The following is a 55,676-nucleotide window of genomic DNA, read 5'->3' as shown; positions in this document are numbered from 1 at the left end:
GTGCTCGAGGTGGTCGTCTCCGGTCTCGTGACCGGCCTGGCCATCGCGGTGCCGATCGGTGCGGTCGGCGCGTTCCTGGTCACCCTCACCGCGCGCACGTCGTGGCGGGTCGGCTCGGCAGCCGCGCTGGGGGTGGCCACCGTCGACGGGGTGTACGCCGCAGCCGCGGTCCTCGGCGGGGCGGCCCTGGCGGGGCTGCTCGCCCCGGTCGCGGACGCACTCCGCGTGGTCTCGGGCCTGGTGCTGCTCGGCATCGCCGCGCTCACCGCCCTCCATGCGTGGTCGCGGCGGTCGTCACCGGCCCGGTCGGGGCGGGTGGTGGGGCCGCGGGCGGCGTACCTGCTGTTCGTGGGGATCACGGCCGTCAACCCCACGACGGTCGTCTACTTCGCGGCCGTCGTGCTCGGCAACCGGGACCTGGTCGACGGGCCGGTCGAGGGGCTGGTGTTCGTGGCGGCGGCGTTCGCGGCGTCTGCGCTGTGGCAGCTCGGGCTGGCGCTCGCGGGCGCCGGCCTGGGACGGACCATCACCGGACCGCGGGGTCGCCTCGTCACCGGCCTGGTCTCCGCGGTGGTCGTCGCGGGCCTGGCGGTCCGCACGATCCTGGGCTGACCCGGCCCGGCGGGGACCTCACCACCGTCGTCGCAGACTGGGCCCATGGAGCACCAGCGCACCATCGCGATCACCGGCGTCACCGGAGCCCTGGGTGGGGAGGTGGTCCGGCTGCTCGCCGGCGCGGACCTGCGCCTCGACCTGCGACTGCTCGCCCGCGACCCGGCCAGGGCACCCGCGGTCGACACCGACGTACGCCGGTGCGACTACGGCGATGCGGCGTCCGGGGTCGAGGCGCTGCGCGGCGTCCACACCCTGCTCATGGTCTCCGCGTCGGAGTCGGCCGACCGCCGGGCCCAGCACCGGACCTTCGTCGAGGCGGCCGCGGAGGCCGGTGTGCGGCGGATCGTCTACACGTCGTTCGCGGGGGCGGCCGAGGACGCGACCTTCACCCTGGGTCGCGACCACCACGACACCGAGCAGGCGATCCGTGCGACCTCGATGGAGCACACCTTCCTGCGCGACAACTTCTACCTCGACGTGCTGCCGCTCTTCGCCGACGACGAAGGGGTCGTCCGCGGGCCGGCGGGCGCCGGGCGGGTCGCCGCCGTGGCGCGCGCCGACGTCGCCGCCGCAGCCGCGGCCGTGCTGCGCGACCCGGGCGCACACGCCGGCGCGACCTACGAGCTGACCGGCCCCGAGGCGCTGACCATGTCCGAGGTCGCCGAGCGCGCCGGGCGGGTCCTCGGGCGGTCGCTTCGCTTCGAGGACGAGACCCGGGAGGAGGCGTGGGCGTCGCGCCGTGCGGCGTACCCCGACGCTCCCGACTGGCAGCTCGAGGCGTGGGTCAGCACCTACACCGCCATCGCCGACGGCTCCTGCGCCGGGGTCACCGGTGCGGTCGAGCAGCTCACCGGCCGGCCCGCCAGGACGTTGGAGGAGACCCTGGAGGAGACCCGGCGCGCCTGATCCGTCGCGTCGTCAGGGGCGCAGGCCGCGGATCCGCGCGTCGAGGTCACGGCGGTTGTCGCGGCGTACGCGCACCTCGACGACCTCGAGGCCCCCGTTGGGCGAGGCGAGCGCCTGCTCGAGCTCGGGCAGGGACTCCACGCGCCAGTGCGGGGTGCGGGTGGCGGCACAGAGGGACGCCAGGTCGACGTGGTGCGGCGTGCCGAAGACCCGGTCGAAGCGGTCGGCGTGGGCGGGGTCGCCCTGCTCGAGGGTGGCGAAGATCGAGCCGCCGTCGTCGTTGACGACCACGATCGTCAGGTCCGGCTCCGGCTCCTGCGGCCCGAGCACCAGGCCGTTGGCGTCGTGCAGGAAGGTCACGTCGCCCACCAGCGCGATCGCCCGGGAGGAGTGTGGCCGCCCCAGCGCCGCACCGACGGCCGTCGACACCACGCCGTCGATGCCGGCCAGGCCCCGGTTGGCCAGGACCTTGCGCCGGTCGCCGACGGCCCAGCCGCGGATCATCAGGTCCAGGTCGCGCACCGGGTTGGAGGGGCCGACGAACAGCAGCCCCCCGGGCGGTACGGCGGCAGCGACCGCCCCCGCGACCTCGTGCGGCGTCAGGTCCGGCTCGGCCGCGAGCAGCCGGTCCAGCTGGGCGCCCACCGCACGGTCGGCGGCCTGCCACTCCTCGAGCCAGGCCGGGTCGCAGGCGGCCTGGTCGGGGTGCGGCTCACCCCAGCCGATCTCGTGGTCGACGGCGAAGGGGCGCTGGTTCCACACCCCGGGCGAGGGCGCGGAGAGCACCTCGACGTCGGGGCGGGCCAGCAGCGCCTGCACCGGCCGGGACAGCGTGGGGTGGCCCATCACGACCACCCGCTCCACGCGCTCGGCCAGCGACGAGGCCAGCAGCAGGCGGTAGGTGCGCAGCGGGGTGCGGCCGGTGCGGCACCCGGCGCTGGGCTCGGCCAGCAGCGGCCAGCCCGCTCGCTCGGCGAGCACTCGCGCGGGCGGACCGGCGTCGTCGCCGGCCACCACGACCGTGCGCGGGCCGGGGTCGATCGGGTCGAGGTGGCGCCCCCGCCACGGGTGCTGCTCGCGGGGCGGGTCGACCGCGTCGGGCAGGTCGGCCCACGGGTCCTCGGGCACCAGCGGGTCGTCGAGGCGGACGTTGAGGTGGGTGGGCACGGAGCCGGGGAACACCGGCACCGGCTCGCCCGGCCCGAGGTCGAGGGTCGGCACGAGGGGGCCGAAGACACCGACCTGGTCGGTGGTCTGGTTGGCGCCCGTGCCACGCAGCCGGGCGGGCCGGTCAGCGGTCACCGCGACCATCGCGACGCCCGCGTGGGCGGCCTCCAGCAGCGCCGGGTGAAGGTTGGCGACCGCGGTCCCGGAGGTGCACACCACGGCGGCACGCGCACCGACCTTGGTCAGCCCCAACGCCAGGAAGCCGGCCGAGCGCTCGTCGATGCGCGTGTGCAGCCGCAGCCGGCCCGCGGCCGCGGCGTCGAAGAGCGCGAAGGAGAGCGGGGCGTTGCGCGAGCCGGGTGCGACGACGACCTCACGCACGCCGGCCTCGAGCAGCGCGGTGACGACCGCCCGGGCGGTGGCGGTGGACGGGGTCACGACGAGCGATCCTGCCGCAGCGCCCTCACCTCGGCCAGCCGGGCCTCCCAGTGCGCCACCCGCTCCGGCTCGGCACGGAGGCGCTCGAGCGCGGCGGGGTCGACGGCGGGGCGGGCGACCGGCAGGGCGCCGTCGACCGGCAGCAGCGGCTCGTCCGCGAGGTCGTCGGTGAGCAGCGAGACCGTGGCCAGCCCGCAGGCGTGCGACAGCTCGGGCAGCGCCGCGGCCAGCGCGACGCCGGCGGCGATCCCGACCGAGGTCTCCAGCGCGGAGGACACCACCACCGGCAGACCGATGTCCTCGGCGATCCGCAGGCAGGCGCGGACACCGCCGAGCGGCTGGACCTTGAGCACCGCCACGTCGGCGGCCTCGAGGTCGCGGACGCGGTAGGGGTCGGCCGCCCGGCGGATGGACTCGTCGGCCGCGACGGGCACGTGCTGGCGACGGCGTACGACGGCGAGGTCCTCGACCCGCGCGACCGGCTGCTCGACGTACTCCAGCCCACCGGCGGCACGCGCGAGCGCCGGGAGCCGGCGCAGCGCGGTGTCGACGTCCCACAGGCCGTTGACGTCGATGCGGACGAGCCCGTCGGGGCCGAGCGCGTCGCGGACCGCCTCCAGCCGGGCCTCGTCCTCACCCTCGGCCTGCCCGGGCTCGGCGACCTTCACCTTGGCGGTGCGGCACCCGGAGGCGGACACGATCGCGTGCGCCCGCTCGGGCCCGACAGCGGGGACCGTGACGTTGACGGGCACCCGGTCGCGCAGCGGCGTCGGCCAGTCCCCCGCCGCGGCCTCCTCGGCGCAGCGCAGCCAGGGCTCGGCGACGGCGGGGTCGTACTCCAGGAACGGGCTCCACTCGCCCCAGCCACCCGGCCCCTCGAGCAGCACGCCCTCGCGCACGGTGATCCCGCGGAAGCGCGTGGTCATCGGCACCGACCACACCCGGACGCTCACGGGGCCCCCTCCACGAGCCGACCGAGCGCGACGCGGTCCGGCTTGCCGTTGGCCAGCAGCGGGATCTCGGGGACCTCCACCACCTGGCGCGGCGCCCACGAGCGCGGCCGCTCGGCGGCCACCCAGTCGCGCAGCTCCTGGGTCGACGGCGCACCGGCGTCCCGGGGCACCACGAACGCCACGAGCCGGCGGCCCCACTCCTCGTCGGGGACGCCGAGCACCTCCACGGACGCCAGCGCCGGGTGCTCGCGCAGCCGGGCGGCCACCGCCGGCCCGGGCACGTTGACCCCGCCGGTCACCACGACGTCGTCGACCCGACCCAGCACCTGCAGCCGACCGTCCTCGTCGAGGCGGCCGGCGTCGGAGGTGTGGAACCAGCCGTCGACCAGCACCTCGGCGGTGAGCCCGGGATCGCCGTCGTACCCGTCGAAGAGCGTGGGCCCGGCCAGACGGATCCGGCCCGCGGGCCCCAGGGCGACCGCGACGCCGTCGAGCGGGACGCCGTCGTAGACGCAGCCACCGGCGGTCTCGGCCGCGCCGTACGTCGCGACGACGTGCACGCCGGCCGCCTCCGCCCGGGCCCGCAGCGCCGGGTCGACCGGGCCGCCGCCGAGCAGGACGGTGTGGAAGGTCCGCAGCGCCCAGGTGTCGTCGGAGGTCCCCTGCCCGCCGTCGCGCCCGTCCTCCAGCATCCGGTGCAGCTGGGTGGGGACCAGCGAGGTGAACCGGTGGACGTCGGGGTGCTCGCGCAGCAGCGCGGCGGTCGCCTCGGCGAAGGTCGGGTGGTCCTCGGCGAGCACCGGACGGTGACCGGCCAGCCAGGAGCGGCACACGACCTGCGCCCCCGCGACGTAGGTCGGCGGCAGGGTCAGCAGCCAGGCGCCCTCGGCACCCAGCCGGGCGCGGGTCGCGCGCGCCGAGGCCAGCACGGCGGCACGGCGGAGCACCACCCGCTTCGGCCGCCCCGTCGAGCCCGAGGTCGTCACGACCAGTGGCTCCTCGTCGTCACGCTCCAGCCACCCGGTGAGGGCGCGCACGGCGTCGGCGGCGCTGCCCTGGAGGTCCATGCCGACGAGGCTAGCCCCGCCCCCGGGCACGGCGGCCGCCCGGCCGGTGCCCGTGTCCGGGGGCGCCGCCCGGTGCCGCCCCGTGCCCGGCACCGTGTTGAATGGCTGCCCGTGGCAACTCCTGGACAGTGGCTGGCCGGCGCCCGGCCCCGCACCCTCCCGGCCGCGGTCTCACCGGTGCTCGCGGGCACGGCCGTGGCGGCGTACGTCGACGAGCCGGTGTGGTGGCGAGCGGCGCTGGCCCTGGTGGTCAGCCTGGCGCTGCAGGTCGGCGTCAACTACGCCAACGACTACTCCGACGGCATCCGCGGCACCGACGAGGACCGGGTCGGCCCGATGCGGCTGGTGGGCTCGGGCGCCGCGCCCGCCGCGGCGGTGAAGCGGGCGGCGTTCCTGGCCTTCGGCGTCGCCGGCGTGGCGGGCCTCGTGCTGGCCGCCGCCACCGCGTGGTGGCTGCTAGCCGTGGGCGCGGTCTGCGTGCTGGCCGCGTGGTTCTACACCGGCGGCTCCAGGCCCTACGGCTACCTCGGGCTCGGCGAGGTGATGGTCTTCGTCTTCTTCGGCCTGGTCGCCGTCGTCGGCACGACCTACGTCCAGACCCGCACCTGGGAGCCGGCCGCGCTCTGGGCCGCCGTCGGCATCGGCGCGCTGGCCTGCGCGATCCTCGTGGTCAACAACCTGCGCGACATCCCCACCGACACCCTGGCCGGCAAGCGCACGCTGGCGGTCAAGCTCGGTGACCGCGGCACCCGGGCGCTGTACGCCGGTCTGGTCGCCGCGGCCGGGGTCGCCGTCGTCGCCCTCGCCGCGACGACCACGTGGTGGGCGCTGCTCGGGCTGGGGTTCCTGGCGCCCTCGGTGCCGGGGCTGCGGACCGTGCTCGGTGGCGCGACGGGACCGGCGCTGGTGCCGGTGCTGCAGTCGACCGGGGTCGCCCAGCTGGTGTGGGCGGTGCTCAGCGGCGTACCGCTGTTCCTGGCCTGAGCCGACTCCTCGGGCTCAGTCCGCGTCCTCCCGGGACTTCATCTCCTCGAAGCGGCTGGTGGCCGCCCGGGCCCGCTCGTCGACCTTGCGGGCCAGCGCCTCGCGGGGGCCGTTGAGCAGCACGTAGGAGCCGACCCCGCTGATCAGCAGCGCGATGACGAAGCCCGCCAGCAGGTTGGCCTCCCCGGCGACCAGCACCCACAGGCCCAGCACGACGCCGAGCGCGGCGAGGAAGAGCAGGATGCGCAGCGCGGTGTAGACGAGGAACTCCTTCACGCCGTTCAGCCTAGGCGGTCACCACCGGCGACCTACAGTGGAGGTGTGCTGAAGTTCCTGCTGGTGGTGGCGCTGGTCGCGGTCGCGATCTACCTCGTCGTGCGCGCCGCGCAGCGGGGCAGCCTGCGTCCCTCCCGCCCGGCCCCCAAGCCGCAGCCGCGGGCCATCGCGCCCGACGACGACGAGGACTTCCTGCGCGACCTCGACCGCCGCAAGGTGCACGGCGAGGACGAGGACCCCGACTCACCCACCCGGTGACCCTCCGCCGGGCGTGACGCTCTCGGCTCGGCGCGGTGGTCGCCTCAGGCGGCGGCCGGCAGCCGCACGGTGAACCGCGCCCCGACCCCGTCGGGGCCGTCGTCGACGCGGATCGCGCCACCGTGGCGCTGGACGATCGTGCGGCAGATCGACAGCCCCATCCCGGTCCCGCCGAGCCCGGTCCCCGGCACCCGCTCGAAGCGCTGGAAGACCTGCTCGCGCATCCCCGCCGGGATCCCGATGCCGTTGTCGGTGACCGTCACCGTGACGTCGGGGCCCTCCAGGACCCCGCCGACCACCACGTGCGGCTCGACGCCCGCGGCCACGAACTTCACCGCGTTGCCCACGAGGTTGTCCATGAGGTGCTGGAGCATCGGGGCGTCCCCGTTGACCTTCGGGACCTCGCGCAGCTCGACCCAGCGGCGTACGTCGCGGGCGTCGGCGACCTCCTCCACCACGGCCTCGAGGTCGACCGGGGCCGCGTGCAGCGTGCGGTCCCGGCAGGTGGCGTGCAGCAGCAGGTTGGCCACCATCCGGTCCAGCCGCTGGGCACCGTGGTGGAGCCGCGAGACCAGGGCGGCCACCTCGACGGGGTCCGCGACGGGCCCCTCGAGCAGGCGGTCCAGGGCGGTCTCGGACCAGCCGACCATCGCCGCGATCGGCCCGCGCAGGTCGTGCGCGACCACCCCCGCGAACGCGGACAGCGCATCGACCTGCTCGCGCTCGTCGGTGACGTCGCGCAGCACCAGCACCGTGCGTCCGGCGTCGGCCAGCCGGGTCGCGGTCACCGACACCACGACCTCCCCCGCTGGCCCGGGCAGGGCCACGTCACCGGCCTGTCGTTCGCCGTACGACGCCGCCTGGGCCTGCAACCACCGGTGCGCCAGCACACCCGGGAGGCTGCGGAAGGGGTGCAGGCCGTAGGACTCCCGCGCGGCCCGGTTGGCCTGAAGCACCAGCCCGGTCGCGGACACGACGACCAGCCCGTCGAGCAGCGCGTCGAGCGGCTGGTCGACCGGCGGCACCGGGCCGGCGGTGGGGCCGGCGTGCAGGGCGGCGTGGGGGGCGTGGGCGTGCTGGGACATGACGGGCGCGGTCCTCCTCACCCCGTCCTGTCGGCCGCCCGGCGCCCGGCTGTAGCAATCCCGGTGCTGGTCTGGTCGGGGTCGAGCCGGCGTATTGATACGCCGGCTCGGCGGACGGAGACGTCGAACCGGCGTATTGATACGCCGGCTCGGCGGGGGTGGGGCGGCGCCTAGGAGCCGGGGTGGAGCGGGGACACCGCGGGGGCGTCGGCGTAGGAGTGCATCGAGGAGGTCGAGAAGTAGTTGATCCCGATGAAGTTGAACCACAGCGTCGCCATCCCCAGCAGCGCGAGCAGCGCGGCGTTGCGGCCCTTCCAGCCGGCGGTGGCGCGGGCGTGCAGGTAGGCGGCGTAGACGACCCAGGTGATGAAGGCCCAGACCTCCTTGGGGTCCCAGGACCAGTACGACGCCCAGGCCTCGTGCGCCCAGATCGGCCCGGTGATCAGCACCGCGAAGGTCCACACCGGGAAGCCGAAGGCGTGCATCCGGTAGGACACCCGGTCCAGGGCCGCGGGGCTCGGGACGCGACCGAGGTAGCCCCCGACCGTGCCGCGCCGCTCGGCGCGCTCCTTGAGCAGGAACAGCGCGGAGGCGATCCCACCGAGGGTGAAGGCACCGGTGGCGATGATGGCGGAGACGACGTGGATGACCAGCCAGTAGGAGTTCAGCGCCTCCCGCAGCGGCCCGACCGGCTGGTAGAGCCAGATCACGGCCACCATCAGCAGGGTCAGGACGACGGTGACGACGATGGGCGCCATCCAGGCCAGGCCGAAGCGGCGGCGCAGCAGCAGGTAGAGCGCGGCGACGACGAAGGTCCCCGACAGCGTGAACTCGTACATGTTGCCCCAGGGCACGCGGTGCGGCTCGGCGGCCATCCCGCGTCCGACCAGGGCGACCAGGTGGACGGCCACGGCCAGGCAGGTGAGCAGCAGCCCGAGGCGTCCGGCCATCTCGACGCGCTCGGTGGTGCGCGCGTCGACCTCCGGCTCGGGGGCCGGCGGGGCGCCGGCCCCGACGCTGACCGTCTCGCGAGCGGTCATCTGGCCCCGCTGGCTGCCGGCCGGCACCGAGCGCAGCAGCGCCCACTCCGCCAGGTGCGAGAGCAGGGCGAGGAAGTAGACCACCCCCGCGGCCGCCACGGCCTGGTTGGAGAGCGCCTCCCAGGCGGTCTGACTCATCGGGTGTCCTCCTGTGCACGGTCGAGCGCCTCCACGATAGCCAGGCGCAGGTCGTCGACGACGACGGCGGTGTCCCCGCCACCGGAGCGGTCAAGGGCGGCGAGCTCGACGTACGAGCCCTCACCGTCCTCATGGGGTACGACGCGAAGCCACACGCGCCGCGGGCGGATGAACAGCGACCCGCACAGCCCGATCAGGGCGAGCACGACGCCGCCCAGGGCGATCCGCTTGCCCGGGGTCTGGCTGACCTGCACGCGCACCCACGGCTCGACCCCCTCGAAGGTCACCGAGCCGAGCCCGTCGGGCAGCTCGGCGGTGTCGCCGACGGCCAGGTCGAGCCGCAGCGGGCGGCCCTCGTCGTTCTCCAGCTGGGTCGCGTCCTCCTTGTCGAGGATGTAGACCGACTGGGACTCACCGTCCTCGAGACCGAGGTCGCCGACGTAGACGTTCATCGAGACCACCGGGTTGCGGGCGTCGCCCATGACGTTGAACGGGTCGCCCTCGATGCTGGCGAAGAACGGGTAGAAGAAGCCCTCGAGGCCGATCGCCTCGGGCTCGGCCGCGAGCGCCTTGACCACACCGAAGGAGAAGAACGTGGCGTCCTGGGGCAGGAAGACCGTGGGACCGGAGTAGGCGACCTCGCCGTCACCGCCGCGCACGGTCACCACCGGCGCGTAGCCGTGGCCGACGAGGAACACCTCGCTGTCGCCGATCCGCAGCGGGTGGTTGACCCGCAGGTCGTAGGTCTGCTCGGGCTCGCCGGGCGCGGTGCGGTAGGTCAGGCCGGCCTCGAAGGCGCGCGCCATGCCCTGGCCGGCGCCCTCGCTCAGCCACTCCACGTCGAAGGAGTCGACGTCGAAGGAGAACGGCTCGAGCTCGTCGGCGGAGAAGAACGAGCCGGGGACGAAGTCGTCGTACTGCGTGAGGTTGTTGGAGAAGCCCGCGCCCTGGACGACGATGACGCCGCCCTTGTAGCCGAACATCCCGCCCATCGCGAAGCCCACCAGCACCACGATCACCGACAGGTGGAAGAGCAGGTTGCCGGCCTCGCGGAGGTAGCCGCGCTCGGCGGCGACGGTGCCGGCCTCGCGCTCGGCGTCGGGGCCCGCGGCGTCGGCAGGAGCCGGTCGCAGCCGGTAGCGGCGGCGGCGCAGCTCGGCCCGCGCGACCTCGAGCACCTGCTCGGGGCCGGCCTCGACGTCGTACGCCGCATGGTCGGGGAGCCGGGTGAGGTGACGCGGGGCCCGGGGCGGGACCGCGCGGGCGGCGCGCCAGTAGTGGCTGGTGCGCGGCAGGATGCAGCCGATGAGGCTGACCATGAGCAGCACGTAGACGGCGGCGAACCAGACCGATCCGTAGACGTCGAAGAGGCCGAGCCGCTCGTAGATCGGTGTGAGGGACTCGTGCTGGTCCTTCCACTGGCGCGCGCCGAAGGAGTCGACGCTCTCCTGGGGGATGACCGAGCCCGGCACGGCCGCGAGCGCGAGCAGCAGGAGCAGCACCAGCGCGGTGCGCATGGAGGTGAGCTGTCGCCACACGTAGCGACCGAGCTCGCGCGCGGTCAGCTCGCCGGGGCGCCGGGAGGAGCGCGGGGTGGGCTGCTCGCTCACACCGCCACCTCGAAGTCGCTGACCAGCTGGATCTGGATCCACGTGACCGCCTGGTCCCACAGGCCGGTGACCAGCAGGACGCCGACCAGCACCAGCATGCCGCCGCCGGCGCGGGTGACCCACTGCTGGTGGCGGCGCACCCAGGCCACCGCGGTGAGCGCCCGCCGCCACGCCAGCCCGGCCAGCACGAACGGGACACCGAGGCCCAGGGAGTAGAAGCCGAGCAGCAGCGCGGCGCGGCCGGCGGTGCCCTCGTCGTAGCCGAGCCCGAGGATCACCCCGAGCGTCGGGCCGATGCAGGGCGTCCAGCCGAGACCGAACAGGAAGCCCAGGACGGGCGCGGCGGCCAGGCCCACGGCGGGCACCTTGTGCACCCGCAGGTCGCGCTGCAGCCACGGCACCGCGCGCGCGAAGAGACCCATGAAGGCCAGCCCGAGCACGATGGAGAAGATGCCCAGCCCGACGTCGAGGGCCTGCTTGTTGACCAGCAGCCAGGTGCGCATCCCACCCACGGCCGCCCCGAGGATCACGAACACGACGGTGAACCCGAGGACGAAGAGCACCGAACCGGCGACCATCCGGCCGCGGCGCACGTCACCGGCGGCGATGTCGGCGCCCGAGAGCCCGGTGGCGTAGGAGAGGTAGCCGGGCAGCAGCGGCAGCACGCACGGGGAGAAGAAGGAGACCAGTCCCGCCAGGACCGCCACGGGGACGGCGAGCACCAGCGAGCCGGAGAGCGTGGTCGCCTCGAGCCAGTCACCCATCGGCGACCTCCTCGTCGGGCGCCGACGGAACCGGCGCGGGGGCCGGCGGGCCGCCCGCGTCCTCGACGAGGTCGGTCAGGGTGGTGCGGCTGGGGATCTCGCCGTTGACCAGCGAGACGACCACGCCGTCCTCGTCGAGCACGAGGGTCGTGGGCGTCGAGCGCGGCGAGGTGCGGCCGGTGAAGGCCAGCAGCGCGTCACCGTCGGGGGCGTAGATCGAGGGGTACTCCACGCCGCGGTCGCGCTCGAAGGAGCGGGCGTTGGCGGCGCTGGTGTCGCGGATGTTGATGCCGAGGAAGTCCACGTCACCGTCGTACGCCGCGGCGAGCTCGGTGAGCATCGGCATCTCCTTGATGCAGGGCCCGCAGCCGCTCCACCACACGTTGACGACCGTGACCGTGCCCGGGGAGAACGTGTAGTCCTCCCCCGTCGTCGTCTCCCCGGACAGCTCGACGGGCGGCTGCCGGTCCTCCTGCGCGAACTCGACGACGCCGCCGTTGCCGGGGACGTAGTCGAGGTCCCCGGTGCCGGTCAGGTCAGAGCAGCCGGCGAGCAGCCCGGACAGCAGCACCGTGGGGAGCAGCAGGGCGGGCAGCAGCCGCAGGGCGCGGGGCGCCCGGAGGGAGGCGGGCATGTCAGGGACGGCGCTCCTCGGGGGCACCGCCGGCGGAGAACGGGGCAGCCTTGTCTCCGGCGGGGATCAGGTCGCCGGCCGGCTCGGAGTAGGCGATGGCCGTGAGCCGGTCGCCGCTGAAGTGCAGGGAGGTGAGCGAGCACAGCGTGCACTGGCGCTTGCGCGGGTCGTGGAGGAAGGAGCGGCCCTCCAGGGAGAGCCGCGTGATCCAGATCGGCAGCTGGTGGGACACGATGACGGCCTCGTGGCCCTCGGCGGCCCGGCGTGCGTCGTGGACCGCCTCGGTCATCCGTGCGACGACCTGCTGGTAGGGCTCGCCCCAGGACGGCTTGAACGGGTTCCACAGGTGGCGCCACGAGGACGGGCGCGTCAGCACGTTGCGCTTGCCGCCGAAGGTCTCGCCCTCGAAGACGTTGGTCGACTCGATCACCCGCGGGTCGGGGTGCACCTCGAGCTCCCGGGCGGCCGCCAGCGGCGCGATGGTCTCGCGGGTGCGGTCGAGCGGGGAGGCGACGAGGTGGACGATGTCGCGGTCGCTGATGGTGTCGGCGACCCGCTGGGCCATCGTGCGGCCCAGGTCGGAGAGGTGGAACCCGTCGCGACGCCCGTACAGCACGCCCTGGGGGTTGTGGACCTCGCCGTGGCGCAGCAGGTGGACGATCGTCTGCGTGCTCATGCCGCACCCCCCGCGGCGGCGGCCGCACGGGCCGCGGCCGGCAGCGCGTCGAGCACCGTCTGGACGGCCTCGTCGTCGTGCGCCGAGGAGAGGAACCACGCCTCGTAGGCCGACGGCGGGAGGTAGACGCCCGCGTCGAGCATCGAGTGGAAGAAGGCGGCGTACGCCGCGGCGTCGGTGCGCGAGGCGTCGTTGAAGTCGCGCACCGGGCCGTCGCAGAGGAACACCGAGAACATCGTCCCGGTCGACTGCACCGTGTGGGCGACCCCGGCGGCGGACAGCGCCTCGGAGGCCGCCTGCTTGAGCACGTCGGCGGCGCCGCCGATGTGGTCGTAGACCTCCTGGGTCGCCAGCCGCAGCGTGGTGAGCCCGGCCGTGGTGGCGATCGGGTTCCCCGAGAGGGTGCCGGCCTGGTAGACCGGTCCCTCCGGCGCCAGGTGGCCCATCACGTCGGCACGGCCCCCGAAAGCCGCCGCGGGGAAGCCACCGCCCATCACCTTGCCGAAGGTGACCAGGTCCGGGCGCCACCCCTCGACCTTCCCGTCCAGGCCCCACTGACCCTCGCGGGTGACGCGGAAACCGGTCATCACCTCGTCGGAGACGAACAGCGCGCCGTGCTTCGCGCAGGTCTCGGCGAGGAAGGCGTTGAAGCCGGGCTCCGGCGGGACGACGCCCATGTTGCCGGGGGCGGCCTCGGTGACCAGGCAGGCGATCCGGTCGCCGTGCTCGGCGAAGACGGCCTCGACCGCGGCGCGGTCGTTGTAGGGCAGCACCAGCGTCAGCTCGGTCGAGGACGCCGGGACGCCCGGGGTGCCGGGCAGCGCGAAGGTCACCAGGCCCGACCCGGCCGAGGCCAGCAGGGCGTCCACGTGGCCGTGGTAGCAGCCGGCGAACTTCACCACCACGTCGCGGCCGGTGAAGCCGCGGGCCAGTCGGATCGCCGACATGGTCGCCTCGGTGCCGGAGGAGACGAAGCGGACCTTCTCCACCGGGGTGCGGGCGACGATCTCCTCGGCGAGCTCGACCTCGGGCTCGGTGGGCGTGCCGTACGACGTGCCGCGGGCGACCGCGGCCTGGACGGCGGCCTGCACCTCGGGGTGCGCGTGCCCGAGCAGCATCGGGCCCCAGGAGCAGATCAGGTCGACGTACCGCTTGCCGTCGACGTCGGTCAGCCACGGCCCCTGCGCGGACCGGATGAACCGGGGGCTGCCGCCGACGGCGTTGAACGCCCGCACCGGGGAGTTGACGCCTCCCGGGGTCACGGCGTGCGCGCGCTGCATCAGCGCGCGCGAGTGGGGTCCGGCGTCGAGCCGCTCGTCGGTCTCCGGCGTGGTGCTCACCTCGTCATTGTCCCCGAGGCGGCCAACCGCCGCCGCCGGGGTGGGGTGGCGCGACGGGGCACGTGGTCCAGACCACGGCGCGGCCGGCCGGATCGCCCGCCGTTTCAGCGTCATACCCCCGGGGGAGGCTCGTCGTCCGGGTAACAGACATCCAGGACACGCGTAACCCAACCGTGACACCATTCGTTAGGTCGGTCACGTGCTTGAGGGAGCGCGACACACGCACGAAGACACTGGGAGACACACCATGGCAGGACACCGATCCGGACGCTGGCAGCGGGGCACAGCCCTGGTGCCCCTCGCGCTCGTGTCGGCAGCATGGACCGCGAGCCTGGTCTCGGCACCCGCCGTGAGCACGGTCGCCTCCGGCACCGACGAGATCCCGGCCGCTGCGCTGCCCGACGGCACCTCGGTGCCCTCCGAGGCCATCGAGGCCCCGGCCTCGGTCTCCACCGGCGCCCTGGCCGCCGGCATCGGCGACAAGAACCCCACCCAGGTCGTCGCCACCTCCTCGACCTCCGGCATTCCCGCCGCCGCGCTCGCCGCCTACCAGCGCGCCGAGACCGTCATCAACGCCGCCGACGAGACCTGCAACCTGACCTGGCAGCTCGTCGCGGCCATCGGGCGCGTGGAGTCCAACCACGGCCGCTTCGGCGGCTCGGTGCTCGACAACGAGGGCATCGCCACCCCCGGCATCTACGGCCTCCCGCTCAACGGCACCAAGGGCACCGCCGCGATCTCCGACACCGACGGCGGCCAGCTCGACAACGACTCCCGCTGGGACCGCGCGGTCGGCCCGATGCAGTTCATCCCCTCGACCTGGTCGGTCGTGGGTGTGGACGCCGACGGCGACGCCCAGCGCAACCCCCAGGACATCGACGACGCCGCCCTGGCCACCGCGGTCTACCTCTGCTCCGGCGGCGACGACCTCTCCACCACCACCGGCCAGGAGAAGGCGGTCTACCGCTACAACCACTCCTGGGCCTACGTCGACCTGGTCCTGCAGGTCATGGACGCCTACGCCTCGGGTGACTACACCTCGATCCCGACCTCGGTGTCCGCGGCCGCCGCGATCAGCCCCGACCCGAAGTACACCCCCGCCCCGGTCAAGACCGCCAAGCCCGACAAGGGCGGCAACAACGCCGTGGCGCCGGCCCCGCAGCCCAGCCAGCAGCCGGCCCAGCCCCAGCCCTCCACCGGCGGCGGCGACGGCGGCACCAAGGACGACGACAAGCCCAAGGGCGGCCTCGGCATCCCCGGCGCCCCCACCGTCACCCTGCCCACGCTGCCCACCACCGGCGTCACCGTGGTCGACGAGACCCTGAGCTACGCCCAGGCCGTCCTGCAGTGCACCTTGGACGGCTACATCGACAACATCCTCAAGAACGACGACCCGTTCGACCAGTGCGTCGAGGACTACATGAACGGCGACAAGAAGAAGGGCTGACCACCGCCCACCAGACAGCCCGAGGGGGCAGGACGCTCGACGTCCTGCCCCCTCGGTGCGTCTGGGGATGCCTGGGTGCCTGGGTGCCTGGGTGCCTGGGTGCCTGGGTGCCTGGGTGCCTGGGTGCCTGGGTGCCTGGGTGCCTGGGTGCCTGGGTGCCTGGGTGCCTGGGTGCCTGGGTGCCTGGGTGCCTGGGGATGCAACACGTTGCATTGCCGGCACATCGGGTCGAACCGGCGTATTGATACGCCGGCTCGGCGAGCGCAGTCGGTCGAACCGGCGTATTGATACGCCGGCTCGGCGCAAGACAGGCGCCGCGCGGGCGACGGGGACGGCCGGACGCGGCGGCGCACCCCCGGCGGAGGGTGGATGGGCCTGGCCCCCCTGGAGCGACGAAGGAGCGGAGGGGGTGGTTCCCCTCCGCCGGGGGTGCGCCGCGGCGGGAGGACGTTCCCGACGCCCCACCACCGACCGGACACACCACCGACCGGACACACCACCGACCGCCCCACCGACCGCCCCACCGACCGCCCCACCGACCGCCCCACCGACCGGCGGAAGGATGCGCCGGCTCGGCTTACCAGCCCCGTCGAACCGGCGTATTGATGCGCCGGCTCGGCGGTCAGCGGGTCAGGAGACGGGCGGCCTCGGAGGCCCAGTAGGTGAGGATCACGTCGGCGCCGGCGCGGTGGATCGAGGTGAGGGTCTCGAGGATCGCCGCCTCGCGGTCGATCCAGCCGCGCTCGGCCGCGGCCTCGAGCTGGGCGTACTCCCCCGACACGTTGTACGCCGCCACCGGCACGTCCACGGCCTCCCGCACGCGCCGCACGACGTCGAGGTAGGGCAGGGCCGGCTTCACCATCACCATGTCGGCTCCCTCCTGCACGTCCAGCAGCGCCTCACGCACGCCCTCGCGGGCGTTGGCGGGGTCCTGCTGGTAGGTGCGCCGGTCCCCGACCAGCGAGGAGTCGACCGCCTCGCGGAAGGGCCCGAAGAAGGCCGAGGCGTACTTCGCGGAGTAGGCCAGGATGCCGACGTCGGTGTGCTCGAAGGCGTCCAGGGCATCGCGGATGACCCGGACCTGCCCGTCCATCATGCCGCTGGGGCCGACCATGTCGACGCCGGCGTGCGCCTGGGCACGGGCCATGTCGGCGTACGCCGCCAGCGTCTGGTCGTTGTCCACGCGACCATCGGCGGTGAGCACGCCGCAGTGGCCGTGGTCGGTGAACTCGTCGAGGCACAGGTCGCTCATCACGGTCAGCTGGTCGCCCACCTCGGCCACGACGTCGGTGATGGCGAGGTTGAGGACCCCGGAGGGGTCCAGGGCGCCGGAGCCGGTGGCGTCCTTGTGCTCGGGGACGCCGAACAGCATCACTCCCCCGAGGCCGAGCTCGGCGGCCTCGGAGACCGCGGCCAGCAGGGAGTCGCGGGTGTGCTGCACGACCCCGGGCATCGAGGAGACCGGTCGTGGCTCGGTGAGGCCCTCGCGGATGAAGACGGGCAGGACGAGCTGGCGGGCCTGCACCTGCTGCTCGGCGACCATGCGGCGCAGCGCGGGGGTGGTGCGCAGCCGGCGGGGTCGCACCAGCGGGGGGACGACGGGGGCGGGGACGGGGTGCTCGGTCACGGACCGATCCTGTCAGGTCCGCGTGACCTGGACACGACAGTGGCCGCCACCCCGCGTGTGCGTGGGGTGGCGGCCGCTGTCGCTGGCTGGCGGGCCGGTGGGCCCGGACCTCACTCCGCCTTGCGGCGGCGGGCCGAGGTCTTGCGGTCCGACGGCTTGGTCACCGGCTGGCCGGCCTCCACGAGCGAGGCACGGCGCGCCGCACCGAAGTCGGCGAGGGCGTCGACGAGCACCTCGACGTCGGGCTTGGAGGCCATGACGTCGACCCGCAGGCCGTGCTCCTCGGCGGTCTTGGCCGTCGCGGGGCCGATCACCGCGATCACCGTCGAGGCGTGCGGCTTGCCGGCGATGCCGACGAGGTTGCGCACGGTCGAGGAGGAGGTGAAGACCACCGCGTCGAACTTGCCGGTCTTGATCGCGTCGCGGGTCGGCGCCGGCGGCGGGGCGGCCCGGACGGTGCGGTAGGCCGTGACGTCGTCGCACTCCCAGCCGAGGTCGATGAGGCCCGCGACGAGGTTCTCGGTGGCGATGTCGGCACGCGGCAGGAAGACCCGGTTGATCGGGTCGAGCTGCTCGTCGTACTCAGGCCACACGTCGAGCAGGCCGACGGCCGACTGCTCCTCGGTGGGCACGAGGTCCGCGCGCAGGCCCCAGGCGGCGATCGCGGCGGCGGTCTTGTCACCGACGGCGGCGATCTTGAGGCCGGAGAAGGCCCGGGCGTCGAGGCCGTACTCCTCGAACTTCTCGCGCACGGCCTTGACCGCGTTGACCGAGGTGAAGGCGATCCACTCGTAGCGGCCCTCGACCAGGCCGCGGACGGCCTTGTCCATCTGCTGGGGGTTGCGCGGCGGCTCGACGGAGATCGTGGGGACCTCTTCGGGGATGGCGCCGTAGCCGCGCAGGTTGGCCGAGAGCGCACCGGCCTGCTCCTTGGTGCGCGGCACCAGCACCCGCCAGCCGAACAGCGGCTTGGTCTCGAACCACGACAGCGTCTGGCGCAGGTCGACGACCTTGCCGATGACGATGACGGCAGGGGGCGCGATCCGGGCGGCGCGGACCTCGGCGGCGACGTCGGCCAGCGTCGAGGTGACCGTCGACTGCTCGGTGGTGGTGCCGACCCGGGTCACCGCGACCGGGGTGGTGGCCGGGCGGCCGGCTGCGACGAGCTGCTTGGCGATGTCGCCGATCTGGCCGACGCCGGAGAGCAGCACCAGGGTGCGGTCGTCGGCGTAGCGGCTCCAGTCGACGGTGCCGTCGCAGGTCACCACGGCGACCTCGCGGTGGTCCTTGCTGGTCAGCGGGATGCCGGCGTACGCCGGGACGCCGGCGACCGAGGAGATGCCGGGGACGATCTCGAAGCCGATGCAGGCCTTGGCGCAGGCCTGGGCCTCCTCGGGCCCCGAGGCGTAGGTGAAGGGGTCGCCGGTCATCAGCCGGACGACCCGCCCGCCCTTCTTGGCGTGCTTGACCACGACCTTGGCGCGGGCGGCGTGGGTCAGCGGCTGGCCGTCCTCACCGAAGCCGCCGTCCACGATCTCGGGGCCGGCGGTCTCGTCGGCGACGTCGACGCCGACCACGCGACGCACGAGCTCGGCGTGCTCGGGTGACTCGGTCACGACGACCTCGGCCTGCTTGAGCAGCTCGACGGCGCGGACGGTCAGCAGCTCGGGGTCGCCGGGGCCGGCGCCCACGAACGACACCCAGCCGACGCGGGCGGTGGTGGGGGTTTCGCTTCGAGCGGTGGTCTTGCCTCGGGTCATGCTTGTGGCACCTGTCCTGATTCGATGGCCGGACCTGGCTGGCCCAGCTGTCCTGCCCCGTCGGCGAGCATCTCCTGCGCCAGACGGGCACCGACGCCGTGGGCGTCGGCAGGCGAGCCGGTGGCGGACATCCGCACCGAGAGCGCCCCATCGGGTGACAACGCGATCGCGCGCACCCACAACTCTTCCTCGTCCTCCCCCTCGACGATCTCCGCGAGCGCCCCGATCGGCGCGGAGCAGCCGCCCTCGAGGGTCGCGAGCACCGCGCGCTCGGCGTCGACGGCCGCGCGGGTGCGCGGGTCGTCGAGGACGGCGAGCGCCTCGAGCAGGTCGGTGTCGTCGCTGCGGCACTCGACCGCCAGGGCGCCCTGGCCGGGCGCGGGGAGCAGCTGCAGGGGGTCGAGGACCTCGGTGGCCTCCTCGACCCGCCCGATCCGGGCCAGGCCGGCGCGGGCCAGCAGCACGGCGTCGACGGTGCCCTCGCGCACGGCGCGGATGCGGGTGTCGACGTTGCCGCGGATCGGGACGACCTCCAGCCCCAGGCCCAGCGCGTGCAGCTGGGCCTCGCGCCGCGGCGATCCGGTGCCGACCCGGGAGCCGACCGGCAGCTCGCCGAGGGTCATCCCGTCGCGGGCGACGACGACGTCGCGGGGGTCCTCACGCGGGGGGACGACGACCAGCGTCACGCCCTCGCAGGGGTAGGTCGGCAGGTCCTTGAGAGAGTGCACCGCGAGGTCGACCTCCCCGGCCAGGAGCGCGTCGCGCAGGGCGCTGACGAACACCCCCGTCGTGGCACTGCCGACCAGGGGCGTGCCTGCGGCCTGGCTGCGGTCCCCGTCGGTGGTGATCTCGACCAGCTCGGTGTCCAGGCCCAGCCCCTGGACCATGTCGGCGACGTGGCCGGACTGGGTGGTCGCGAGCAGGGAGCGTCGGGTGCCGACGCGGACCGCGCGCGAGGTCGGGGCGCTCATCGGCTCTTCTCCTCGGGCACGGTGGGGCTGGTGACCGCGGTGACGGCGTCGGGGTCGAGCGCGAACAGCTCGGCCAGCGCGGCGGCGTAGGAGACCGCGCCGGTCTCGTTGGCCAGCTCCCGCACGCGCACGGTGGGCTCGTGGAGCAGCTTGTCGGCGACGCGGCGCACGGCGTGGAGCACCTCGGCACGCACCATGGGGTCGAGGTCGGGCAGCCGACCGTCGAGCCGGGTCATCTCCGCGTCGACCACCGAGGTGGCCATCGAGCGCAGGGCGACGACGGTGGGGGTGACGCTGGCCTGGCGGCGCGCGGTCAGGAAGGCCGAGACCTCCTCGGTCACGATCGCGCGGACGGCGGCGATCTCGACCCCGGCCTCGGACTCGTGCAGTCCGGCGGAGAGCTCGGCGAGGTTGACCAGGGTGACGCCGGGCAGCTCGGCGGCGGCCGGGTCGACGTCGTGTGGCAGCGCGAGGTCGATGATCGCCAGCGGGCGCCCGTCGGGGCGGGCGGCGCGGACCAGGTCGGCGTCGACCTGGACGCCGGTGGCACCGGTGCAGGTGATGAGCAGGTCGACACCGGCCAGCTCGGAGGCCAGCGAGTCCACGGGCGCCGGGCGGCCGGCGTACTCCGCGGCGAGGCGGGCGGCGCGCTCCGGCGTGCGGTTGAGGACGACGATGTCGTCGGCGCCCAGGCGCGAGACCGTGGCGGTGGCCAGCCCGGCCATCGCCCCGGCGCCGAGCACGGCGACGGAGCGGCCGGCGACGTCGCCGAGGACGGGCCGGGCGCGGTCGAGCGCGGCGGTCACCAGCGAGGGGGCGGCCCGGTCGATGCCGGTCTCGGCGCGCGAGCGCTTGCCCACGCGCAGCGCCTGCTGGAACAGCCCGTTGAGGGCGGGGCCCACGGTGCCGAGCTCCTGGCCCACCCGCAGCGCCTCGCGGGTCTGGCCCAGGATCTGGCCCTCGCCGACGGCCATCGAGTCGAGTCCGGCGGCGACCTGGAACAGGTGGGCGACCGCGCCGTCGTCGTAGTGGACGTACAGGTGCGGGAGCAGCGCCTCGGTGGAGACGCCGGAGCGCTGGACCAGCAGGGTGGAGAGCTGCTCGACCGAGCCGTGGAAGCGCTCGACGTCGGCGTAGATCTCCAGGCGGTTGCAGGTGGAGATGACCGTCGCCTCGGCCACGTGGGCGCAGCCGGCGGCGTCGGCGACCAGCTTGTGCACCGAGTCGGCGCCCGGGGCGGCGAGCCGCTCCAGCAGCGAGACGGGGGCGGAGTTGTGGGACACGCCCACGATCAGCACGCTCATGCCGGCGCCTCCACTCGGCCGTCGAGGTCGCCCAGTCCCCCGGCGTCACCGACGCCGTCGAGCGCGACCGGCTCCTGGCCGGCGGCCGAGGAGGACTTGCGCTGCTGGTGGTAGGCCAGGATCTGCAGCTCGATGGAGAGGTCGACCTTGCGCACGTCGACGCCCTCGGGCACCGCGAGGACCTGCGGCGCGAAGTTGAGGATGCTGCTGATGCCGGCCGCGACCATCGCGTCGGCGACGTCCTGGGCGGCGTGGGCCGGGGTCGAGATGACGCCGATGGCCACGCCCTGCTCCTCGACGATCGAGGCCAGGTCGCTGAAGGGCCGCACGTCGATGCCGGCGACCTGCTCGCGGTGCCGGCCGGGGTCGGCGTCGAGCAGCGCCACGACGCGGAACCCGCGGCTGCGGAAGCCGGAGAAGTTCGCCAGGGCGTGGCCGAGGTTGCCGATGCCGACGATGACGACGGGCCAGTCGTGGGTCACGCCGATCTCGCGGGCGATCTGGTAGCGGAGGTACTCGACGTCGTAGCCGACCCCGCGGGTGCCGTAGCTGCCGAGGTAGGAGAGGTCCTTGCGCAGCTTGGCGCTGTTGACGCCGGCCGCGCTCGCGAGCTCCTCGCTGGAGCAGGTGGGGGTGCCGGACTCGGCCAACGAGGTCAGTGCCCGCAGGTAGACGGGCAACCGGGCGACGGTGGCCTCGGGGATGTCCCGTGCCGCCTCGGTGGGGGTCCGTTCGGTCACTGCTCGCTCTCCAGCCCAGCCGTCACGGGTGGGAGTCGGAAGGGGGGTCGGCCGGGGCCCGGCGCGGCCCTCGCGACCGCGACGGCCCGATCACTGTAGGAGTTTGTGAACGGGAGAACAAAACGAGCAGGAGAGGTGCTAGCACACGTGGCGCAGGCCACGTCGCCCGGGTCGCGCGAGACCCCTCTCAGGGTGTAAGGGGACGCACGCACCGTCGGGCCGGCCCTCGGCCCGACGGACCGGACCCTCGCTCAGCCCGCGGTGAGCGCGGTGCGGAGGCGGTCGGCGGAGACCCGCCAGAAGTCGTGCTGGCGCCCGTCGACGAAGGTCACGGGGATCTCCTCCCCGAAGCGCTCGCGCAGGGCGGGGTCCTCGTCGATCGAGACCTCCTCGAAGGTCTCCCCCAGCTCCGCGCACACTGCGGCGATGACCACCCGGGCGTCGTCGCACAGGTGGCAGCCGGGGCGGGAGTAGAGCCGGACCCGGGGCGCCGCGCTCACAGCAGCTCCAGGTCCCGGCGCCGCTCGGCGGCGCGCAGCGAGCCCTTGCGGACCTTGCCGGTCACCGTGTGCGGGAGGGCGTCGACGACCTCGACCCGGCGCGGCTGCTTGAAGCGCGCCAGGCGTACGACGCAGCGCGCCCGCACCGCGGCCTCGACCGTGGCCGGGTCCTGGTCGGGCGCCACGACGTAGGCGACGACCGCCTCGCCGGTGTCGTCGTCGGGGACCCCGATGACCGCGACCTCGCGCACGCCGGGCACCTCGGCCACGACGTCCTCGATCTCGGTGGGGTAGACGCTGAACCCGCTGACGATGACCAGCTCCTTGACCCGGTCGACCAGGAAGAGCTGCCCGTCCGGCGCCAGGAACCCCACGTCCCCGGTGGCCCACCACCCGTCCTCGTCGGGGGCGTCGTCGCCGTCGGGCCAGTAGCCGCTGAAGAGGTTGGCGCCGCGGATGCTCACCTGGCCGGGGTCGCCCTGCAGGGGGGTGTGCCCGTGGTCGTCGACGAGCCGGATCTCGATGTCCGGCAGCGCGGTGCCGACCGAGCGGGGATCGGGCTGACCCGCCGGCAGCCCGCTCTCACCCGCGCCCTCCGCTGGGTCCCCGTCGTGGACGACCTCCTGCCCGTCGGCCGGCGCGGCGGGGACACCCAGGGTGCTGGTCACCACGGGCGCGGCCTCGGTCAGCCCGTAGCCCTGGTGCACCGCGATCCCGGTCGCCTCGTGGAAGGCCACCACCTGGTCGGGGTCCAGCGGCGCGGAGCCGGAGAGGACCAGCCGCACCGTGGCCAGGCGCTCGGCCAGCCGCTCCCGCCCGAGCACGTGCCCGATGACCGTCGGGGCGATCGGCAGGACGCTCACGCGCTCGGCGGCCACCAGGTCGAGCACGACCTCGGGGTCGTAGGCGTCGACCAGCACCAGGGTGGCCCGGTGCCGCAGGACCCCGCCTAGGACGGCGTTGAGGCCGTAGACGTGGAAGAGCGGCAGCGCTCCGAGCACCACGTCGCCGGGGCCGATCATGGTCGGCTCGACCCGCGCGACCTGCTCGACGTTGGCCAGCAGCGCCCGGTGGCTCAGCATCACCGCCCGCGGTCGGCCGGAGGCGCCGCTGGTGTAGAGCAGCGTCGCCAGCCGCTCGGGGTCCACCAGGGGCGGGTGCTCACGGCCCCGCTCGGCGCGCAGGTGGTCGTAGGAGCGCTCGCCGGGTCGCAGCGTGGTCCCGGCCACGACGACGCGGGGTACGACGGCGCGCTGGAGCAGCTCGTCCGGCAGCGTCCCGCCGGGCCGGTCGGTGGCCCCGGACAGCTCGGTCTCCAGGCGCGCGACGCCCGTGCGCACCACGTCGACCGCGACCTCGTCGGCGACGACCATCCGCGCGCCGGAGTCGGCGAGCATCCGCGCGACCTCCTCGGCGGTCGCGCGGGGGTTGAGCGGGACGGCCACGGCCTGCACGCGCAGGACCGCGAGGTAGGCGACCACCATCTCGGGGCGGTTGGCCATCGCGAGGGCGACCCGGTGCCCGGCGACGACGCCCGCGGCGACCAGCCCGTGGGCGACGCGGGAGACCTCCTCCTCCAGCTCGCCCCAGGTCAGCCGGGTCGAGCCGTGGACGAGCGCGGTGGCGGCGGCGTCCTCGGCGGCGGCTGCGGACACGAGGTCGACCACCGTGGCGTCGGGCGGCAACGGGGGTCTCGCAGGGGCCGCAGGATCCGTGGCGCGGTCGGCTGTTCCGTCCTGGGACATGCACTCGATCTTGGCACAGCGCCACCCCTGCGCGCGGCCGGTGCGAGCGCCTAGGCTGGGCCGGGTGACCCCGCCTCCTCGTCGCACCCTTCCCGACCTGCGCCAGCGCTCCGTCCTGGCCGGCGAGGCCGCGGCGTCGGCGGCCGAGGTGGAGGCGGCGCTCGACACCCCGGCGGACCCGACGTCGGCGGCGTTCTTCGACGTCGACAACACGATCATGCAGGGCGCGAGCATCTTCCACCTCGCGCGCGGCCTGCACCGCCGCAAGTTCTTCACCACCCGCGAGATCGTGGGCGCGGCCTGGAAGCAGGCCTACTTCCGGGTCGTGGGCGTGGAGGACCCCGAGCACGTGGCCGAGGCGCGCAACTCCGCGCTCGGCTTCATCGCCGGCCACACCGTCGCCGAGCTCGAGGAGCTCGGCGAGGAGATCTTCGACGAGGGCATGGCGCACCGCATCTGGCCGGGCACCCGCGCCCAGGCGCAGCTCCACCTCGACCAGGGCCAACGCGTCTGGCTGGTCACCGCCGCCCCGATCGAGATCGCCCAGATCATCGCCAGGCGCCTGGGGCTGACCGGGGCCATGGGCACCGTCGCCGAGCACCAGGACGGCGTGTACACCGGCCGACTGGTCGGCGACATGCTGCACGGGCCCGCGAAGGCGGAGGCCATCAAGGCGCTCGCGGCCCGCGAGGGCCTCGACCTGACCCGCTGCTCGGCGTACTCCGACTCCTACAACGACCTGCCGATGCTCTCCCTGGTCGGCGACCCGGTCGCGATCAACCCCGACGGCCGGCTGCGGCACCACGCCAAGGAGCAGGGCTGGCGGGTGCGCGACTACCGCACCGGGCGCAAGGCCGCCCGGGCCGGCCTGGTCGTCGGCGCGGCCGCGGGGGCGGTCAGCGGCACGGTGGCCGCCGGGGTCGCGCTGCGCCGGCGGCGCTGAGCCCCCTGACCGCCCCCGCCCCCCTGGCCGGTCACGGCCGGGTCACGGCGCGATCACGGCCCCCGGCACTGGTCTGGACCGGAGGCAGGCCGGCAGGCGAAGGCTCGGTGCACACCTGTGACGTTTTCGCGGAACGTGTTCCACGCGCCGCGCGGACGTCGTACGCTCGTCGGGCTTCATGGGGGGAGCACAACGGGAGGGTTCACCAATGGCGTTGCACGCCGAGCAGGTCGTGCGCGGGCTCGACGCCCTGCGCTCCCTGGTCGCCCACGCCCTCGTCGACCCGCTCTCCGGCTCGGCCGGCCCCGTCCCGGCGTTCGCCGGGGGCGGCCCCGTCCCGCACGACACCACCGCACGCCGGTTCCTCGGCCTGCTGGCCGAGGCCGTCGCCGACGACGACGCCCGCACCAGCGTCGGCACCGACGGCGGCGGGTACGGCGACTCCGACCTCGCCGCGTCGTCGGAGGACGACGCTGCCGACCGCCAGCGGCTGATCGCGCTGGTCGAGCTGGCCCGCACCGGCGACTCCGACGCCTTCGGCCTGCTCTACGACCACTACCAGCCCTCGGTCTACCGGTTCCTCTTCTACCGGACCCGCTCCAGCGCGCTGGCCGAGGACCTCACCTCGGAGACCTTCTTCCGGGCGCTGCGCTCGATGCAGAACTTCCGCTGGCAGGGCAAGGACTTCGGCGCCTGGCTGATGACCATCGCCCGCAACCTCGCCACCGACCACTTCAAGGCCGGCCGCACCCGCCTCGAGATGACCACCGAGGACATGGGCCAGCACGACGACGCCACCGAGGGCCCCGAGTCCACGGTGCTCGCCGGCCTCACCAACGAGATCCTGCTCAAGGCGCTCACCGAGCTGCCCGACGAGCAGCGCGACTGCCTGGTCATGCGCTTCCTGCAGGGCATGAGCATCGCCGAGACCGCCGCGGTGCTCGGCCGCTCCGACGGCGCGGTCAAGCAGCTGCAGCTGCGCGGGGTGCGCAACCTGGCCAAGCTGATGCCCGAGGGTCTGCGATGAGCGCCCCGCGCCGGACCGTCACCACCGGCCACGGCTGTTACCGAGCCGTTCCTGAACGGTGGATGAATCGTGCATCACACCCCGTAACCCGCCCCGTCGACCGGTCGTTGAGGCAGGTGTCGGGCCACCACGGCTCCGACCACCCGATCTCCGACACGACGACAGGACAGCAGCGATGAGCCCCGTGTTCTCGGCGCGACGACGCGCCGACGAGTTCGACTCCCTGGTCGAGGCCGCCGCCTCGGGCCAGCGGGTCGAGGACGCGCGCTTCGCCGAGCTCCTCGAGGTCGTCGGGACCCTGCGCACCGCGCCGGCCCCCGAGGCCCGCCCCGAGTTCGTCGCGGACCTGCGCTCGCGCCTGATGACCGCAGCGGCCGAGGAGCTCGTGCAGGTCTCGCCCACGCCGGCCGACAGGCTCACGGTCACCCAGCGTCGTACCCCGCGCGAGCGGCGGCTGGCCATCGCGGTCGGCGGCGTCGCCATCCTCGGCGCCACCACGTCGATGGCCGTGGCCGCGCAGACCGCCCTGCCCGGCGACGTGCTCTACCCGCTCAAGCGGGCCCTGGAGAACGCCCAGACCGGCGTGCGCGTCGACGACGCGTCGAAGGGCTCCTCGCTGCTGGCCAACGCCCGCGGCCGTCTCGCCGAGATCGACCAGCTGACCCGCTCCGAGCAGGGCCAGGACCTCGCGGCCATCGAGGACACCCTCGAGGCGTTCGCCCAGCAGGCGACCGAGGCCTCCGACCTGCTGCTGGCCGACTACGCCGAGACCGGCACCGAGACCTCGATCGTGGAGCTCCAGGACTTCACCGCGCAGAGCCTCGCCACGCTCGAGGAGCTCTCCGCGATCCTCCCGGCGGCCGCACAGCAGGCGCTGGTCACCGCCGGCGAGCTGCTGGCCCAGATCGCCCAGACCACCGTCTCGCTGTGCCCCACCTGCACCGGCGAGCAGATCAGCCGGATCCCGCGCTTCCTGGTCCAGGCGGCCGAGGACGTCGTCGGCACCCTGCTCAACCCGACCTCGACCACCCCGGTGGCCGACGCACCGGCGGCCACCAGCCCCGCGGCGCCCGCCAAGGGGGGCTCCGGTCCGCGTCCGCAGGCCGACCCGCCGCCCTCCGCGACGCCCGGCAGCCCGACCATCCTCCAGCCCCCCTCCGGTTCCACCGGTGGCGGCAAGGACGACGGCAAGGACGACGAGCCGCTCGGCGGCCTCGGTGACGGCACCCTGCTCGGCGGCACCGGTGGCGACACCGGCACCCCCGCCTCCGGCCCGGGCACCGAGAACCCCATCACCGGCATCACCGACCCGGTGCTCGAGCTGGTCGACGACCTGCTCAACCCCGACGGCAAGAAGAAGCAGTAGGGGCTGCGCCCGCCCCGGCCTGCTGGTCGGGAGGGTGACGTCGCAGACGCTCCTCGCACCTCGACGGGCGAACCGTCGCGCGCTTCCCGCGCCGCCAGCACCTCCGCGGGCCGGGGGATCCTCCGGCCCGGGGGGGGCTCAGCGGAAGACCGACTCCCGCTCCATCAGCAGCGTGTAGAGCTTCTGCTGGATCGTCTCGCGCACCTGGTCGGTGACGTTGAAGACCAGCATCGGGTCGTCGGCGGCGCCCTCGTCGTACTCGTCGGTGCGGATCGGCTCACCGAACTCCAGCAGCCACTTCGAGGGCAGCGGCACGAGGCCGAGCGGGCCCAGCAGCGGGAAGGTCGGGGTGATCGGGATGTAGGGCACCCCGAGCAGCCGCGCCAGCGAGGGGATGTTGCCGACCAGCGGGTAGATCTCCTCCGCCCCCACCACCGAGAGCGGCACGATGGGCACACCGGTGCGGATGGCCGCGGAGACGAAGCCGCCGCGGCCGAAGCGCTGCAGCTTGTAGCGCTCGGCGTAGGGCTTGCCGATGCCCTTGAAGCCCTCGGGCCACACGCCGACCAGCTCGCCGCCGCGCAGCATCCGCTCGGCGTCCTCGTTGCAGGCCAGGGTCGCCCCGCCCTTGCGGGCCATCGTGGAGACGATCGGCATCTTGAAGACCAGGTCCGCGCCGAGGGGCCGCAGGAAGCGGCCGGCGTGGTCGTGGATGGACACCATCGTCATCAGGCCGTCGACCGGCACCGTGCCCGAGTGGTTGGAGACCACCAGCGCACCCCCGTCGGTGGGGATGTTCTCGATGCCACGCACCTCGATGCGGAACCACTTCTGCGCGATGGGGCGCAGCGCGGCCATGAAGAACCGCTGGGTGACCTCCTGGTCGAAGCCGTACTCGTCGACGGAGTAGTCACCGGTGACCCGGCGACGCAGGAACGCGAGGAACCGGGCGAGCTGGACCTCCCACTCCTCGCCGAAGACCTCGCGGGCGGCGACCTGGAAGGCGGCCATCAGGTCGGCGGCGGGGATGCCGCCACGGGGGTGCCGGTCCCGGGTGCGGGCAGCGGCGCAGGGCGTGTCCGTCCCGCTCGAGCCGGGCGTCGCAGTCTCCGCCGTGTCCTGCGCCTGGACGTCGGCGTCGGGAGCGGCGGTCTCCTCGACGGACTGGCCGGCCTCCCCGGCCGCCTCCGGCTCAGGGGTACGCCGGGTGGCCGGTCGGGCCGCGGGTCCCTTGCCCCCGGCCAGGTCCCGCGCCGCGGAGGACGGCTGCTTGCCCGTGCCGCGACCGGGGCGGCCGCGGGTGCCGATCGGGATGATCTCGGCGTCACCCATGGTCTGCTCCTTCGCGCGCGGCGGCGACCGCGCGGGGTCGCCGGGGGGCGGGCTCGGCGTCGCCGACCGCGTCGAGGGGTGTCGCGGCAGGGTCCTCGACCTCCGGCAGCGCCTGGGCCAGGCCGGCCAGCACGCGTTCAGTGCGACCGCCCGTGGGGGTCAGCGTGGTGGCGAAGTCGGCGAAGCACTCGGCGGTGGTCATGGTCGGCTCGAAGCCCAGCTCGGCGCGCATCCGGGTGGTGTCGACGCCGCGGCCGTAGGTGAGGAAGCCCAGCTGCTCGGGGGAGAAGTCGGCCACCCGCGCCTGGCGCAGGAGGTTGCCGACGCGGCCGACGGCGAAGCCGGGCATGGAGACGGTGGGCCGCTGCAGGCGGCGCAGCGCCTGGGAGAGCATGAGGATGCCGTCGCCGGCGACGTTGAAGGTGCCTGCGACGTCGGCGCGCACGGCGTGCTGGAGCACCCCGTAGAGGTCGCGCTCGTGCAGGACCTGCAACCGGGCGTCGTACCCGAGGACGGTCGGGACGACGGGGAGCCGCAGGTAGGAGGTCAGCGGGCTGACCACCGCGGGGCCGAGCACGTTGGCGCAGCGCAGCGTGGTGACCCGGACGTCGGGGCGCCGGCGCGCGAAGCCACGGACGTAGCCCTCGATCTCGGCGACGTCCTTGGCGTACCCCGAGCGGGGTGCCCGTCGCGGCTGCATGTCCTCGGTGAACATCGCGGGGTCGCGGCTGCTGGCGCCGTAGACGGTGGTCGTCGACTTCACGACGAGGTGCTGCAGGCTGGCGGCGCGCTGGCAGGCGGCGAGCAACTGCATCGTCCCGATGACGTTGAGCTCCTTCATCGTGTTCCGCCCACCGGCCGTGCCGGGGGTGGCGATGACGCTCATGTGGACGACGGTGTCGACGTCCTCCTTGGCGATCACCTTGGCGATCACCGGGTTGCGGATGTCGGCCCGCACGAACGAGACGGCGCCGATGTCGCCCCGGGGCGGGACCACGTCGACACCGATGACCCGGTCCACGTCGGGGTCGGCGGCCAGGGTGCGCGCGAACTTGCGACCGAGGTCTCGCGAGACCCCGGTGACGAGTACGACCTTCCCCATGCCGCCTCCGGCTTGAGAAGCGCCCCGAGGGCGCATCCGACGGTGGACCGATGCCACCCGGGCGGCGTTGCCCGGGTGGAGCAGGTGAGGGAGCGGGGCGTCAGCGGTGCTGGGTCGAGGACCTCAGCGGCGCCGACGTCCGCCGCGGCTCACTTGCCGAGCTTGCGACGCTGGACGCGCGTCTTCTTCAGCAGCTTGCGGTGCTTCTTCTTGGCCATGCGCTTGCGGCGCTTCTTGATGACCGAACCCACGGTGTTCCCTTTCCAGCCTGGACGTCCCGCGCGTCGGCGCAGGACCCGCTCAGCCTAGCCGCCGGTCTGTGGAGCAGAAGAATCGGCCTCGGTCGGTGGGACCACCGGACCGAGGCCGCTGCGGGAGACCCGCCGTCGTCGACCACTCCGACACCCGGCGTCCGCGGGGTGCCGGGGCGCATCAGCCGACGTCGTAGAAGCTGTTCTTGAGGTACTCGTGGGCGTCGTGCTCGCGCACGCGGAAGGACCGTCCCACCCGCACGGCGGGCAGCTCGCCCGAGTGCACGAGGCGGTAGACCGTCATCTTCGAGACCCGCATCATGGCCGCGACCTCGGCCACGGTGAGGAACTTGGCGTCCGAGATGTCGTCGGAGGAGCTGCTCATCGTGCACACCGTCTTTCCGCACGACCCGTCCTCCGGCTTCCCCACCGGAGGTACTACGACCCGTGTCGAACAGTGAGAATAGAGCCTGATGTGACTCGTGGGGAAGGGGATCACTCGCGCGATCTCAGTTCTTCCGGCGTGTCGACTTGCATCAGGCTCCGTTGTGCCACTCGCAGAGGCCACGAATGTGCAGGTCAGCGGGGTGTTCAGGGCATCGGGTCCAGGCCGTGGAGCGGGAAGACCTCCATGCGGGTCGCGTGCACCGACCGGTCCAGCCAGGTCGAGGGGTCATAGCCCTCCGACCAGTCGCGGTAGGTCGGCGTACGCCCGTCGCCCATGCGGCGCGGACCGACCCGGCCCAGGCGGCGCTGCACGTGGTCGAGCCAGGCCGCGGGCACGTCGGAGGTGGGCTCGATCGGGCGACCGGCGACCTCGGCGAGCAGGTGCGTCCAGGTGCGCGGGACGACCCCGACGATCTCGTAGCCGCCGCCACCGACCGCGACCCAGCGGCCGTCGGCGACCTCGTGGGCGAGCTCGTGCAGGGCGCCGATGGCGGCGCGCTGGCCGTCGACGGTGAGCATCAGGTGCGCCAGCGGGTCCTCGGCGTGGGAGTCGCAGCCGTGCTGGGTGACGAGTACCTGGGGCGCGAACTCCCGCAGCAGCGGCGGCACCACCGCGTGGAAGGCACGCAGCCAACCGGCGTCGGAGGTGCCCGGCGGCAGCGGCACGTTGACCGCCGAGCCCCGGGCGTCGGCACCACCGAGGTCGGTGGAGTCCCCGGTGCCGGGGAAGAGCAGCTGGCCGGTCTCGTGCAGGCTGATCGTGAGCACCCGCGGGTCGTCCCAGAACAGTCGCTCGACGCCGTCGCCGTGGTGGACGTCGACGTCGACGTAGGCCACCCGCTCGACCCCCTGCTCCAGCAGCCAGTGGATGCCGATCGCGACGTCGTTGTAGACGCAGAAGCCGCTGACGCGGTCCTGCATGGCGTGGTGGAGGCCGCCGGTGATGTTGGCGGCGTGGTCGACCCGGCCACCCCACACCGCCCGGAAGGCCTCGAGGGTCGCGCCGACGACGTGGGCCGTGGCCGTGTGCATGCCCTCGAAGACCGGGTTGTCGTCGGTGCCGAGGCCGTGCGCGAGGTCGATGGCCCCGGTGGTCCCGGCCCGGGTGACGGCCTCGATGAGGGCGGCGTCGTGGACGGTCAGCAGCTCGTCGTCGCTGGCGACGGGGGCCGGTGTCGCCGCGAGGCCGCCCGGGCCCAGCACGCCCAGCGCCTCGGCGAGCCGCACGGTCAGGTCCACCCGGAGCGGGGACATCGGGTGGTCGGGCCCGAAGTCGTAGCCGGTCAGCAGCGGGTCGAACACGACCGTGGACCGGGCATCGCAGGCAGGCACGCGGCGACGGTACCCGCTGCCCGGCCCGCCCCGTGGCACGTACCACCCGTCCTCGGGCACGAGCACGTAGCCGGACGGACCGTTCCACCGCCGTGCTGGACCGCCCCCGGTGCGCCGAGGCGGGGGCGGGCCGCTTCGGTCCGTACGGCTACGGCGCTACTTCTTGAGCCGGCGCGACCCGCCGTGCCAGTCCTCGGTCCTGCCGACCTCGTCCTCGGCGACACCGAGGGCACGCAGCTGCGGCAGCTCGCGCAGCGAGCGCTTCATCTCCGCGAAGCCGGGGAAGGTCGCCAGCCCGACGACGTGGTCCCACAGCCGCAGCGCGTCCTCGTCGGAGGGAACGCGGCTGATGACCGGGCCGAAGAACGCCGCGCCCTGGGGCGGTGCGACGTGCAGGATCGGGGTCCCGACGTCCTTGCCGGTCAGCGAGAGCGCCTCGTCGGTGTCGGCCTGGATCGTCGCGTCCCAGCTCGCGTCGTCGTACGCCGCCGCCAACCCGGCCGGGAGTCCCGCGTCGGACAGCGCGACCTCCAGCACCTCGCGGCCGCGCTCGGGTCGCAGCGACTGCTCGGAGGGGTCGGCGTCGAAGATCCGTGAGCTGATGGCCGGGTAGAGGTCGGCCAGCACCTCGGCCCCGTGCTCGGCGCGGGCGGCGGCGCAGACCCGCAGCAGGTGCAGGCCCGCGTTGTGACCGTCCTCGTAGCCCTCGGGGAAGTGGGAGTCGTAGTCGATGTGGGAGTTCAGCAGTCGCAGGGAGATCAGTCGCCACTCCACGGCGTACTCACGCTGTCGCTGGACGCTGCGGACCCACCTCGAGGTGAGCCAGGCGAACGGGCAGACGGGGTCGAACCAGAAGCGGAGGTCGGGGTCGCTCATGGCTCGACCCTGCCCGATTGCCGACCCCCGCGGAACCCCTCCCTCGCACGCCGGCCCTCAGCACCCCGCTCGCCGAGCCGGCGTGTTGATACGCCGGTTCGACCCGCCGTACGCCGAGCCGGCGTATTGATACGCCGGTTCGACCCGCCGTACGCCGAGCCGGCGTATTGATACGCCGGTTCGGCGGGAGGAGGGGAAGGTCAGGAGCCCTCGGCCAGCTGACGGGAGCGGTCGCGGGCGGCCTCCATGGCGGCGAGGAACGCGGCGCGGACCTTGTGCACCTCGAGCTCGCGCAGCGCCGAGGCGGTGGTGCCGCCGGGGCTGGTGACCTGCTCGCGCAGCACGGTCGGGTGGGTGCCGGTCTCCTGCAGCATCTTCCCGGAGCCGACGAGGGTCTGGATGACCAGCTCGGAGGCCGTGGACCGGGGCAGACCGAGGTGGACGCCGGCCTCGATCATCGACTCCACGACGAAGAAGATGTACGCCGGGCCGGAGCCGGAGATCGCGGTGACGGCGTCCTGCTGCCGCTCGGGGATGCGTACGACGCGTCCGACCGAGGCCATCAGCGACTCGGCCTCGGCGAGCTGGGCCTCGGAGCAGTGCGACCCGGGCGAGACGGCGGCCATGCCCTCGTCGACCAGGGCCGGGGTGTTGGGCATGACCCGCACGACCGCCACGCCGTCGGGCACGTGGGACTCGATGAACGCGGTGGTGATGCCCGCCGCGAGGCTGACCAGCAGCTGGCCGGGACGCAGCACCGGCGCGATCTCGGCCAGCACCTCGCCCATGTCCTGGGGCTTGACGACCAGGGCGACGGTGTCGGCCCTGGTGGCGGCGTCGAGGTTGGAGACGACGGCCACGCCGTACCGCTCCTCGAGCTCGGTGGCGCGCTCGTGGCGCTTCTCGCCGACCAGCAGCGCGTCGACGCGGCGACCGGAGCGGACCAGGCCGGAGAGCAGGGTCTCCCCCATCACGCCCGCCCCGATGATCGCGGTCCGGCCAGCGGACTGGCTCGAGCTCATGCGGAGTCCCTACTTCTTGGAGATCAACGACTTCACGAAGAATGACAGGTTCTGCGGACGCTCGGCGAGGCGGCGCATGAGGTAGCCGTACCACTCCTGCCCGAAGGGCACGTAGACCCGCACCGTCTCCCCGGCCGCGGCCAGGCGGCGCTGCTCGTCGGGGCGGATGCCGTAGAGCATCTGGAACTCGTACGTGCCCGGCGCCCGGCCGTAGCGGCTGGCCAGGGAGGAGGCGATCTCGACCATCCGCGGGTCGTGGGTCGCGACCATCGGGTAGCCCTGGCCGGCCAGCAGCACCTTCAGGCAGCGCACGTAGGACTTGTCGACGTCGAGGCGGTCGGTGAACGCCACGGTCTCGGGCTCGGCGTACGCGCCCTTGCACAGCCGCACCCGCGAGCCCTCGTAGGCGAGCTGACGGCAGTCGGCCTCGGTGCGGTGCAGGTAGGCCTGCAGCACCGCGCCGGTCTCGGGGAAGTCCTTGCGCAGCTCGCGCAGGATCGACAGCGTCGAGTCGGTGGTGGTGTGGTCCTCCATGTCCAGGGTGACCGTGGTGCCGGCGTTGCGGGCGGCCCGGCAGATGGTGCGGGCGTGCTCGAGCGCGATCGCGTGCCCGCCGTCGGGCAGTGCCTGGCCGACCGCCGACAGCTTCACCGACACCTCCGCGCCGTGCGAGAGACCCTGCGCCGCGAGGGCGCCGAGCAGCTCGACGTAGGCGTCGACGGTGGCCTGCGCCTGGGCCGCGTCGAGGGTGTCCTCGCCGAGGAAGTCCAAGGTGACCTTCAGCCCGTCGGCCTCCAGCGCGGCGGTCGCCTCGACGGCGGCCTGCGTCGTCTCCCCGGGGACGTAGCTGTGCACGATCCCCGCGGAGACCGGCATGGTCGAGACGACGTTCTTCACCACCCCGCTGCGGGCGAGCAGGAGGAGCGGCTGGCGGAGCAACGACATGCGCGACAGGGTACGTCGGCGGTCTCAGCAGCCGGGCATCCCGCGCGGCCCCTAGGGAGTACGCCGACGCAGCGTGACCGCCCCGAGGGCCAACGCCGCCACCGCGAACCCGGCCACCACCGCGAGGTCGGCCCACACCGACCCGCCGGAGCCCGACCCCGGCCCGCCGGCGGTCAGCGCCCCCATCGCGTCGACCGCGTAGGACAGCGGCATCAGGTCGGAGATCGCCCCGAGCACCGAGGGCAGCGCGTCGCGGGGCACGAACAGCCCGCACACCAGCAGCTGCGGGATCACCACCAGCGGCATGAACTGCACCGCCTGGAACTCCGTCGCGGCGAACGCGCTCACGAAGAGCCCGAGCGCGCACCCGAGCACCCCGTCCACCACGGCCACCAGGCCGAGCAGCACCAGCGACCCGTCGACCTCGAGGCCCAGCAGCCCCACCGAGACCGCGACGGCCACGGCCGACTGGACCAGGGCCACGAGCGCGAAGGCCACGGCGTAGCCGCCCAGCAGGTCCAGGCGGCCGGTCGGCATGGAGAGCAGCCGCTCGAGGGTGCCGCTGGAGCGCTCGCGCAGCGTGGTCACGCTGGTCACCAGGAACATCACGGTGAACGGGAAGATCGCCAGCAGTGCGGGGCCCACCCGGTCGAAGGCGGACCCGGTCTCCTCGCCGGAGAAGACCCACCACAGCAGCGCGATCAGCGCCGTGGGCAGCACCAGCAGCATCGCCAGGGTCCGGTGGTCGCGGCGCAGCTGGGTCAGCACGCGCACGGTCACCGCGAGCAGGATCCGCGGGCTCACGACGCCTCCCCCCTCACCAGCGCCAGGAACGCCGCCTCGACGGTGTCCACCCCCGCGGACTCCTTGACCGCCGCGGGGGTGCCGTCGGCGAGGATCGCGCCCTCGCGCATCAGCAGCAGCCGGTCGCAGCGCTCGGCCTCGTCCATCACGTGGCTGGAGACCAGCACGGCGGCCCCGTCGTCGGCCAGCTCGTGGAAGAGCCGCCACAGGTCCTCGCGCAGCACCGGGTCGAGCCCGACGGTCGGCTCGTCGAGCACCAGCAGCTCGGGACGTCGCAGCAGCGCGACGGCCAGGCTGACCCGCGAGCGCTGCCCGCCCGAGAGCCGTCCGACGACGTCGCCGGCCTGGTCGGTGAGGTCGACCTCGGCGAGCACCCGGTCGACCCGGTCGGTGGGGACGTCGAGCACCCGGGCGAAGAAGCGGAGGTTCTCGCCGACCGTGAGGTCGTCGTACACCGAGGCGGCCTGGGTGACGTAACCGACCCGTGCCCGCACCGGGGCCGAGCCCGCCGGGTGGTCGAGCACCGTCACCGAGCCCCCGTGGGTGCGCTGCACGCCGACCAGCGCGCGCATCAGCGTGGACTTGCCGCAGCCGGAGGGGCCCAGCAGGCCGGTGACGCCGGGGCCGACCTCGAGGTCGAGACCGTCCAGGACGGTGCGGTCGCCGCGGCGCACGACGAGGCCGCTGACCCGGGCCACGCCGCCCGCGCTCATCGCTCCACCGCCTCCGTCGCGGGCACGGTGTAGTGCTCCCGGGCGAAGGCCAGGGACTCGGCGAGGTCCGCCTCGCGCTCCTCGACGCTGTCGCATCGACGGGTGTTGATCTCCAGGACGATGTCCCCGCCGTACCGCGAGCCGAAGCCGTCGGCGGCGAGGTGCCGCAGGAAGGCGTCGGCGCCCATGCCACCTCGACCGGGCACGAGGTGCTCGTCCTTGGCCGATCCCGAGCCGTCGGTGAGGTGGACGTGGTGGAGGCGGTCGCCGAGGCGCTGGGCCATCTCGACCACGTCGTCGTGGGCGATGGCGGCGTGGGAGAGGTCGACGGTGGCGTGGGCGTACTCCTCGGCGGAGGGGTCCCAGCCGGGGAGGTACATCTCCATGCCGGCGTTGCGGCCGCGGACCTGGGCCTTCCAGGGGTACATGTTCTCCACGGCGAAGGCCAGGCCGGTGGAGGCCTCGAGGGCGGCGATGCCCTCGACGAAGCCCTGGGCGTAGTCCTTCTGCCAGCGGAACGGCGGGTGCACGACGACGGTGCCCGCACCCACGGCGTGCGCCATCTCCGCCGACCGCTCGAGCTTGCCCCACGGCTCGGTGCCCCAGACCCGCTGGGTGAGCAGCAGCGTGGGCGCGTGGACCGCGCAGATCGGGATGCCGTGGTGCTCGGAGAGCTGGCGCACGGCCGCGGTCTGCTGCGACAGGGCGTCGATGCCGACCATCACCTCGATCGCGTCGTAGCCCAGCCGCGCGGCGTAGGCGAAGCCGTGCGCCGTCGACTCGGGGTAGACCGAGGAGGTGGAGAGTCCGATCCGGGCGGGCATGTCCCTCAGTGCACCTCGGCCGGTCAGCCCAGCACCGGGAGCTGGTCGAGCTTCTCGAGGATGACGCCCTCGCGCAGCGCCCACGGGCACACCTCGAGGGCCTCGAGGTCGAAGATGTCCATGCAGGCCTCCGCGACCAGCGCGCCGGGCACGATCTGGTGGGTGCGGCTCGAGGAGACGCCGGGCAGCGAGGCGAGCTCGTCGTGGCCCATCTCCACCAGCTTGGGGATCCAGGCGCGCAGCTCCTCCAGCGGGAGCAACCGCTGGACCAGCGGACCCTCCGAGGAGGGTGCCGCACCGCAGATCCGGGCCAGGGAGCGGAAGGTCTTCGACGTGGCCGCCGCGTGGTCGGGCGGGCCGACGCGCAACAGGTGCCCGGCGTCGCGAGCGATCTCGGCGCGGATGCTGCGCCGCAGCTTCTTGATGTCGTCGACGTCGGGCGTGCCGCCACCGAAGTGGGCGCGCGCGAGGCGAGCCGCCCCCAGCGGCAGCGACCAGGCGACGTCGGGCGCCTCGTCGGCGCCACCGGCGATCTCCAGCGAGCCGCCCCCGATGTCGAACACCGCGAGCCGCCCCGCGGACCAGCCGAACCACCGGCGTACGGCCAGGAAGGTCAGCCGGGCCTCGTCCTCGCCGGAGAGCACCTCGATGCGCATGTCGGTGCGCTCGTGCACGTGGTCGAGCACGGCGTCGGCGTTGGCGGAGTCCCGCACCGCCGAGGTGGCGAAGGCGAGGATCTCCTCGCAGCCCTTCTCCTCGGCCACGTCGAGCGCCTGCGCCGTGAACGCCGTCAGCGCGTCGATGCCGTCCTCGCTCACCGCGCCCTCGTCGGGGCCGTCGGGCACGAGGTGCTCGGCCAGGCGCAACGGCTCCTTGTAGGAGTACGCCGGCAGCGGCGCCGCACCCCCGTGGGCGTCGACGACCAGCAGGTGACCGGTGTTGGAGCCGATGTCCAGCACTCCCAGGCGCATGGGACCACCGTACTGTCCCGGCTCCGCCGTGCTGTGCGGCGCTCGCGCGGGGGCTCCCCGTAGCCTGTGCGCCGTGCCCGAGGTCCCGCTCGACTTCCCCCGTGCGTGGGTGGAGTTCCCGAATCCCGCCGACGCCGACGAGGTGCTGCGCTGCGACCTCACCTGGCTGACCTCGTCGTGGACGTGCATCTTCGGCACCGGCTGCGCCGGCATCTACGCCGACGCCCCCGACGTGGGCTGCTGCACCCTCGGGGCGCACTTCGCCGACGACGAGGACGAGGAGCGGGTGGCGGCGGCGGTCGAGCGACTCGACGCGAGCCTGTGGCAGCACAAGCCCGAGGGGAAGCTCGCGCGCAAGCACTGGGTGGAGAAGGACGACGAGGGGGCCCGCAAGACGCGCACCGTCGAGGTCGACGGCCAGCAGTCCTGCGTCTTCGCCAACCGGCCCGGCTTCCACCCCGGCAACGGCATCGGCGGCGGGGGCTGCGCCCTGCACGCCCTGGCGGTCCAGGAGGGCCGCAACCCGCTGGAGACCAAGCCCGACGTGTGCTGGCAGCTGCCCGTACGGCGCACCTTCCGCGACGTCGAGCGACCCGACGGGTCGACCTACACCGAGGTCTCGATCGCGGAGTACGACCGCCGCGGCTGGGGCCCCGGGGGGCACGACCTCGACTGGTACTGCACCGGCAACACCGAGGCCCACGTCGCCGCCGAGCCCGTCTTCATCACCTACGGCCCCGAGCTCACCGAGCTGATCGGGGCGGAGGCCTACGCCGAGCTGGTCCGGCACTGTGAGGCGCACGTGCGCTCGCGCTCGGCGCTCGCCCTGCACCCCGCGTCCTGGGCCCACGAGGACTAGCGCGGGCACATCCCCTCCCCGGGACGCCCGCCCCGACGCACCGGCTCTCTCGACGTCGAGAGACTCCGACCCCGATGTGACTGGGCAAAGAACGGTCTTCCACACTGGAGGGCATGCGCCTGGACCATCTGTCGTACGCCGCCGGACCCGACGGTCTCGAGAGCACCGCCCGCCGCATCGGCGCCCTGCTCGGGCGTGACTTCCTCGACGGCGGCGTCCACCCCCGCTTCGGCACGCGCAACATGGTCCTGCCGCTGGCCGACCGCACCTACCTCGAGATCGTCGAGGTGCTCGACCACCCGGCCTCCGACAAGGCCCCCTTCGGCCAGGCCGTCCGCGCCCGCTCCGCCCTCGGCGGCGGCTGGCTCGGCTGGGCCGTCGAGGTCGCCGACATCGCGGTCCCCGAGGAGCGCCTGGGTCGCGCCGCGGCCCAGGGCAGCCGGCACCGTCCCGACGGCGTCGAGCTGCGCTGGAAGCAGATCGGCATCAACGGCCTGATGGCCGACCCGCAGCTGCCGTTCTTCATCCAGTGGGAGATCGAGCCCGACCTGCACCCCAGCACCGGCGCCGACGAGGCCTTCGACCTGGCCTGCCTGGAGATCGCCGGCGACCCGCAGCGGGTCTCGGAGTGGCTCGGCGAGCCCGTCGAGGCGCCCCTGGAGGACGTCAAGGTCGAGTGGGTCGCCCCGCACGGCACCCCCGGCATCATCGCCGTGCAGGTGCTGACCCCGAACGGTCTCGTCCGGCTCTGAGCACGCCCGCTCCCCCACCGCCGCCCGAGGGGCCGGCGGTGCCCGACGGCACCCGCCCGTCGCCCAACATCTGGCACCACACCGAGGCCTACGAGGTCGAGAACCGTGCCTTCGACCCCGACGGCCTCGTCGAGGACGCCATCGGCTCGGTACGCGACTGGGCCGGGCTCGACGTCCTCGACCTCGGCTGCGGCAGCGGCTTCCACCTGCGCCGCTTCGCTGCCTCGGCCCGCACCGTGACCGGCGTCGAGCCGCACCCCGACCTGCGCGCCATCGCCACCCGACGCACCCGGCGCCTCCCCTCGGTGACCGTCCTCGAGGGGACCGCCCAGGAGGTCCCCCTGCCCGAGGCCTCGGTCGACCTCGTGCACTCGCGCTGGGCCTACTTCTTCGGCCCCGGCTGCGAGCCCGGCCTGGCCGAGGTCGCACGGCTGCTGCGGCCCGGCGGGGTGCACGTCGTGGTGGACAACGACTCCTCCCGGTCGACCTTCGGCGGCTGGTTCGCCCGCGGCTTCCCCGACCTGCCCGGCCCGGAGGCCAAGCGGGAGTTCTGGGCCTCGGCCGGCTACCGGCGCATCCCCGTCCTCACCCGCTGGTCCTTCGACACCCGCGAGGACCTCGAGTCGGTCGTGTCGATCGAGCTCCCGACCCCCACGGCCCGCGAGGTGCTCGCCGACCTGCCCGGCACCACGCTGGAGATCGACTACGCCGGCGACGTGTGGTGGCGTCGTACCTGACGGGCGAGGGGTCAGCGGCGGTCGGGCCCGGAGGAGTCGCGGACCTCCAGGGACGGGGTCAGCAGGACCCCGGGATGCGCCACGCGCGGGTGGCCGAGGAGGCCCTCCATCGCCTTCACGACCTCGACGGCGACCTGCTCCAGGGGCTGGCGCACCGACGAGAGCCCGGGCCGCACCACCTGCGCGACCTGGGAGTCGTCGAACCCGACCACCGCGACGTCGTCACCGGCGCGCAGCCCACGCTCGTGCAGGGTGTGCAGCACCCCCATCGCGAGGGTGTCGGAGGCACAGACGAAGGCGGTGGGCCGCGCCTCGTCGAGGAGTACGCCGGCGGCCGACCGCCCGGAGACCACGGTGTCCTCCACGCGCGAGGCCAGGCCGGTCGTGGGCAGCCCGCGCGCGTGCATGGCGCGGTGCCAGCCGGCGCGACGGTCCTCACCGATGCGGGAGTCCTTGCGCCAGCCGATCCAGGCGATCCGCTCGTGGCCCTTGTCGAGCAGGTGGTCGGTGGCCAGCTGGCAGCCCGCGGCACCGTCGACGTCGACCCATGCGTGGGTGGCCGAGGGGTTCTCCCACGGCCGACCGAAGGCCACGAACGGCGCCCGGCGCGAGTCCAGCCACGTGGCCTGGGGGTTGCCGAGGTAGGTGTCGGTGACGACGAAGGCGTCGACGGCGGTGGAGCGCAGCAGGTCGTCGTACCCGGCCAGCGGCTCGCCGGGCTCCCCCGCGAAGAGCAGGACGTGGTAGCCGGCCTCGCGGGAGGTCTCGACCAGGGAGTGCACGAAGCGGTCCATGGTCGCGTTGGCGGTGCCCTCCTGCACCGGCTGGATCCTCAGGCCGATGAGGTGCGAGGCGCGGGTGCGCAGGTTGCGGGCGGCGCGGTTGGGCAGGTAGCCGAGCTCGGCGATCGCCTCCTGCACCCGCGCGAGCGTGTCGGCGCGCAGCAGGTCGGGGTTGTTGACGGCGTTGGAGACGGTCTGGCGCGAGACGCCTGCCCGCTCGGCGACGTCGGCCAGGGTCGGCGGGGTGGTCGACAGTCGACCGGGGATCCGGCTCACCTGACCGCACCTCCTGGCATGGATCGATCCAACACGGTGCGGGCAGCATATCCGCGCGCGCGGGCGGCGTCCCACGCTCGGTCCGTCCGGGACTCCCGCGGCACCTGCACAGGACTGTCGGCGCGGTGACCTAGCGTTCCCGCCATGCCCGCCGCACGCCCCGCCCGCCCGCCGAAGCCCGCCTACCGCTGCTCCGAGTGCGGCTGGGAGACCGCCAAGTGGGTGGGTCGCTGCGGGGAGTGCCAGTCCTGGGGCTCGGTGACCGAGACCGCGGCGCCGACGCTGCGCACCGCGGCCGCGCCGGTCACCGCTCCGGCCGTGCCCATCGGGGACGTCGCGGTCGAGACCTCGGCCTTCCGCAGCAGCGGGGTGCCCGAGCTCGACCGCGTCCTGGGGGGCGGCCTGGTCCCCGGCGCCGCGATCCTGCTGGCCGGCGAGCCCGGTGTCGGCAAGAGCACGCTGCTGCTGGAGGTGGCCGCCCAGACCGCGCGCTACCGCCACCGCACCCTCTACGTCACCGGCGAGGAGTCGGCCTCCCAGGTGCGCTTGCGTGCCGACCGCACCAACGCCGTGGAGCCCGAGCTCTTCCTCGCCGCCGAGACCGACCTCGGGGCGCTGCTCACCCACGTCGAGCAGACCCGGCCCACGCTGCTGGTCATCGACTCGGTGCAGACCATCGGCGCCTCGGGCATCGACGGCGTGCCCGGGGGTGTCACCCAGGTCAAGGAGGTCGCGGCCGCTCTCATCCGGGTGGCCAAGACCCGCAACATCACCACCATCCTCGTCGGCCACGTCACCAAGGACGGCTCCATCGCCGGCCCCCGGGTGCTCGAGCACCTCGTCGACGTGGTGCTGCACTTCGAGGGCGACCGCAACAGCCGCTTCCGGATGGTCCGCGCGATGAAGAACCGTTTCGGCCCGGTCGACGAGGTCGGCTGCTTCCAGCTCGACGCCACCGGCATCGAGGCCGTGGCCGACCCGACGGGGCTCTTCGTCGAGCAGCACCACGGCCGGGTGCCTGGCACCTGCGTGGCGGTGACGATGGAGGGACGACGTCCCCTGCTCGCGGAGGTCCAGGCCCTGGTGACGCCCAGCGCCCTGGACAAGCCGCGCCGCACCGTCAGCGGGCTGGACTCCTCCCGCACCGCCCTGGTCCTCGCCGTCCTCGAGCGGCACTGCGGGTTGCGCCTGCACGGCAGCGACGTCTTCGCCTCCACCGTCGGTGGGGCTCGCCTGCACGAGCCGGCCAGCGACCTCGCGCTCGCGGTCGCCCTGGTCTCCTCCCACCTCGGGGAGGCCGCCCCCACCGGCACCATCGCGATCGGGGAGATCGGGCTGGCCGGCGAGCTGCGGCGGGTCCGTGACCTGCCCCAGCGGCTCGCCGAGGCCGCACGGCTCGGCTTCCGCGTCGCCGTCGTCCCCGCCGAGCCCGGCCAGCGCTCCTCGGCGGCCCGGCCGGCGCGCACCGTCGACGGGATGCGCGTCATCGAGGTCCCCGGCGTCCTGACCGCCCTCGACGTGCTGCGGCTGACCGGCCGGGAGGCCGGCCGCGTCCCGCGCGCGCCGGAGTTCTGAGCTCGACGCGGCCGGGCGGCTCTACACTTCCTGCACGGCGCCCTCCGGTGCGCCGGAGGGCTGGAGGAGATCCGTGGGGAGCGACCGCACCGACGACACACTGCGACTGCGCGAGACGCTCGCGTCGATCGCGCCCGGCACGCCGTTGCGCGACGGCCTGGAGCGCATCCTGCGCGGCCGCACCGGCGCGTTGATCGTCATCGGCCGCGACCGCACCGTCGACGCGATCAGCACCGGTGGCTTCGAGCTCGACGTGCCGTTCACCGCGACCGGGCTGCGCGAGCTGGCCAAGATGGACGGCGCGATCATCGTCGACCGCGACCTCAACCGGATCATCCGGGCCGCGGTCCACCTGATGCCCGACCACACCATCCCCTCCGAGGAGACCGGCACCCGGCACCGCACCGCCGACCGGGTCGCCAAGCAGACCGGGTTCCCCGTGATCTCGGTCAGCCAGTCGATGCAGATCATCGCGGCGTACGTCGGCGAGACCCGGCACGTCCTGGAGGACTCCGGGCAGATCCTGTCCCGCGCCAACCAGGCGCTGGCGACCCTCGAGCGCTACAAGCTGCGCCTCGACGAGGTCTCCTCGACGCTGTCGGCGCTGGAGATCGAGGACCTCGTGACCGTCCGCGACGTCGCGGTGGTGGCCCAGCGCCTGGAGATGGTGACCAGGATCGCCCGCGAGATCGAGGACTACGTGCTCGAGCTCGGCACCGACGGCCGACTGCTGTCCCTGCAGCTGGAGGAGCTGATCACCGGCGTCGACTCCGAGCGCGAGCTGGTGGTGCGCGACTACCTCCCCGACGCCCACCCCCTCGACGACCCCTCGGACCTGCTGGCCACGATGGCCGGCCTCTCCCCGACCGAGCTGGTCGACCCCGCTGCCGTCGCCCGCGTGCTGGGCCTGGGCAACGGCGAGCACCTCGACGGCGCGGTCGCGCCGCGCGGCTACCGGCTGCTCGCCAAGGTCCCCCGCCTGCCCGGCAGCGTGGTGGACCGGCTCGTCGACCACTTCGGCACCCTGCAGAAGCTGCTCTCCGCCGGCGTCGACGACCTCCAGGCCGTCGACGGGGTCGGCGAGCTGCGGGCCCGCTCGGTCCGCGAAGGTCTCTCCCGGCTGGCGGAGTCCACGATCCTCGAGCGCTACGTCTGAGGCGCCGGTCGGGATACTCCGCAGGAAATCGCACCCTCAGCGTGCGCTGAGGGTGCGATGGGATGCGGACTATCCCGACCAGTCCTACCCCCCCCGCTACCCCCGCAGGACCGCCAGGCCCTCCTCGAGCAGCACCGGCACGGCCTGGCCGGCGGTGTCGAAGCCGGAGCCGGCGGCGGCACCGGCCCGGTAGCGGTGGTCGATGCCGGCGGCGATGACGGCGAGCTTGAGGTAGCCCAGGGCCAGGTGCTCGTCGAGGTCGACCAGGTCCACACCGCCCGCCGCCTCGTACGCCGCCGCGAGGCCCGTGGCCCCGGGCAGCCGGGGGCTCGCCCAGGCGGTGGGCTCGCCGATGACCTGGTCGAACACGGGGTGCCGGTAGACGCACATCATCGCCACGTCCGCGACCGGGTCGCCGATGGTCGAGAGCTCCCAGTCGACGACGGCCGCCACGGACGGCTCGCAGCCCTCCTCCCGGGGACCGTCCGGCAGCGCGAGCAGCGTGTTGTCGATGCGGTAGTCCCCGTGCACGACGCCGGTCGCGGCCTGGCGGGGCAGCCGGTCCCCCAGGGCGGTGACCAGGGTTGCGGCGGCCGCACGCACGGCGGGGTCGAAGGCCGCGCCCACGATCTCCCACTGCCCGGCCCAGCGCCTGAGCTGACGGGCGGCGTACCCGTCGGGTCTGCCGAAGCGCTCCAGCCCGGCGGCCACGTGGTCGACCCGGTGCAGGGCCGCCAGCGTCGAGGCCAGCGCCGAGACCACGGAGGAGACCACGGTGTCGTCGAGGCCGTCGAGCTGGGCCGCGGTCTGCACGGTGGCCCCGGGCACGAAGCCGGCGACCGCGAACGGCCCGCCGATCAGCGACTCGTCCTCGCACAGGACGACGGCCGGCGGGACCGGGACGTCGGTGGTCCCCAGCGCCGACGTCACCCGGAACTCCCGCGCCACGTCGTGCGCCGAGGGGGTGCGACCCGCCCGCGGTGGGGTGCGCAGCACCCAGGCCGAGGCCCCGTCGTCGAGGCGGAAGGTGAGGTTGGAGCGGCCGCCTGCGATCAGCCGCGCGGTCAGCGGCCCGGCGAGGTCGACGCCCGCGGCGGACATCTGCGCCGCGACGGCCGACAGCTCGGTCCCGCTGAGCTCCATGCTCACGCGCCCTGCTCCGCGGTGATGGCCCGCACCGCGCGCCGGGCGATCGACCACCGGTGGACCTCGGAGGGCCCGTCGTAGATCCGGAAGGGCCGCACCTCCCGGGCGATCCTGGCCACCGGGAGCTCGGTGGAGACCCCGAGGCCGCCGCACAACTGCTGGGCCCGGTCGGCCACGCGGTGCAGGGCCTCCGCCGCGAAGGTCTTGGCGATGGAGGTCTGCTGGTTGCCGCGTCCGCCGTCGTCGAGGACGCGGCAGGCCTCCATCAGCAGCGCGCGGGTGGCGGCGAGGTCGATCTCGCTGTCGGCGATCAGCTGCTGCACCATGCCCTGGTCGGCCAGCCGCGATCCGAACGCCTCCCGGCCGGCGACGTAGGAGACGGCCACCTCGTGGGCACGACGTACGGCGCCGGTCCAGCGCATCACGTGGGTCATCCGGGCCGGTCCGAGCCGCACCTGGGCGTACCGGAAGCCCTCGTCGACACCGCCGAGCACGTCCTCGTCGGGGACGAACGCGTCCTCGTAGAGCACCTCGCAGTGTCCACCGATCATCGAGGTGTCGACCATGCCGACGTGCCGGGTGACGGTGAGGCCCTCGGTCGAGGCCGGCATCAGGAACATCGTCGCTCCGCCGGCCCCGCCGGGCTCGCCGCTGGTGCGGGCCATGGTGATGAAGAAGCCGGCACCGTCGGCGCCGGTGATGAAGCGCTTGAGGCCGTTGAGGACCCAGCCACCGTCGACCCGGGTGGCGCGGGTCGCCAGCATCGAGGGGTCTGCGCCGGCGCCGGGGGCCGGCTCGGTCATGGCGAACGCCGATCGCACCTCTCCCCGAGTGAGGGGCACGAGGTACCGCTCCCGCTGGGCGCTGGTGGCGACGTGGTCGAGCAGGTGGATGTTGCCCTCGTCGGGGGCGTTGATGTTGAGCGCGACCGGGCCGAACAGCGAGTAGCCGGCCTCCTCGAAGACCGGGGCACGGTCGACCATCCCCAGCCCGAGCCCACCGCAGTCGACCGGAGCGTGCGGCGCGAAGACCCCCGCCTGCTGGGCCGCGGCCTGCAGGCGGGTGCGCAGCTCGTCCCCACCGGCGGCCTCGATGTCACCGTCGTGGGCGTCGTCGAGCGGCAGCACGACCTCGCGCACCAGGGTCCGGGTCCGCTCGACGATCGACTGGATCTCCTGCGAGACCTGCATGGCTCTCCTCCCGGCGGGATGTCGGACCCGACGCTCGGGCCCCGACCGATCACTCGCTCGGTAGGCAGGATGCCACGTGGTCAGGTGGGCGCGCCAGCCATCCGCCGGGCCAGGACGAGGTGCCGCCCGACCAGCTGGTCGGGCGTGAGCGGCCCGTCGGGCCGGTACCACGACGCCACGCCCACGCACAGCGAGGAGATCGCCCGGGCGACCTCGTCGGGGTGCTCGGCGGAGAAGACACCGGCCGAGACCCCCTCGCTCACCACGTCCTCGAGCATCCGTTGGGCGGCGTCGCGCCGGGCGACGTACGCCGCGCGGTTGTCCGGCTCGAGGCTGCGGATCTCGCTGGACCCGACGAAGGCCTGCGGGCGGCGGAACATGTGGAAGCGCACGAAGGACTCCACCAACGCGTCGAACCGCGCCGCCGGGTCAGTGCCCGCGTCGCGCAGCGCCGCCTCGCACCGGCCGAGCAGCTCGTCCATCGTGGCGTCCATGAGGGCGCGCAGGATCTCCTGCTTGGACCGGAAGTGGTGGTAGACGCCGGGGACGGAGAGCCCGGACGCGGCCGCGACGTCGCGGATCGAGGTGCCGTGGTAGCCGTGCTCGGCGAAGGCGGTCAGCGCCGCACCGAGGATGCGGGGGAGGTCGGCGGCGGGGTCCGCGGCGTACTCACGCCAGCGCTCCCACACCCGCTGCGTCGCCTGCCCCCGGGCCGGGGCGTCCTCGGTGCTCACGTCGCGCACCGTAGCCGAGTGGCGGGCCGCACGCCGCCGCAGCCGTGACCGCAGGCCGCCGTGGACGTTGTCCCCGTCATGCGTCCGACGCCCCGCCGCCTGCTGCTCGCCACCACCGTCCTCGCCCTCGTCGCCCCCTCGACGGCCACCCTCACCGGCCCGGACGCGCAGGCCGCGGCCGAGCGCCCGTACCTGCTGGGCCCCGAGGCGATCACCGGCCCCGACGACAGCCCCGGCACCACGCTCTTCGGCAGGCTCGGTGCCGCGCGGGGCGGCCCGCGCACCTGGGCGAGCCGGGCGCTGTCCCGGCAGGCCGACCGGCTGGGCGTGGACGCCGGGGCGGTCCGCTGGGAGCGGGTGCGGCACAGCATGGTCGGCACCCACGTCCGTGGCCGGGAGTTCCGCGGTGGGGTACCGGTCCGCGGCACCGACGTCCTGGTGTCGGCGGTGGACGGGCGCGTGGTCCAGGTCGCCGGCAGCGGCTCGGACCTGCCCGGCGAGCCGGTCGCCCGCCCCGTCGGCGACGCCCTGGCCCGCACGGTGGCCCTGGCGACGCTGGGCGTCACCGAGGTCCTGGTCGAACCGGACGTCGACCGGGTGCTGCGGCCGGTGGACGGGCGGCTCGTCGACACCCTCACCGTCTCGGTCGTGGGACTGACCCCTGCCCGGGCCGGCCAGGTGGTCCTCGACGCCGCCGACGGGTCGGTCCTCGGGGTCGCCGACGACGCGCGGTACGCCGGAGGGCGGGAGGGCCGGGACGGGGCCTCGTTCACCGCCGAGCTGTTCGACCCCAACCCGGTGGCCACCTCGCGCGACACCTCGCTGCGCTCGCCGTTCGAGACCGGCACCGGCGTCAACGTCCCGGTGGACTCGGCCGAGCTCACCGCGCAGCTGCGACCCCGCACGCTGGAGCACCTCGACGAGTCCAGCCTCGCCCTCGGGCTGCTGTCCGGCCCGTGGGCCGACCTGCCCGCCTCGCCGGGGTTCCTGGACCAGTCCCTGGGCGAGCCGGTGTCCTACAGCCGCAGCGACCCGCGCTTCGTGGGGGCGATGACCTACTACCACGTCGACGCCTACCAGTCGTGGCTGCAGCGCATCGGCCTGACCGACGTCAACGCCCACCCGCAGACCCTGGTCCCGACGCTGCTGCCGGGCTACGACAACTCCTTCTACCAGCCCGGCAACGACCTGATCGTCTTCGGCGGCGGGGGCGTCCCCGACGCGGAGGACGCCGACGTGATCCTGCACGAGTACGGCCACGCGATGCAGGACGACCAGGTCCCCGGCTACGGCGAGACCACCGCGGGCGGCGCCATGGGCGAGGGCTTCGGCGACTTCAACGCCGGCAACTACTTCGCCCTGACCAGCAAGGGCTTCCACGACGTCTGCGTCGCCGACTGGGACGCCACGACCTACTCCTCCGACGACCCCACCTGCCTGCGCCGGATGGACAGCGACAAGGACGCCCGCACCGACCTGGAGCAGGCCGTCCACGCCGACGGGGAGATCTGGTCCTCCTACCTGTGGCGGGTGCGCGCGAAGCTCGGTCGGAGCACGAGGAAGCGCTCGGTCAACGCCGCGCGCCTGGTGCTGGTGATGCACGAGACGCTGCTGCCCGACGCGGAGTACGACGACGCGATCGCCGGTCTGCGGTTCGCCGCCGGGGCGCTGGGCAGGAAGTCCTGGCGCAAGGTCGTCGTCCGCGAGGCCCGACGCAGCGGCTACCTCGGCTGACCCGGCCGGGACGGGTGGGCCCTCCGGTCCCGGGACCGGGACCTTCGCCCCTGCTCGGCGCCCCCACCGCGCGGTCTACTGGTCCCAGAGCGACGGGGCGGGGTTCCGAACCAGTGGCCACACGGCGCAGGCACCGGCCGAGCCACGACTCATCACCCCGAGGGAGTGGGACCGCCCCGTCGCCCCTCTGCTCGACGCGGTGCCGGGCCGCCCGCGTGTCACGCCGAGGCTGACTCCCACCCGGCGACCCCGCTGAGCCGGGCGACGTCGTCGGCGATGCCGGCGACGTTGTCGACCGCCGTGATCAGGGCGCCGTAGAGCGGCCAGCGGCGGTCCGGCAGGTCGGCCACCGAGAGCTCTCGCACCAGGTCCTCCAGACCGGGCGCCCCACCGGTGTCACGCGCGGGGTCGGCGACGCGGCGCCCGACGCGCTCGAGGACGTCGGTCCAACGCTCCCGGAACTCGTCGTCCCACTGCTCGGCCGCGACCACGGACTCGTGGACGATCCGCGCGACCGCCCGCGCCTGGGCGACGCCGTCCTCGAGGCGGAACAGCACCGCCTCGGCCTGCTCGGGGTCGGCCGTGCGCCGAGAGCGGTGCCGCAGCGGGTTGGCCCACCGGCTCTCGCGGGTGAAGGCGAGGTGCTGCTGGGCCAGGTCCAGGGAGTCGTCGAGGTCACGGGTCGCCTCCAACCACTCCTGTGAGACCCCCTCGTCGACCTCGCCGCGCAGGTCCTCGGCCATCCGCACGAGGAGCCGCCCCAGCCGGTGCGTGACGTCGGCTCCCGCCCGCTCGACCACCCGGTCGTCCAGCGGCGGGGCCACGAGCAGGTTGACCAGCAACCCCGTGGCCACGCCGACCAACGTGTCGAGGAAGCGGTGCGAGAGCGCCATCTCCTGGGCGGCGTCGTGGGCGCCGTAGCCGGCCGTGATGACGAACAGCGCGGTCGTCGCGACCGCGACCCCCTCGTCACGGGCGAGGAACGCCCGGGCGAGCAGCAGCCCGACCAGCACCGAGGCGACCAGCGCCGGGGTGGCGACCAGCTCGTAGCCGAGCAGCTGGACGGCGGCGTACGAGACGAGCAGGCCGAGCCCGGAGGCGAGCACGGCCTGGCTGCCGCGCCAGACCGTGCGGTAGACGGTCGCGTGGACCGTCAGCAGCGCCACCCAGGGCGCCAGGAACGCCTGCTGCAGCTCGAGGACGTGCGCAGCGACGACCCAGGCCACGGCGGTGGCCAGGGTCGCCTTGATGATCTGCAGCAGGTCCGTGCGGCTGTCGGGTCGCGGGGCGCGCATCCCTCCAGCCTGGCAGGCGGGCGACGGGTGCGGGGCACCCGTCGGGGCGGGCTCAGCGCCCGAAGAGCCGACCCAGGAAGCCGCCGGAGGACGCCTCGCCCTCGTGGCCGCCGCACCACTGGTCGGCCGGCACCATCGCCTTGACGTCGCCGACGTGCTGGCCGCACCCGGCCCAGGTGGTCTTGCCGCAGGTCTTGCAGGTGGTCGGACGGCACATGGTGTCTCCTTCGTGGTGGTGGTCGAGCCCGGGGCTCGGGGTGTGGTCGGCCCGGGAGGGCCGGTGGGATCGGTGGTGGGATCGGTGGAGGATCGGTCGGTCTGGTCAGGCGGGCAGCAGGGCGCCGAGCACCTCGGGCACGGCCCGGACGGTGGTGTACATGGCGACGACGAGGACGAGGACGGCGAAGGCGGCCTGGAGCCGGTTGCCCGAGATCCGGTCCCCGACCCGGGCACCGAGCACCGCCCCGACGGCGGCGACCGCCGTGAGGACCAGGACCGGCGTCCAGTCGGGCACGACGCCGGCGCCGTGCCGCACCACCAGCGCGACCGCGCTGGTGACGGTGATGACGACCAGCGACGTGCCGACGGCGTCGGCCATCGGCAGGTCGAAGGCCAGCAGCAGGGCGGGCACGACGACGAAGCCGCCGCCCACGCCCAGGAAGCCGGTGAGCAGCCCGACGACGGTGGCGGTCACGACCAGCTTGGCCAGCCGGGGGCAGTCACAGACGAAGCGCCCCTGCCCCCGGTCGAAGGCCACGATCGGGTCGTCGAGCCGGGGTCGGTCACCCTGCCCGCTCTCGCGGTGCCGACGCAGGCGGCGCACCATCAGCGCGCCCACCAGGAGCATGAGCAGCGCGAAGAGCGCCATCAGCACGTCGGGGGGTACGACGGTGGCGGCTCGGGCCCCACCCACGGCTCCGCCGATGGCGATCAGCCCGAAGGTCAGGCCCTGGCCGAGCCGGACGTGACCGGCGCGACCCGCCGCGACGGCGCCGACCGCGGCGGTGAGGCCGACCACGACCAGGGAGCCGGTGGTGGCCTGCGTGGGCGACTGCCCGAGCAGGTAGACCAGCACTGGGACGGCGAGGATCGACCCTCCACCCCCCAGGGCTCCCAGCGACAGGCCGATGAACAGCCCGGCGCCGGCCGCGACGACCAGCACCGTGATCAGGCCTCCGGGCCGACCATCGGCAACCCGGCGGGAGCGGCGTTGTCGAACTCGTCGTCGATCGCGACCAGGTGACGCCCGGCGGCGGCGAGGAACGAGGCGGCCACGGAGGCACGGTAGCCCGCGGCGCAGTGCACCCACACCTCGCCGTCGGGGACCTCGGCCACCCGCTTCGGGATCTCGTGGATCGGGATGTTGACCGCTCCCTCGATCCACACCTTCTCGTGCTCGTCCACGCGGCGCACGTCCAGCACGACCACCTCGCGGTGGTGGCGCACGGCGGCGAGGTCGGCGAAGGTCGCGGTCTCGAAGGAGCGCAGCGGCTGGTCGCTCCAGTCCTCGGGCCCGCCGGTCGCGTGCGCGGCCGGGCGGTCGATGCCGATGCGGACCAGCTCGCGCTGGGCCTCGGCGACCTGGTCGGCGGTCTCCCCGAGCAGCGTCACCGGGGTGCCCCACTCGATGAGCCAGCCCAGGTAGGTCGAGAAGGCGCCGTCCAGGCCGAAGTTGAGCGACCCGGGTGCGTGGCCGGCCGCGAAGGCGGTCCGGGAGCGCAGGTCGACGACCCACTCGCCGGCCTCGATGCGGCGACGCAGCTCGGCGGCGTCGGCGAGCTCGGGCAGCGACAGGTCGGGGGCCTCGGGCCCGGCGGCGTTCAACGGGCCCATGTGGGCGTAGTAGGCGGGGTAGGCGGCCAGCCCGTCGAGCAGCTCCCGGACGTAGGTCTCCTCGTCCTGGGTGAGCACGGGGTTGCTGTGCTTCTCGTGACCGATGGTGGAGGAGGTCGCCTCGGACTGGCTGGCCGAGCAGAAGGACCCGAAGCCGTGGGTCGGGTAGACCTCGGCCTCGTCGGGCAGCGCGTCAGCGAGCTTGTGCGCGGAGGCGTGCTGGTGACGGACCAGCGCGTCGGTGTGGTCCGGGCCGAGCAGGTCGGGGCGGCCGGTGGCGCCGTACAGCAGCGAACCGCCGGTGAAGGCGCCCACCGCACGCTCCCCCGCGCCGGTGCGCTCGACGAGCGCGTAGGAGAGGTGGGTGAAGGTGTGGCCGGGCGTGGAGAGCACCCGCACGCGCATCCGGTCGCCGACCTCGACGACGTCGCCGTCGCGGACGGGGGTGCGCTGGAAGGAGACCTCGTCCTCGGCGTTGACGTGGTACGCCGCACCCGTGGCCTGCGCGAGGGCGAAGCCGCCAGTCACGTAGTCGTTGTGGATGTGGGTCTCGAAGATGTGGGTGAGGCGAACGCCGTCGGACTCGAGGACCTCCAGGACCCTGTCGATGTCGCGCTGGGGGTCGACGACGAGAGCGACCCGGCCGTCGTGGACGAGGTAGCTGCGGTCGCCCAGGGACGGGGTCTCGATGACGCGCACGGTGAGCGCGGACGTCTGCGGCTGCTCGACCGGGCGGCCGGACTCGACCCACTCCTGGGTGCCGCCGAGCATGTTGCTGGCCTCGAAGCCGGCGCCGATCAGGACGTCGGTCATCGCGTCGCTGCGGTTGCCCGAGCGGCAGATGACCACGTGGTGGCGGTCCTTGTCGAGCTCGTCGAGGCGGCTCGAGAGCTGGCCCATCGGGATGTTCACCGCACCCGGCACGTGGCCGGCGGCGAACTCGTCGGGCTCGCGGACGTCGACGGCGGACGCACCGCCCTCGATCAGCTCAGCAGCGGTGTCGACGGTGACTTCACGCATCTGGCGCACTCCCTTCCTCATCCCCCCATGGGGTCATGTCAGGAACCCTAGCATAACCCCCCGGGGGGTTGTTCCGACCATCTCCCCGGGAGGATTCCCCGCCCTCCCGGGACGCACACCCCCTCCCCGGGACGGGTACGTGAGGCGGGGCGGGAGGCGGGTGGGTCGAGCGCAGGAGGCGCAACGCCGACGGCCCGCAGCGAACGCTGCGGGCCGTCGGGGTGGCGGGTGGTGGGAGCGCCTCAGAGCTCTGACTGGACCCCCGCGAGGAGCTGTCGGGCCATCACGATGCGCTGCACCTGGTTGGTGCCCTCGTAGATCTGGGTGATCTTGGCGTCGCGCATCATCCGCTCGACCGGGTAGTCGCGGGTGTAGCCGTAGCCGCCGAGCACCTGGACGGCGTTGACCGTGACCTCCATGGCCACGTCGGAGGCGAAGCACTTGGCGGCGGCACCGAAGAAGGTCAGGTCGTCGTCGCCGCGCTCGGAGCGACCGGCGGCGGCGTAGGTCATCTGGCGGGCGGCCTCGACCTTCATCCCCATGTCGGCCAGCAGGAACTGCAGGCCCTGGAAGTCGGCGATCGACTTCCCGAACTGCTGGCGCTCCTTGGCGTACTCCAGCGCGTAGTCCAGCGCGCCCTGCGCGACACCGACGGCCTGGGCAGCGATCGTGACGCGGGTGTGGTCGAGGGTGCGCATGGCGATCTCGAAGCCCTGTCCCTCCTCGCCGATGATCCGGTCCGCGGGGATGCGGACGTTGTCGAAGTAGACCTCGCGGGTCGGGGAGCCCTTGATGCCCAGCTTCTTCTCCGGGGCACCGAAGGAGACGCCCTCGTCGGACTTCTCGACCACGAAGGCGGTGATGCCGCGGGTGCGCTTGTCGGGGTCGGTGACCGCGAGCACGGTGTAGAACTCCGACTCGCCCGCGTTGGTGATCCAGCGCTTGGTGCCGTTGAGCACCCAGCCGTCGCCCTCGCGCACGGCCTTGGTCTTCATCGACGCGGCGTCCGAGCCGGCCTCCGGCTCCGACAGGCAGTAGGAGAAGCCGCCCTCACCGCGGGCCAGGGCGCCGAGGTAGTGCTTCTTCAGCTCCTCGGAGCCGGCCAGCTGCACCGGCAGCGAGCCGAGCTTGTTGACCGCGGGGATCAGCGAGGACGAGACGCACGCGCGGGCGACCTCCTCGATGACCAGCACCGTGGCCAGGGCGTCGGCGCCGGCGCCGCCGTACTCCTCGGGGACGTGCGGGGCGTGGAAGTCCGCGGCCAGCAGCGCCGCGGCGGCCTCGTGGGGGTAGCGCGCCTCCTCGTCCACGACCGCGGCGTACGGCGCGACCTTGGCGTCGCACACGTCCCGGACCGCCGCCCGGATGGCCTGGTGCTCCTCGGACAGGGCGTAGATCGGGGCGTCGCTCATGGGGTTCCTCCGGCGTGGGTGTCGCGGTCGGGCGGGACGAGATGGTACTGAGTACCGTACGCGCGAGACTCAGTCTCGCCAATCCGCTGGACCCGTCACCGTGAGGGAGCCCCGTGCCCGACACCGCCGCCCGGCTGCGCGAGGCCGCCTACGCCCTCTTCGAGCAGCAGGGGTACGCCGCCACGACCGTCGACCAGATCGCGGCCCGCGCCGGCGTCGGTCGCAGCACGTTCTTCCGGGCCTTCGGCTCCAAGGAAGACGTCATCTTCCCCGACCACGACGCCCTCGTGGCGCGGGTCGCGGCGCGTCTGGAGACCCTCGGCAGCGGCCCGGGGTCAGCCCCGATCGGAGCCACCGAGGCGGCCCGGATCGTGCTCGAGCACTACCTGGCCGAGGGCGACCTGGCCCGGGCCCGCTACCGACTGACGGCCTCCGTGCCCACCCTGCGCGACCGCGAGGTGAGCTCGACCACCGGCTACCGGCGACTCTTCCGCGACGCCCTGCGCACCTGGACCGGCGAGCCCCCGGGCGACGACCTGCGCGCGGAGGTGATCGCCGGGTCGATCGTCACCGCGCACAACCACGTGCTGCGGCGGTGGCTGCGCGGCGACCTCGACGACGCCGGCGCCCGCGCGGCGTTGGACCGGGCCCTAGGCCTGGTGCTCGCCTCGGTCTCGGCGGCTGTCCCGCCTCCCGGCGGGGAGGACGGCACGACCGTCGTGGTGCTGCGGTCGGGGGCCAGCCTCGAGCAGGTGCTGCCGCACCTGCGTGAGGCGCTCGCCACGGACCGGCCCCACGGGGAGGCCTCCCCCGCTTAACCTGGGGACATGGCCGACGCGCGCGAGCCCGAGCAGGGCGCCGGCTCCCAGGAGCCCCCTCGAGACCAGGGGTCCCCCGCAGGGGAGGACCTCTTCGACCGCTGGCTCGCGCACCGGGCCGACGGGGAGGAGAACACCCCCCGCCCGCGCACCTATGGCGTGCCTCGTACCGGCGTCCACCGCCCGCACGACGAGCGCGGGGACGACACCGCCGCCGAGGCCCCCGCCCAGGACACTGTCGCGGAGCCCATCGCCGCGCCGGCGGAGGACAAGCTCGACGCCCCCGTCGAGGAGCGAGCAGCGCCCACGCCCGCGCCGAGCCACGAATCCCCTCCCGACCCCCGGGCGGCCGACGAG

Annotated in this window: 55 protein-coding genes (1 of these 55 running past the window's edge); 16 read left to right on the top strand and 39 right to left on the bottom strand. The window is 74.0% G+C overall.

From position 1 onward, the window contains the following. Together BKA05_RS01145 and BKA05_RS01140 are read left to right on the top strand one after the other, a co-directional pair. Positions 1-612, top strand: coding sequence for a LysE family transporter (locus tag BKA05_RS01145; RefSeq protein ID WP_179529784.1), 612 nt, complete (start codon positions 1-3; stop codon positions 610-612). Positions 613-657: 45 nt separating this feature from the next. After that, positions 658-1,521: an NmrA family NAD(P)-binding protein gene (locus BKA05_RS01140; RefSeq protein WP_179529783.1), complete on the top strand. Its 864-nt coding sequence runs from the start codon at positions 658-660 to the stop codon at positions 1,519-1,521. Positions 1,522-1,533: 12 nt separating this feature from the next. On the opposite strand, the gene menD is transcribed toward BKA05_RS01140, so the two are convergent. The 3 genes from menD to BKA05_RS01125 are packed head-to-tail and all read right to left on the bottom strand — an operon-like array spanning position 1,534 to position 5,146. Next, positions 1,534-3,126 (bottom strand): thiamine pyrophosphate-binding protein, encoded by a 1,593-nt coding sequence (gene menD, locus BKA05_RS01135; RefSeq protein WP_179529782.1) that lies wholly within the window; start codon positions 3,124-3,126, stop codon positions 1,534-1,536. Next, positions 3,123-4,079, bottom strand: coding sequence for an o-succinylbenzoate synthase (locus BKA05_RS01130; RefSeq protein ID WP_179529781.1), 957 nt, complete (start codon positions 4,077-4,079; stop codon positions 3,123-3,125). Before BKA05_RS01130 ends, menD begins: the two co-directional genes overlap by 4 nt. Next, positions 4,076-5,146, bottom strand: coding sequence for an AMP-binding protein (locus tag BKA05_RS01125; protein WP_179529780.1), 1,071 nt, complete (start codon positions 5,144-5,146; stop codon positions 4,076-4,078). The genes BKA05_RS01130 and BKA05_RS01125 overlap by 4 nt, the downstream gene beginning before the upstream one ends. A 111-nt stretch (positions 5,147-5,257) precedes the next feature. Between BKA05_RS01125 and BKA05_RS01120 the strand changes: the two genes are divergently transcribed. Further along, on the top strand, positions 5,258-6,130 hold the full coding sequence (locus BKA05_RS01120; protein WP_179529779.1) for a 1,4-dihydroxy-2-naphthoate polyprenyltransferase: 873 nt from the start codon (positions 5,258-5,260) through the stop codon (positions 6,128-6,130). A gap of 15 nt (positions 6,131-6,145) precedes the next feature. Here BKA05_RS01120 and BKA05_RS01115 read toward each other — a convergent pair whose 3' ends face one another. Beyond that, the gene (locus BKA05_RS01115) at positions 6,146-6,406 is read right to left on the bottom strand and encodes a DUF4229 domain-containing protein (RefSeq protein WP_179529778.1); all 261 of its coding nucleotides are present in this window, start codon (positions 6,404-6,406) and stop codon (positions 6,146-6,148) included. Positions 6,407-6,451: 45 nt separating this feature from the next. Between BKA05_RS01115 and BKA05_RS01110 the strand changes: the two genes are divergently transcribed. After that, on the top strand, positions 6,452-6,664 hold the full coding sequence (locus tag BKA05_RS01110) for a hypothetical protein (protein WP_179529777.1): 213 nt from the start codon (positions 6,452-6,454) through the stop codon (positions 6,662-6,664). Between the two features lie 44 nt (positions 6,665-6,708). Here BKA05_RS01110 and BKA05_RS01105 read toward each other — a convergent pair whose 3' ends face one another. The 7 genes from BKA05_RS01105 to hemL all read right to left on the bottom strand — a co-directional run bounded on the left by BKA05_RS01105 (position 6,709) and on the right by hemL (position 13,951). Next, a complete protein-coding gene (locus BKA05_RS01105; protein ID WP_179529776.1) occupies positions 6,709-7,749 on the bottom strand; it encodes a sensor histidine kinase in 1,041 nt (346 codons plus the stop codon). Between the two features lie 170 nt (positions 7,750-7,919). After that, a complete protein-coding gene (gene ccsB / locus BKA05_RS01100; RefSeq protein ID WP_179529775.1) occupies positions 7,920-8,927 on the bottom strand; it encodes a c-type cytochrome biogenesis protein CcsB in 1,008 nt (335 codons plus the stop codon). Then, entirely contained in the window at positions 8,924-10,537 is a 1,614-nt protein-coding gene (gene resB, locus BKA05_RS01095) for a cytochrome c biogenesis protein ResB (RefSeq protein ID WP_343045463.1), read from the bottom strand. The genes ccsB and resB overlap by 4 nt, the downstream gene beginning before the upstream one ends. Then, a complete protein-coding gene (locus BKA05_RS01090; RefSeq protein WP_179529774.1) occupies positions 10,534-11,301 on the bottom strand; it encodes a cytochrome c biogenesis CcdA family protein in 768 nt (255 codons plus the stop codon). The genes resB and BKA05_RS01090 overlap by 4 nt, the downstream gene beginning before the upstream one ends. After that, positions 11,294-11,935: a TlpA family protein disulfide reductase gene (locus tag BKA05_RS01085; protein WP_179529773.1), complete on the bottom strand. Its 642-nt coding sequence runs from the start codon at positions 11,933-11,935 to the stop codon at positions 11,294-11,296. Before BKA05_RS01085 ends, BKA05_RS01090 begins: the two co-directional genes overlap by 8 nt. 1 nt (position 11,936) lies before the next feature. Then, positions 11,937-12,611 (bottom strand): histidine phosphatase family protein, encoded by a 675-nt coding sequence (locus BKA05_RS01080; protein ID WP_179529772.1) that lies wholly within the window; start codon positions 12,609-12,611, stop codon positions 11,937-11,939. Continuing rightward, on the bottom strand, positions 12,608-13,951 hold the full coding sequence (hemL, locus tag BKA05_RS01075; protein ID WP_415836793.1) for a glutamate-1-semialdehyde 2,1-aminomutase: 1,344 nt from the start codon (positions 13,949-13,951) through the stop codon (positions 12,608-12,610). Before hemL ends, BKA05_RS01080 begins: the two co-directional genes overlap by 4 nt. A gap of 349 nt (positions 13,952-14,300) precedes the next feature. Here hemL and BKA05_RS01070 point away from each other — a divergent pair, with 349 nt between their 5' ends. Further along, positions 14,301-15,398, top strand: coding sequence for a lytic transglycosylase domain-containing protein (locus BKA05_RS01070; protein WP_343045462.1), 1,098 nt, complete (start codon positions 14,301-14,303; stop codon positions 15,396-15,398). Positions 15,399-16,020: 622 nt separating this feature from the next. Here the strand turns inward: BKA05_RS01070 and hemB are convergent. From hemB to BKA05_RS01035, 7 genes are all read right to left on the bottom strand, one after another. After that, positions 16,021-17,025, bottom strand: coding sequence for a porphobilinogen synthase (hemB, locus tag BKA05_RS01065; protein WP_343045461.1), 1,005 nt, complete (start codon positions 17,023-17,025; stop codon positions 16,021-16,023). Between the two features lie 110 nt (positions 17,026-17,135). Beyond that, positions 17,136-18,785, bottom strand: coding sequence for a bifunctional uroporphyrinogen-III C-methyltransferase/uroporphyrinogen-III synthase (locus BKA05_RS01060; protein WP_179529770.1), 1,650 nt, complete (start codon positions 18,783-18,785; stop codon positions 17,136-17,138). Continuing rightward, complete coding sequence (gene hemC, locus BKA05_RS01055) at positions 18,782-19,756, bottom strand: hydroxymethylbilane synthase (protein ID WP_179529769.1); 975 nt, start codon at positions 19,754-19,756, stop codon at positions 18,782-18,784. Before hemC ends, BKA05_RS01060 begins: the two co-directional genes overlap by 4 nt. Further along, positions 19,753-21,060 (bottom strand): glutamyl-tRNA reductase, encoded by a 1,308-nt coding sequence (locus tag BKA05_RS01050; RefSeq protein WP_179529768.1) that lies wholly within the window; start codon positions 21,058-21,060, stop codon positions 19,753-19,755. Before BKA05_RS01050 ends, hemC begins: the two co-directional genes overlap by 4 nt. After that, entirely contained in the window at positions 21,057-21,800 is a 744-nt protein-coding gene (locus BKA05_RS01045; protein WP_179529767.1) for a redox-sensing transcriptional repressor Rex, read from the bottom strand. The genes BKA05_RS01050 and BKA05_RS01045 overlap by 4 nt, the downstream gene beginning before the upstream one ends. 251 nt (positions 21,801-22,051) lie before the next feature. Further along, complete coding sequence (locus BKA05_RS01040) at positions 22,052-22,300, bottom strand: glutaredoxin family protein (protein WP_179529766.1); 249 nt, start codon at positions 22,298-22,300, stop codon at positions 22,052-22,054. Further along, positions 22,297-24,045: a class I adenylate-forming enzyme family protein gene (locus BKA05_RS01035; RefSeq protein ID WP_179529765.1), complete on the bottom strand. Its 1,749-nt coding sequence runs from the start codon at positions 24,043-24,045 to the stop codon at positions 22,297-22,299. The genes BKA05_RS01040 and BKA05_RS01035 overlap by 4 nt, the downstream gene beginning before the upstream one ends. A gap of 64 nt (positions 24,046-24,109) precedes the next feature. Here BKA05_RS01035 and BKA05_RS01030 point away from each other — a divergent pair, with 64 nt between their 5' ends. The 3 genes from BKA05_RS01030 (at position 24,110) to BKA05_RS01020 (ending at position 27,381) form a co-directional block, all read left to right on the top strand. Further along, on the top strand, positions 24,110-24,988 hold the full coding sequence (locus tag BKA05_RS01030) for an HAD family hydrolase (RefSeq protein ID WP_343045460.1): 879 nt from the start codon (positions 24,110-24,112) through the stop codon (positions 24,986-24,988). Positions 24,989-25,196: 208 nt separating this feature from the next. After that, a complete protein-coding gene (locus tag BKA05_RS01025) occupies positions 25,197-26,015 on the top strand; it encodes a sigma-70 family RNA polymerase sigma factor (RefSeq protein ID WP_179529763.1) in 819 nt (272 codons plus the stop codon). A 175-nt stretch (positions 26,016-26,190) separates the two neighbouring features. Further along, a complete protein-coding gene (locus BKA05_RS01020; RefSeq protein WP_179529762.1) occupies positions 26,191-27,381 on the top strand; it encodes a DUF5667 domain-containing protein in 1,191 nt (396 codons plus the stop codon). Positions 27,382-27,519: 138 nt separating this feature from the next. Here the strand turns inward: BKA05_RS01020 and BKA05_RS01015 are convergent, their stop codons facing one another. The 12 genes from BKA05_RS01015 to BKA05_RS00960 all read right to left on the bottom strand — a co-directional run bounded on the left by BKA05_RS01015 (position 27,520) and on the right by BKA05_RS00960 (position 38,000). Beyond that, the gene (locus tag BKA05_RS01015) at positions 27,520-28,713 is read right to left on the bottom strand and encodes a lysophospholipid acyltransferase family protein (protein WP_179529761.1); all 1,194 of its coding nucleotides are present in this window, start codon (positions 28,711-28,713) and stop codon (positions 27,520-27,522) included. Next, positions 28,706-29,815, bottom strand: a complete 1,110-nt coding sequence (locus tag BKA05_RS01010; protein WP_179529760.1) for an NAD-dependent epimerase/dehydratase family protein — start codon at positions 29,813-29,815, stop codon at positions 28,706-28,708. The genes BKA05_RS01015 and BKA05_RS01010 overlap by 8 nt, the downstream gene beginning before the upstream one ends. A 149-nt stretch (positions 29,816-29,964) precedes the next feature. Beyond that, positions 29,965-30,066 carry a 30S ribosomal protein bS22 gene (locus BKA05_RS01005; protein ID WP_008356322.1) on the bottom strand — a complete coding sequence of 34 codons (102 nt, stop codon included), beginning with the start codon at positions 30,064-30,066 and terminating at the stop codon, positions 29,965-29,967. Between the two features lie 181 nt (positions 30,067-30,247). Then, the gene (locus tag BKA05_RS01000; RefSeq protein WP_179529759.1) at positions 30,248-30,451 is read right to left on the bottom strand and encodes a helix-turn-helix domain-containing protein; all 204 of its coding nucleotides are present in this window, start codon (positions 30,449-30,451) and stop codon (positions 30,248-30,250) included. A gap of 206 nt (positions 30,452-30,657) precedes the next feature. After that, positions 30,658-31,845, bottom strand: a complete 1,188-nt coding sequence (locus BKA05_RS00995; RefSeq protein WP_343045459.1) for an acetoin utilization protein AcuC — start codon at positions 31,843-31,845, stop codon at positions 30,658-30,660. Between the two features lie 156 nt (positions 31,846-32,001). Further along, positions 32,002-32,721, bottom strand: coding sequence for a mycothiol-dependent nitroreductase Rv2466c family protein (locus tag BKA05_RS00990; protein ID WP_179529758.1), 720 nt, complete (start codon positions 32,719-32,721; stop codon positions 32,002-32,004). Between the two features lie 200 nt (positions 32,722-32,921). Continuing rightward, complete coding sequence (proC, locus tag BKA05_RS00985) at positions 32,922-33,743, bottom strand: pyrroline-5-carboxylate reductase (RefSeq protein ID WP_179529757.1); 822 nt, start codon at positions 33,741-33,743, stop codon at positions 32,922-32,924. A 9-nt stretch (positions 33,744-33,752) separates the two neighbouring features. Continuing rightward, positions 33,753-34,688, bottom strand: coding sequence for a proline dehydrogenase family protein (locus tag BKA05_RS00980; protein WP_218842201.1), 936 nt, complete (start codon positions 34,686-34,688; stop codon positions 33,753-33,755). A 51-nt stretch (positions 34,689-34,739) separates the two neighbouring features. After that, entirely contained in the window at positions 34,740-35,492 is a 753-nt protein-coding gene (locus BKA05_RS00975; protein ID WP_179529756.1) for an ABC transporter permease, read from the bottom strand. Next, positions 35,489-36,205 (bottom strand): ABC transporter ATP-binding protein, encoded by a 717-nt coding sequence (locus BKA05_RS00970; RefSeq protein ID WP_179529755.1) that lies wholly within the window; start codon positions 36,203-36,205, stop codon positions 35,489-35,491. The genes BKA05_RS00975 and BKA05_RS00970 overlap by 4 nt, the downstream gene beginning before the upstream one ends. Further along, on the bottom strand, positions 36,202-37,029 hold the full coding sequence (locus BKA05_RS00965; RefSeq protein WP_179529754.1) for a sugar phosphate isomerase/epimerase family protein: 828 nt from the start codon (positions 37,027-37,029) through the stop codon (positions 36,202-36,204). Before BKA05_RS00965 ends, BKA05_RS00970 begins: the two co-directional genes overlap by 4 nt. Positions 37,030-37,052: 23 nt before the next feature. Continuing rightward, on the bottom strand, positions 37,053-38,000 hold the full coding sequence (locus BKA05_RS00960) for a Ppx/GppA family phosphatase (protein ID WP_179529753.1): 948 nt from the start codon (positions 37,998-38,000) through the stop codon (positions 37,053-37,055). Between the two features lie 73 nt (positions 38,001-38,073). Here BKA05_RS00960 and BKA05_RS00955 point away from each other — a divergent pair, with 73 nt between their 5' ends. The 3 genes from BKA05_RS00955 (at position 38,074) to BKA05_RS00945 (ending at position 40,348) form a co-directional block, all read left to right on the top strand. Beyond that, the gene (locus tag BKA05_RS00955; RefSeq protein ID WP_179529752.1) at positions 38,074-38,859 is read left to right on the top strand and encodes a DUF3109 family protein; all 786 of its coding nucleotides are present in this window, start codon (positions 38,074-38,076) and stop codon (positions 38,857-38,859) included. 113 nt (positions 38,860-38,972) lie between these two features. Further along, complete coding sequence (locus BKA05_RS00950) at positions 38,973-39,611, top strand: VOC family protein (RefSeq protein WP_179529751.1); 639 nt, start codon at positions 38,973-38,975, stop codon at positions 39,609-39,611. Between the two features lie 38 nt (positions 39,612-39,649). After that, positions 39,650-40,348 carry a methyltransferase domain-containing protein gene (locus BKA05_RS00945; RefSeq protein WP_179529750.1) on the top strand — a complete coding sequence of 233 codons (699 nt, stop codon included), beginning with the start codon at positions 39,650-39,652 and terminating at the stop codon, positions 40,346-40,348. Between the two features lie 11 nt (positions 40,349-40,359). Here the strand turns inward: BKA05_RS00945 and BKA05_RS00940 are convergent, their stop codons facing one another. Beyond that, positions 40,360-41,406, bottom strand: coding sequence for a substrate-binding domain-containing protein (locus BKA05_RS00940; RefSeq protein WP_179529749.1), 1,047 nt, complete (start codon positions 41,404-41,406; stop codon positions 40,360-40,362). A 144-nt stretch (positions 41,407-41,550) separates the two neighbouring features. Here BKA05_RS00940 and radA point away from each other — a divergent pair, with 144 nt between their 5' ends. After that, on the top strand, positions 41,551-42,981 hold the full coding sequence (gene radA, locus BKA05_RS00935; protein WP_179529748.1) for a DNA repair protein RadA: 1,431 nt from the start codon (positions 41,551-41,553) through the stop codon (positions 42,979-42,981). Positions 42,982-43,054: 73 nt separating this feature from the next. Beyond that, positions 43,055-44,137: a DNA integrity scanning diadenylate cyclase DisA gene (gene disA, locus BKA05_RS00930; protein WP_179529747.1), complete on the top strand. Its 1,083-nt coding sequence runs from the start codon at positions 43,055-43,057 to the stop codon at positions 44,135-44,137. A gap of 96 nt (positions 44,138-44,233) precedes the next feature. Here disA and BKA05_RS00925 read toward each other — a convergent pair whose 3' ends face one another. The 3 genes from BKA05_RS00925 to BKA05_RS00915 form a co-directional block, all read right to left on the bottom strand. Then, entirely contained in the window at positions 44,234-45,280 is a 1,047-nt protein-coding gene (locus BKA05_RS00925) for a phosphotransferase family protein (RefSeq protein ID WP_179532896.1), read from the bottom strand. A 2-nt stretch (positions 45,281-45,282) separates the two neighbouring features. Then, a complete protein-coding gene (locus tag BKA05_RS00920) occupies positions 45,283-46,473 on the bottom strand; it encodes an acyl-CoA dehydrogenase family protein (RefSeq protein WP_179529746.1) in 1,191 nt (396 codons plus the stop codon). An 80-nt stretch (positions 46,474-46,553) separates the two neighbouring features. Continuing rightward, positions 46,554-47,207 carry a TetR/AcrR family transcriptional regulator gene (locus tag BKA05_RS00915; protein ID WP_343045458.1) on the bottom strand — a complete coding sequence of 218 codons (654 nt, stop codon included), beginning with the start codon at positions 47,205-47,207 and terminating at the stop codon, positions 46,554-46,556. Between the two features lie 78 nt (positions 47,208-47,285). Between BKA05_RS00915 and BKA05_RS00910 the strand changes: the two genes are divergently transcribed. Beyond that, positions 47,286-48,941, top strand: coding sequence for a M36 family metallopeptidase (locus BKA05_RS00910; RefSeq protein ID WP_179529745.1), 1,656 nt, complete (start codon positions 47,286-47,288; stop codon positions 48,939-48,941). Between the two features lie 218 nt (positions 48,942-49,159). Here the strand turns inward: BKA05_RS00910 and BKA05_RS00905 are convergent, their stop codons facing one another. From BKA05_RS00905 to BKA05_RS00880, 5 genes are all read right to left on the bottom strand, one after another. Next, entirely contained in the window at positions 49,160-50,236 is a 1,077-nt protein-coding gene (locus tag BKA05_RS00905) for an FUSC family protein (RefSeq protein ID WP_179529744.1), read from the bottom strand. Positions 50,237-50,288: 52 nt separating this feature from the next. After that, positions 50,289-50,453, bottom strand: coding sequence for a hypothetical protein (locus BKA05_RS00900; RefSeq protein ID WP_179529743.1), 165 nt, complete (start codon positions 50,451-50,453; stop codon positions 50,289-50,291). A gap of 105 nt (positions 50,454-50,558) precedes the next feature. Continuing rightward, the gene (locus BKA05_RS00895; RefSeq protein ID WP_343045457.1) at positions 50,559-51,398 is read right to left on the bottom strand and encodes a TSUP family transporter; all 840 of its coding nucleotides are present in this window, start codon (positions 51,396-51,398) and stop codon (positions 50,559-50,561) included. Positions 51,399-51,403: 5 nt separating this feature from the next. Beyond that, positions 51,404-53,089: a rhodanese-like domain-containing protein gene (locus BKA05_RS00890; protein WP_246289735.1), complete on the bottom strand. Its 1,686-nt coding sequence runs from the start codon at positions 53,087-53,089 to the stop codon at positions 51,404-51,406. Between the two features lie 242 nt (positions 53,090-53,331). Next, positions 53,332-54,501 (bottom strand): acyl-CoA dehydrogenase family protein, encoded by a 1,170-nt coding sequence (locus BKA05_RS00880; protein WP_179529742.1) that lies wholly within the window; start codon positions 54,499-54,501, stop codon positions 53,332-53,334. A 113-nt stretch (positions 54,502-54,614) separates the two neighbouring features. On the opposite strand from BKA05_RS00880, the gene BKA05_RS00875 reads away from it, so the two are divergent. Both BKA05_RS00875 and BKA05_RS00870 read left to right on the top strand, forming a co-directional pair. Then, positions 54,615-55,319 (top strand): TetR family transcriptional regulator, encoded by a 705-nt coding sequence (locus BKA05_RS00875; protein WP_179529741.1) that lies wholly within the window; start codon positions 54,615-54,617, stop codon positions 55,317-55,319. A gap of 9 nt (positions 55,320-55,328) precedes the next feature. Further along, positions 55,329-55,676, top strand: the 5' end (the start) of a protein-coding gene (locus BKA05_RS00870; protein WP_179529740.1) for a hypothetical protein. 1,200 nt of this gene lie beyond the right edge of the window; 348 of the gene's 1,548 nt are visible here — the first part of the coding sequence; its start codon is at positions 55,329-55,331; its stop codon lies beyond the right edge, outside the window.

It is taken from the genome of Nocardioides marinus, assembly GCF_013408145.1.
GTDB classification, from domain to species: domain Bacteria; phylum Actinomycetota; class Actinomycetes; order Propionibacteriales; family Nocardioidaceae; genus Nocardioides; species Nocardioides marinus.
Note: the sequence above shows the minus strand (reverse complement) of the source record. Positions and strands in the feature narration are given on the sequence as shown.

What these genes read in the sequence shown, in the direction of transcription:
- BKA05_RS00900 (WP_179529743.1), bottom strand. Translation starts at nt 50,453, where the DNA reads ATGTGCCGTCCGACCACCTGCAAGACCTGCGGCAAGACCACCTGGGCC.
- BKA05_RS00925 (WP_179532896.1), bottom strand. Translation starts at nt 45,280, where the DNA reads ATGGAGCTCAGCGGGACCGAGCTGTCGGCCGTCGCGGCGCAGATGTCC.
- BKA05_RS00890 (WP_246289735.1), bottom strand. Translation starts at nt 53,089, where the DNA reads ATGCGTGAAGTCACCGTCGACACCGCTGCTGAGCTGATCGAGGGCGGT.
- proC (WP_179529757.1), bottom strand. Translation starts at nt 33,743, where the DNA reads ATGAGCTCGAGCCAGTCCGCTGGCCGGACCGCGATCATCGGGGCGGGC.
- BKA05_RS01020 (WP_179529762.1), top strand. Translation starts at nt 26,191, where the DNA reads ATGAGCCCCGTGTTCTCGGCGCGACGACGCGCCGACGAGTTCGACTCC.
- BKA05_RS01105 (WP_179529776.1), bottom strand. Translation starts at nt 7,749, where the DNA reads ATGTCCCAGCACGCCCACGCCCCCCACGCCGCCCTGCACGCCGGCCCC.
- ccsB (WP_179529775.1), bottom strand. Translation starts at nt 8,927, where the DNA reads ATGAGTCAGACCGCCTGGGAGGCGCTCTCCAACCAGGCCGTGGCGGCC.
- BKA05_RS00920 (WP_179529746.1), bottom strand. Translation starts at nt 46,473, where the DNA reads ATGCAGGTCTCGCAGGAGATCCAGTCGATCGTCGAGCGGACCCGGACC.
- BKA05_RS01085 (WP_179529773.1), bottom strand. Translation starts at nt 11,935, where the DNA reads ATGCCCGCCTCCCTCCGGGCGCCCCGCGCCCTGCGGCTGCTGCCCGCC.
- BKA05_RS00880 (WP_179529742.1), bottom strand. Translation starts at nt 54,501, where the DNA reads ATGAGCGACGCCCCGATCTACGCCCTGTCCGAGGAGCACCAGGCCATC.
- BKA05_RS01025 (WP_179529763.1), top strand. Translation starts at nt 25,197, where the DNA reads ATGGCGTTGCACGCCGAGCAGGTCGTGCGCGGGCTCGACGCCCTGCGC.
- BKA05_RS00960 (WP_179529753.1), bottom strand. Translation starts at nt 38,000, where the DNA reads ATGCGCCTGGGAGTGCTGGACATCGGCTCCAACACCGGTCACCTGCTG.
- BKA05_RS01090 (WP_179529774.1), bottom strand. Translation starts at nt 11,301, where the DNA reads ATGGGTGACTGGCTCGAGGCGACCACGCTCTCCGGCTCGCTGGTGCTC.
- BKA05_RS01000 (WP_179529759.1), bottom strand. Translation starts at nt 30,451, where the DNA reads ATGAGCAGCTCCTCCGACGACATCTCGGACGCCAAGTTCCTCACCGTG.
- BKA05_RS00905 (WP_179529744.1), bottom strand. Translation starts at nt 50,236, where the DNA reads ATGCGCGCCCCGCGACCCGACAGCCGCACGGACCTGCTGCAGATCATC.
- radA (WP_179529748.1), top strand. Translation starts at nt 41,551, where the DNA reads ATGCCCGCCGCACGCCCCGCCCGCCCGCCGAAGCCCGCCTACCGCTGC.
- BKA05_RS00990 (WP_179529758.1), bottom strand. Translation starts at nt 32,721, where the DNA reads ATGAGCGACCCCGACCTCCGCTTCTGGTTCGACCCCGTCTGCCCGTTC.
- BKA05_RS01035 (WP_179529765.1), bottom strand. Translation starts at nt 24,045, where the DNA reads ATGTCCCAGGACGGAACAGCCGACCGCGCCACGGATCCTGCGGCCCCT.
- BKA05_RS01125 (WP_179529780.1), bottom strand. Translation starts at nt 5,146, where the DNA reads ATGGACCTCCAGGGCAGCGCCGCCGACGCCGTGCGCGCCCTCACCGGG.
- BKA05_RS00950 (WP_179529751.1), top strand. Translation starts at nt 38,973, where the DNA reads ATGCGCCTGGACCATCTGTCGTACGCCGCCGGACCCGACGGTCTCGAG.
- BKA05_RS01080 (WP_179529772.1), bottom strand. Translation starts at nt 12,611, where the DNA reads ATGAGCACGCAGACGATCGTCCACCTGCTGCGCCACGGCGAGGTCCAC.
- BKA05_RS01140 (WP_179529783.1), top strand. Translation starts at nt 658, where the DNA reads ATGGAGCACCAGCGCACCATCGCGATCACCGGCGTCACCGGAGCCCTG.
- BKA05_RS00980 (WP_218842201.1), bottom strand. Translation starts at nt 34,688, where the DNA reads ATGTCGTTGCTCCGCCAGCCGCTCCTCCTGCTCGCCCGCAGCGGGGTG.
- BKA05_RS01015 (WP_179529761.1), bottom strand. Translation starts at nt 28,713, where the DNA reads ATGGGTGACGCCGAGATCATCCCGATCGGCACCCGCGGCCGCCCCGGT.
- BKA05_RS01050 (WP_179529768.1), bottom strand. Translation starts at nt 21,060, where the DNA reads ATGAGCGTGCTGATCGTGGGCGTGTCCCACAACTCCGCCCCCGTCTCG.
- BKA05_RS00965 (WP_179529754.1), bottom strand. Translation starts at nt 37,029, where the DNA reads ATGCCCGCCCGGATCGGACTCTCCACCTCCTCGGTCTACCCCGAGTCG.
- BKA05_RS00910 (WP_179529745.1), top strand. Translation starts at nt 47,286, where the DNA reads ATGCGTCCGACGCCCCGCCGCCTGCTGCTCGCCACCACCGTCCTCGCC.
- BKA05_RS01010 (WP_179529760.1), bottom strand. Translation starts at nt 29,815, where the DNA reads ATGGGGAAGGTCGTACTCGTCACCGGGGTCTCGCGAGACCTCGGTCGC.
- BKA05_RS00970 (WP_179529755.1), bottom strand. Translation starts at nt 36,205, where the DNA reads ATGAGCGCGGGCGGCGTGGCCCGGGTCAGCGGCCTCGTCGTGCGCCGC.
- hemC (WP_179529769.1), bottom strand. Translation starts at nt 19,756, where the DNA reads ATGAGCGCCCCGACCTCGCGCGCGGTCCGCGTCGGCACCCGACGCTCC.
- BKA05_RS01060 (WP_179529770.1), bottom strand. Translation starts at nt 18,785, where the DNA reads ATGACCCGAGGCAAGACCACCGCTCGAAGCGAAACCCCCACCACCGCC.